54 protein-coding genes, 4 pseudogenes, 2 riboswitches and 1 other annotated feature (3 of these 61 running past the window's edge) are annotated in these 57,671 nt (G+C 43.9%); of the genes and pseudogenes, 49 read left to right on the top strand and 9 right to left on the bottom strand.

Annotation, left to right across the window (positions count from 1 at the left end; genetic code table 11):
* The 3 genes and pseudogenes from rsmD to AC04Q6_RS01985 form a co-directional block, all read left to right on the top strand.
* A protein-coding gene (gene rsmD / locus AC04Q6_RS01995; protein WP_021976564.1) for a 16S rRNA (guanine(966)-N(2))-methyltransferase RsmD crosses the window boundary here: on the top strand, positions 1-330 show its 3' portion. Its footprint begins 219 nt before the window's first position; the window shows 330 of its 549 coding nt (coding positions 220-549); the start codon falls outside the window, past its left edge; the stop codon is at positions 328-330.
* Positions 331-345: 15 nt separating this feature from the next.
* Positions 346-831 (top strand): annotated as a pseudogene (coaD, locus tag AC04Q6_RS01990) (pantetheine-phosphate adenylyltransferase); the annotation flags it as partial.
* Between the two features lie 21 nt (positions 832-852).
* A complete protein-coding gene (locus AC04Q6_RS01985; RefSeq protein WP_021976566.1) occupies positions 853-1,491 on the top strand; it encodes a hypothetical protein in 639 nt (212 codons plus the stop codon).
* Here the strand turns inward: AC04Q6_RS01985 and AC04Q6_RS01980 are convergent.
* Complete coding sequence (locus tag AC04Q6_RS01980) at positions 1,468-2,325, bottom strand: hypothetical protein (RefSeq protein ID WP_476389498.1); 858 nt, start codon at positions 2,323-2,325, stop codon at positions 1,468-1,470. The genes AC04Q6_RS01985 and AC04Q6_RS01980 overlap by 24 nt on opposite strands.
* Before the next feature lie 160 nt (positions 2,326-2,485).
* Between AC04Q6_RS01980 and AC04Q6_RS01975 the strand changes: the two genes are divergently transcribed.
* The 21 genes and pseudogenes from AC04Q6_RS01975 to putP all read left to right on the top strand — a co-directional run bounded on the left by AC04Q6_RS01975 (position 2,486) and on the right by putP (position 24,657).
* The gene (locus AC04Q6_RS01975) at positions 2,486-3,931 is read left to right on the top strand and encodes an aminoacyl-histidine dipeptidase (protein WP_118071442.1); all 1,446 of its coding nucleotides are present in this window, start codon (positions 2,486-2,488) and stop codon (positions 3,929-3,931) included.
* Positions 3,932-4,221: 290 nt separating this feature from the next.
* Positions 4,222-5,035: pseudogene (locus AC04Q6_RS01970) on the top strand (GTP pyrophosphokinase).
* 48 nt (positions 5,036-5,083) lie between these two features.
* Positions 5,084-7,003, top strand: coding sequence for a YgiQ family radical SAM protein (locus tag AC04Q6_RS01965; protein ID WP_118062909.1), 1,920 nt, complete (start codon positions 5,084-5,086; stop codon positions 7,001-7,003).
* Positions 6,966-7,586: a hypothetical protein gene (locus tag AC04Q6_RS01960; RefSeq protein ID WP_021976571.1), complete on the top strand. Its 621-nt coding sequence runs from the start codon at positions 6,966-6,968 to the stop codon at positions 7,584-7,586. Before AC04Q6_RS01965 ends, AC04Q6_RS01960 begins: the two co-directional genes overlap by 38 nt.
* A 13-nt stretch (positions 7,587-7,599) precedes the next feature.
* The gene (locus tag AC04Q6_RS01955) at positions 7,600-8,568 is read left to right on the top strand and encodes an RluA family pseudouridine synthase (protein WP_118071441.1); all 969 of its coding nucleotides are present in this window, start codon (positions 7,600-7,602) and stop codon (positions 8,566-8,568) included.
* Positions 8,552-9,109 carry a signal peptidase I gene (lepB, locus tag AC04Q6_RS01950; RefSeq protein ID WP_021976573.1) on the top strand — a complete coding sequence of 186 codons (558 nt, stop codon included), beginning with the start codon at positions 8,552-8,554 and terminating at the stop codon, positions 9,107-9,109. Before AC04Q6_RS01955 ends, lepB begins: the two co-directional genes overlap by 17 nt.
* A 16-nt stretch (positions 9,110-9,125) precedes the next feature.
* Entirely contained in the window at positions 9,126-9,659 is a 534-nt protein-coding gene (locus tag AC04Q6_RS01945; protein WP_021976574.1) for a Holliday junction resolvase RecU, read from the top strand.
* A 108-nt stretch (positions 9,660-9,767) separates the two neighbouring features.
* Positions 9,768-10,889, top strand: coding sequence for an ATP phosphoribosyltransferase regulatory subunit (gene hisZ, locus AC04Q6_RS01940; protein ID WP_118071440.1), 1,122 nt, complete (start codon positions 9,768-9,770; stop codon positions 10,887-10,889).
* Positions 10,889-11,527, top strand: a complete 639-nt coding sequence (gene hisG / locus AC04Q6_RS01935) for an ATP phosphoribosyltransferase (RefSeq protein WP_118062901.1) — start codon at positions 10,889-10,891, stop codon at positions 11,525-11,527. Before hisZ ends, hisG begins: the two co-directional genes overlap by 1 nt.
* A gap of 79 nt (positions 11,528-11,606) precedes the next feature.
* The gene (gene hisD, locus AC04Q6_RS01930; RefSeq protein ID WP_021976577.1) at positions 11,607-12,917 is read left to right on the top strand and encodes a histidinol dehydrogenase; all 1,311 of its coding nucleotides are present in this window, start codon (positions 11,607-11,609) and stop codon (positions 12,915-12,917) included.
* Entirely contained in the window at positions 12,917-13,504 is a 588-nt protein-coding gene (gene hisB, locus AC04Q6_RS01925) for an imidazoleglycerol-phosphate dehydratase HisB (protein WP_118071439.1), read from the top strand. The genes hisD and hisB overlap by 1 nt, the downstream gene beginning before the upstream one ends.
* 19 nt (positions 13,505-13,523) lie before the next feature.
* Positions 13,524-14,805 (top strand): annotated as a pseudogene (hisIE, locus tag AC04Q6_RS01920) (bifunctional phosphoribosyl-AMP cyclohydrolase/phosphoribosyl-ATP diphosphatase HisIE).
* A gap of 95 nt (positions 14,806-14,900) precedes the next feature.
* Positions 14,901-15,860 (top strand): M14 family metallopeptidase, encoded by a 960-nt coding sequence (locus AC04Q6_RS01915; RefSeq protein ID WP_118062897.1) that lies wholly within the window; start codon positions 14,901-14,903, stop codon positions 15,858-15,860.
* A 288-nt stretch (positions 15,861-16,148) separates the two neighbouring features.
* A riboswitch (cobalamin riboswitch) is annotated at positions 16,149-16,338 on the top strand.
* A gap of 189 nt (positions 16,339-16,527) precedes the next feature.
* Positions 16,528-17,466: a nickel ABC transporter permease gene (gene nikB / locus AC04Q6_RS01910; RefSeq protein ID WP_118062895.1), complete on the top strand. Its 939-nt coding sequence runs from the start codon at positions 16,528-16,530 to the stop codon at positions 17,464-17,466.
* Complete coding sequence (gene nikC, locus AC04Q6_RS01905) at positions 17,467-18,297, top strand: nickel transporter permease (protein WP_118071437.1); 831 nt, start codon at positions 17,467-17,469, stop codon at positions 18,295-18,297.
* 60 nt (positions 18,298-18,357) lie between these two features.
* Entirely contained in the window at positions 18,358-19,926 is a 1,569-nt protein-coding gene (locus AC04Q6_RS01900) for an ABC transporter substrate-binding protein (RefSeq protein WP_118071436.1), read from the top strand.
* A 14-nt stretch (positions 19,927-19,940) separates the two neighbouring features.
* Positions 19,941-20,726 (top strand): ABC transporter ATP-binding protein, encoded by a 786-nt coding sequence (locus AC04Q6_RS01895; protein WP_021976429.1) that lies wholly within the window; start codon positions 19,941-19,943, stop codon positions 20,724-20,726.
* Positions 20,719-21,591, top strand: coding sequence for an ATP-binding cassette domain-containing protein (locus AC04Q6_RS01890; protein WP_476389497.1), 873 nt, complete (start codon positions 20,719-20,721; stop codon positions 21,589-21,591). The genes AC04Q6_RS01895 and AC04Q6_RS01890 overlap by 8 nt, the downstream gene beginning before the upstream one ends.
* A complete protein-coding gene (locus AC04Q6_RS01885; protein ID WP_476389496.1) occupies positions 21,533-21,685 on the top strand; it encodes an oligopeptide/dipeptide ABC transporter ATP-binding protein in 153 nt (50 codons plus the stop codon). Before AC04Q6_RS01890 ends, AC04Q6_RS01885 begins: the two co-directional genes overlap by 59 nt.
* A gap of 18 nt (positions 21,686-21,703) precedes the next feature.
* Positions 21,704-22,951, top strand: coding sequence for a type 1 periplasmic-binding domain-containing protein (locus tag AC04Q6_RS01880; protein WP_476389495.1), 1,248 nt, complete (start codon positions 21,704-21,706; stop codon positions 22,949-22,951).
* Between the two features lie 197 nt (positions 22,952-23,148).
* The gene (gene putP, locus AC04Q6_RS01875) at positions 23,149-24,657 is read left to right on the top strand and encodes a sodium/proline symporter PutP (RefSeq protein ID WP_178087509.1); all 1,509 of its coding nucleotides are present in this window, start codon (positions 23,149-23,151) and stop codon (positions 24,655-24,657) included.
* A 246-nt stretch (positions 24,658-24,903) separates the two neighbouring features.
* Here putP and folK read toward each other — a convergent pair whose 3' ends face one another.
* The 6 genes from folK to AC04Q6_RS01845 all read right to left on the bottom strand — a co-directional run bounded on the left by folK (position 24,904) and on the right by AC04Q6_RS01845 (position 28,677).
* Positions 24,904-25,725 carry a 2-amino-4-hydroxy-6-hydroxymethyldihydropteridine diphosphokinase gene (gene folK / locus AC04Q6_RS01870; RefSeq protein ID WP_118071433.1) on the bottom strand — a complete coding sequence of 274 codons (822 nt, stop codon included), beginning with the start codon at positions 25,723-25,725 and terminating at the stop codon, positions 24,904-24,906.
* 9 nt (positions 25,726-25,734) lie between these two features.
* On the bottom strand, positions 25,735-26,541 hold the full coding sequence (gene folP, locus AC04Q6_RS01865; RefSeq protein ID WP_021976434.1) for a dihydropteroate synthase: 807 nt from the start codon (positions 26,539-26,541) through the stop codon (positions 25,735-25,737).
* A gap of 11 nt (positions 26,542-26,552) precedes the next feature.
* Positions 26,553-27,029 (bottom strand): HD domain-containing protein, encoded by a 477-nt coding sequence (locus AC04Q6_RS01860; protein WP_118071432.1) that lies wholly within the window; start codon positions 27,027-27,029, stop codon positions 26,553-26,555.
* Complete coding sequence (gene folE / locus AC04Q6_RS01855; RefSeq protein ID WP_021976436.1) at positions 27,029-27,586, bottom strand: GTP cyclohydrolase I FolE; 558 nt, start codon at positions 27,584-27,586, stop codon at positions 27,029-27,031. The genes AC04Q6_RS01860 and folE overlap by 1 nt, the downstream gene beginning before the upstream one ends.
* A 144-nt stretch (positions 27,587-27,730) precedes the next feature.
* Positions 27,731-27,827, bottom strand: a riboswitch (THF riboswitch).
* 221 nt (positions 27,828-28,048) lie between these two features.
* Positions 28,049-28,324 (bottom strand): hypothetical protein, encoded by a 276-nt coding sequence (locus AC04Q6_RS01850; RefSeq protein ID WP_118062881.1) that lies wholly within the window; start codon positions 28,322-28,324, stop codon positions 28,049-28,051.
* A complete protein-coding gene (locus AC04Q6_RS01845) occupies positions 28,321-28,677 on the bottom strand; it encodes a hypothetical protein (protein ID WP_021976438.1) in 357 nt (118 codons plus the stop codon). The genes AC04Q6_RS01850 and AC04Q6_RS01845 overlap by 4 nt, the downstream gene beginning before the upstream one ends.
* A gap of 106 nt (positions 28,678-28,783) precedes the next feature.
* Here AC04Q6_RS01845 and AC04Q6_RS01840 point away from each other — a divergent pair, with 106 nt between their 5' ends.
* Positions 28,784-28,918, top strand: coding sequence for a hypothetical protein (locus tag AC04Q6_RS01840; RefSeq protein ID WP_021976439.1), 135 nt, complete (start codon positions 28,784-28,786; stop codon positions 28,916-28,918).
* A gap of 24 nt (positions 28,919-28,942) precedes the next feature.
* Here AC04Q6_RS01840 and AC04Q6_RS01835 read toward each other — a convergent pair whose 3' ends face one another.
* Complete coding sequence (locus AC04Q6_RS01835) at positions 28,943-29,254, bottom strand: hypothetical protein (protein ID WP_118062878.1); 312 nt, start codon at positions 29,252-29,254, stop codon at positions 28,943-28,945.
* Positions 29,255-29,430: 176 nt separating this feature from the next.
* On the opposite strand from AC04Q6_RS01835, the gene AC04Q6_RS01830 reads away from it, so the two are divergent.
* The 12 genes and pseudogenes from AC04Q6_RS01830 (at position 29,431) to AC04Q6_RS01775 (ending at position 46,540) form a co-directional block, all read left to right on the top strand.
* Positions 29,431-30,762 carry a cell wall hydrolase gene (locus AC04Q6_RS01830; protein WP_242997006.1) on the top strand — a complete coding sequence of 444 codons (1,332 nt, stop codon included), beginning with the start codon at positions 29,431-29,433 and terminating at the stop codon, positions 30,760-30,762.
* Between the two features lie 77 nt (positions 30,763-30,839).
* Positions 30,840-32,576: a MutS-related protein gene (locus AC04Q6_RS01825; protein ID WP_021976936.1), complete on the top strand. Its 1,737-nt coding sequence runs from the start codon at positions 30,840-30,842 to the stop codon at positions 32,574-32,576.
* A gap of 231 nt (positions 32,577-32,807) precedes the next feature.
* On the top strand, positions 32,808-33,287 hold the full coding sequence (gene rnhA, locus AC04Q6_RS01820) for a ribonuclease HI (RefSeq protein ID WP_021976937.1): 480 nt from the start codon (positions 32,808-32,810) through the stop codon (positions 33,285-33,287).
* A gap of 81 nt (positions 33,288-33,368) precedes the next feature.
* Positions 33,369-33,649 (top strand) — a binding site (T-box leader).
* 48 nt (positions 33,650-33,697) lie between these two features.
* Positions 33,698-34,924, top strand: coding sequence for a tyrosine--tRNA ligase (gene tyrS, locus AC04Q6_RS01815; protein WP_015524942.1), 1,227 nt, complete (start codon positions 33,698-33,700; stop codon positions 34,922-34,924).
* 86 nt (positions 34,925-35,010) lie between these two features.
* Positions 35,011-37,653: an alanine--tRNA ligase gene (gene alaS / locus AC04Q6_RS01810; protein ID WP_118071431.1), complete on the top strand. Its 2,643-nt coding sequence runs from the start codon at positions 35,011-35,013 to the stop codon at positions 37,651-37,653.
* Between the two features lie 165 nt (positions 37,654-37,818).
* The gene (gene rpsU / locus AC04Q6_RS01805; protein ID WP_004222305.1) at positions 37,819-37,995 is read left to right on the top strand and encodes a 30S ribosomal protein S21; all 177 of its coding nucleotides are present in this window, start codon (positions 37,819-37,821) and stop codon (positions 37,993-37,995) included.
* A gap of 80 nt (positions 37,996-38,075) precedes the next feature.
* On the top strand, positions 38,076-39,650 hold the full coding sequence (gene cls, locus AC04Q6_RS01800; protein WP_021976940.1) for a cardiolipin synthase: 1,575 nt from the start codon (positions 38,076-38,078) through the stop codon (positions 39,648-39,650).
* Positions 39,651-39,752: 102 nt separating this feature from the next.
* On the top strand, positions 39,753-41,180 hold the full coding sequence (miaB, locus tag AC04Q6_RS01795; protein ID WP_118071430.1) for a tRNA (N6-isopentenyl adenosine(37)-C2)-methylthiotransferase MiaB: 1,428 nt from the start codon (positions 39,753-39,755) through the stop codon (positions 41,178-41,180).
* 190 nt (positions 41,181-41,370) lie between these two features.
* Positions 41,371-41,681: pseudogene (locus tag AC04Q6_RS01790) on the top strand (metal-sensing transcriptional repressor).
* A 36-nt stretch (positions 41,682-41,717) separates the two neighbouring features.
* Positions 41,718-44,276, top strand: a complete 2,559-nt coding sequence (locus AC04Q6_RS01785) for a heavy metal translocating P-type ATPase (RefSeq protein WP_118071429.1) — start codon at positions 41,718-41,720, stop codon at positions 44,274-44,276.
* 184 nt (positions 44,277-44,460) lie between these two features.
* Positions 44,461-44,928: a TspO/MBR family protein gene (locus tag AC04Q6_RS01780; RefSeq protein WP_021976944.1), complete on the top strand. Its 468-nt coding sequence runs from the start codon at positions 44,461-44,463 to the stop codon at positions 44,926-44,928.
* Between the two features lie 199 nt (positions 44,929-45,127).
* Positions 45,128-46,540, top strand: a complete 1,413-nt coding sequence (locus AC04Q6_RS01775; protein ID WP_021976945.1) for an amidophosphoribosyltransferase — start codon at positions 45,128-45,130, stop codon at positions 46,538-46,540.
* Positions 46,541-46,630: 90 nt separating this feature from the next.
* On the opposite strand, the gene AC04Q6_RS01770 is transcribed toward AC04Q6_RS01775, so the two are convergent.
* On the bottom strand, positions 46,631-47,275 hold the full coding sequence (locus AC04Q6_RS01770; protein WP_118071427.1) for a fibronectin type III domain-containing protein: 645 nt from the start codon (positions 47,273-47,275) through the stop codon (positions 46,631-46,633).
* Between the two features lie 215 nt (positions 47,276-47,490).
* On the opposite strand from AC04Q6_RS01770, the gene AC04Q6_RS01765 reads away from it, so the two are divergent.
* A complete protein-coding gene (locus AC04Q6_RS01765) occupies positions 47,491-47,688 on the top strand; it encodes a hypothetical protein (protein WP_118071426.1) in 198 nt (65 codons plus the stop codon).
* 239 nt (positions 47,689-47,927) lie between these two features.
* Positions 47,928-48,608, top strand: a complete 681-nt coding sequence (locus AC04Q6_RS01760) for an HAD family hydrolase (RefSeq protein ID WP_118071425.1) — start codon at positions 47,928-47,930, stop codon at positions 48,606-48,608.
* On the top strand, positions 48,605-49,408 hold the full coding sequence (gene thiD, locus AC04Q6_RS01755; protein ID WP_118071424.1) for a bifunctional hydroxymethylpyrimidine kinase/phosphomethylpyrimidine kinase: 804 nt from the start codon (positions 48,605-48,607) through the stop codon (positions 49,406-49,408). Before AC04Q6_RS01760 ends, thiD begins: the two co-directional genes overlap by 4 nt.
* A gap of 4 nt (positions 49,409-49,412) precedes the next feature.
* Entirely contained in the window at positions 49,413-51,203 is a 1,791-nt protein-coding gene (locus AC04Q6_RS01750) for an aminopeptidase P family protein (RefSeq protein ID WP_118071423.1), read from the top strand.
* A 131-nt stretch (positions 51,204-51,334) separates the two neighbouring features.
* Positions 51,335-51,811 carry a hypothetical protein gene (locus AC04Q6_RS01745; protein WP_207660370.1) on the top strand — a complete coding sequence of 159 codons (477 nt, stop codon included), beginning with the start codon at positions 51,335-51,337 and terminating at the stop codon, positions 51,809-51,811.
* On the top strand, positions 51,763-52,071 hold the full coding sequence (locus AC04Q6_RS01740; RefSeq protein ID WP_442863156.1) for a hypothetical protein: 309 nt from the start codon (positions 51,763-51,765) through the stop codon (positions 52,069-52,071). The genes AC04Q6_RS01745 and AC04Q6_RS01740 overlap by 49 nt, the downstream gene beginning before the upstream one ends.
* A gap of 175 nt (positions 52,072-52,246) precedes the next feature.
* Complete coding sequence (gene add / locus AC04Q6_RS01735) at positions 52,247-53,245, top strand: adenosine deaminase (protein ID WP_242997058.1); 999 nt, start codon at positions 52,247-52,249, stop codon at positions 53,243-53,245.
* 9 nt (positions 53,246-53,254) lie between these two features.
* Positions 53,255-53,635, top strand: coding sequence for a LysR substrate-binding domain-containing protein (locus AC04Q6_RS01730; protein WP_334300540.1), 381 nt, complete (start codon positions 53,255-53,257; stop codon positions 53,633-53,635).
* Between the two features lie 149 nt (positions 53,636-53,784).
* A complete protein-coding gene (locus AC04Q6_RS01725; RefSeq protein ID WP_021976961.1) occupies positions 53,785-55,188 on the top strand; it encodes an alanine/glycine:cation symporter family protein in 1,404 nt (467 codons plus the stop codon).
* A gap of 176 nt (positions 55,189-55,364) precedes the next feature.
* Complete coding sequence (locus AC04Q6_RS01720) at positions 55,365-55,898, top strand: methylated-DNA--[protein]-cysteine S-methyltransferase (RefSeq protein ID WP_118062853.1); 534 nt, start codon at positions 55,365-55,367, stop codon at positions 55,896-55,898.
* 142 nt (positions 55,899-56,040) lie between these two features.
* A protein-coding gene (locus tag AC04Q6_RS01715; RefSeq protein WP_476389494.1) for a DEAD/DEAH box helicase crosses the window boundary here: on the top strand, positions 56,041-57,671 show its 5' portion. The gene runs 76 nt beyond the window's last position; only the first 1,631 of its 1,707 coding nucleotides appear in the window; its start codon is at positions 56,041-56,043; its stop codon lies off the right edge, out of view.
* Positions 57,647-57,671: the 5' portion of a Zn-binding domain-containing protein gene (locus AC04Q6_RS01710; RefSeq protein WP_476389493.1), read on the top strand. It continues 1,070 nt past the right edge of the window; the window shows 25 of its 1,095 coding nt (coding positions 1-25); it begins with the start codon at positions 57,647-57,649; its stop codon lies off the right edge, out of view. Before AC04Q6_RS01715 ends, AC04Q6_RS01710 begins: the two co-directional genes overlap by 101 nt.

Here is a 57,671-nt window from a genome sequence, read left to right as displayed (position 1 = left end):
CCCAAGGCATGTGCATGTATCCGTGAAAATCTTTCATTTACAAAACTCTCTGAAGGTGGTAAACTGCTGAACATGGATGTACTGCAGGCGTTGCGTTCACTGGAAGGTGGAGAACCTTTTGACTGTATCTTTATGGATGCACCTTATGAACAGCATCTGGAGCAGCCGGTTCTCGAATATCTGGCTGACAGTACTCTTGCAAACGAGAACACGCTTATTATCATAGAAGAAGATCTTTACACGGATTTTTCTTATGTGGAGGAACTGGGCTATCATCTGATACGTTCCAAGGAATATAAAACAAATAAGCATGTTTTCCTAAAAAAATGAAAGCGAGACAGACATATGATAACAGCCGTATACCCAGGAAGTTTTGACCCGGCAACTTATGGTCATCTTGATATTATTAAACGAGCAAGCATTTCTTTTGACCGGGTTATAGTGGGCGTTTTGCACAATTCTGCAAAAAGTCCGTTGTTTTCTGTGGAAGAACGTGTTAAGATACTAGCAAAGGCAACAAAAGATATCCCGAATGTGGAGGTGAAAGCATTTGAGGGCCTGTCTGTGAACTTTGCCAGGGAGAATCATGCCCAGGTGATCGTTCGCGGTCTTCGTGCTGTCACGGATTTTGAATACGAGCTGCAGATGGCGCAGACCAACCGTGTTCTTGCACCGGATGTGGATACCGTTTTTCTCACAACCAGTCTGGAATATGCATACTTAAGCTCCACGATCATGAAAGAGGTTGCGAATTTCGGAGGAGATCTGAGTAAGTTTGCTCCAAGTGAGATTACGGAAGCAGTCGAAGAAAAATTGAAAAAAGAGAAACAGAGAAATAAGGAGAGTGTATTTATGAGCAGCAGAATTGAACAGATCATTCAGGAGATTGAAGAGTATGTGGACAGCTGTAAATTTCAGCCTCTTTCCACTACCAAGATCGTAGTGAATAAAGAAGAGATTGAGGAACTTTTACGTGAACTGCGTCTGAAAACTCCAGATGAGATCAAACGTTATCAGAAGATCATCAGCAATAAGGATGCAATCCTTGAGGATGCACAGTCCAAGGCTGACAGCCTGATCGCAGATGCGCAGACGAAAGCACAGGAGCTGGTTACACAGCATGAGATCATGCAGAAGGCGTATGCACAGGCAAATGAAACGATCAATGCTGCCAACAAGCAGGCTCAGGAGATCCTTGATTCTGCAACACAGGATGCCAACAGTATCCGTCTCAGTGCGATCACATATACAGATGATATGATGGCGAATATTGGTTCTGTTCTGAACCAGACACTTGAGGATGCCGGCGGTAAATATAAAGCATTTATCGATGCACTGCAGAGTTGTCTTGAAGTTGTAAACCATAACCGACAGGAACTTGCGCCACAGACTGCACAGGCAGCTGCAATTTCCAATACTTTCCAGGACGAAGACAGTGCTTCCAGTGATAGTGATGAGGATGAACTGTTAGACGATATCGGAGAGAACTAAGAACAGGAAAACCAGGGATGTATTCAGACATTTGGATGTAACATAAGGAAACAGTGATAATCGGTTTTCCAGTACACTTTTTGTCTGGAACATAACGCAGAGCCCACCGAATGCGGTAAGAGTTATGGAGGATATACAGCGAAATCTCCATGAATACCGAGAGTGAGCGATCTGCTGTAATCCTGTGGTCAGCTCGATGGGACTTGTAAACAGGATACTGGTCTGTTCGGAGAATGGCCAGTAATGTCTGATACATGTAAATACCAATGAAAATATCAGAATATAGCCCCCGAGCCGTGTGATGGTTTCAAATCCGTTCATGATCGAGACATCCAGGATGACTCCTGTGGAGTCCTGCTGGTATGTCTCTTTTTTTATGGATTTAACTTTGGCAGGAGTCAGTGTGTTTCCATGATATATCAGAAATCGAAAAGAAAGCATGCAGAAAAGATCAGCAGTTAACAGGATCAGGACTATCTGCATCGGATGGATTCTGTTCTGCAAAATGCTGCCGGTCAGATAGGAAACAACGAAAGCAGGACTGGCGTTGCAGGAAAAAGAAAGAAGATATTCGCCTTCTTTTTTGGAAATCTGATCATTTATGTAAAGATCATGGGCAATCTTTGCTCCCATAGGGTAACCGCACAGAAAACCCAGAATCAGAACATAGGCTCCGGCTGGAGAAAGACCGAAACATTTTTCCCACAGAAGGGAAAATGGATTCAGGAGTTTTGTGAGATTTCCGGCTTTTAAAAGAATTCCGGTGAAGATCAGGAAGGGAAGCAGGGTTGGAAGCATAACATTCAGCCACAGCGTCGAATCCGTCCCTGGCACCCAGGAGCCCTTCGTCCGGGTGAAGAAGCAGAAAAAACAGCAGACAGATACTGAAAAGTGTTAATATTTTCGATTTCATAAGATCCCGGCCTTGCTTTTTTTACAGTATATGATTATTATAAAAATAAATGAATTTATGGAGCAGAAGGAGGCAGAATTTATGCCAGCATTAGAGAATTGTGAACCTAAGAGAGTCTTTCATTATTTTGAGGAGATCTGTAAGATTCCTCACGGTTCCGGAAATACGAAACAGATCAGTGATTTTCTTGTGAATTTTGCGAAAGATCACGGGTTTAAATACGTACAGGATGAAATGAATAACGTGATCATCTATAAACCAGGTACGTCAGGATATGAAAATTCTCCGACAGTTATCATTCAGGGCCATATGGATATGGTATGTGAGAAACGTCCGAATGTAGAACATGATTTTACAAAAGACGGATTAAATATTTCTGTAAAAGACGGTTATGTAACTGCTAATGGAACAACTCTTGGCGGAGATGATGGTATTGCTGTTGCCTATGGCCTTGCTCTTCTTGAGAGTACAGATATTCCGCATCCACCACTTGAAGTGTTATTTACGGTTGATGAAGAGATTGGCCTTCTTGGTGCAGTAGGACTGGATTGCAGCGTACTGAAAGGCAGAAGATTTATCAATCTGGATTCTGAGGCAGAGGGAAGTCTCTGGATCAGTTGCGCAGGTGGCCTTTCAGGGATCAGTCATATTCCGGTTCAGCGCGTCGAGGGCGAGGGAACTAAGATACAGGTTAAGGTCTGCGGACTTATGGGCGGACATTCCGGTGCTGAGATTGATAAAAACAGAGCTAACGCCAACAAGCTGATGGGACGTTTCCTTTATGGCCTTAAGAAAAAGGCAGATTATGCAGTGATTTCTCTTACAGGTGGCCAGAAGGATAATGCCATTACGAGAGAATGCATCACAGAGTTTCTGACTGATGCACCAGAAGAAGTAAAAGCATACGCAAAAGAACTCCAGGAGCAGATCAGGGAGGAATATACCGGCTCTGATGAGAATATTACCATTGAAGTGAAAGAGAATGGAGTAGAGACAGCTCAGGTCCTTCATCCTACAAGCCAGGAGAAGATTGTATTCTATCTTCAGAATGTACCATTTGGAATCCAGAAAATGAGTGGGACTATTAAAGGTCTGGTGGAATCATCCAGTAATATCGGAATTCTTCGGTTGGATGAGGACGAGCTCTTTGCAAGTTCAAGTGTAAGAAGTTCCGTAGATGCGGCATGCAGCGCAATATCTGATAAAATCGAATATCTTACAGAGTTTCTTGGGGGAGATTATGAAGTACAGGGTGCATATCCTGCATGGGAATACCGGAAAGATTCTCCATTAAGAGATAAGATGGTGGAGATTTTTGAAGAAATGTATGGCCATAAACCGGAAGTTGTGGCAATCCATGCAGGTCTTGAATGCGGGCTTTTCTACAAAAAAATGGAAGGCCTTGACTGTGTATCTCTTGGACCGGATATGAAGGATATTCATACATCGGAAGAAGTATTAAGTATCGCTTCCACAGAAAGAGTATGGAATTACCTTGTAAAGGTTCTTGAAAATCTGAAAGACTGATCATAACCGGATCAACGGTATCTTTTGCCCTGAAGCAGAAACATGTTTCTCTTCAGGGCTTTTTCTGATTTCTGAAAAAATGAGCAAAAAATTCATAAAATATTCATTCCTGCATATATATAGCTTTGTGGATGCATCACACAAAAAAGAAAATTTTTCTATAATTTTTTAATAAAAAATTGATAAAGAATCCCTATTTTTTCAAAACATATGTTATAATAAAAAATGTATGCCGCCATCACCACAACAAAAAATAAGAGACTGACGGCAGATAATAAGGAGCGAGCAACATGGAAATACAGTTATGGCGAAGTATTCTGTGCCCTTACGAGCTGGCTGTCAAGGAACTGACAGTCAAATTTGAACATATGATAGAAGAATACCGTGAGAATGATCGATATTCACCCATTGAACAAGTCAGTGGAAGAGTAAAAAGTGTATCCAGTATTCTGGAGAAAATGCAGCGCAAACATATTCCTATTGAACAGATGGAAACCGAGGTGGAAGACCTTGCAGGTGTCCGGATCATCTGTCAGTTTGAAGAAGATATTGATACAGTCGCTGCAATCATCCGAAGAAGAACAGATATGGAAGTAAAAAGTGAGAAGAACTATCTGACTCATATTAAACAGAGCGGTTATCGGAGTTATCACATGATCCTTTACTATATAGTAGAGACGATCCGACGGCCCCAAGAGACTTCAGGTGGAAGTTCAGATCCGTACGATGGCAATGAATTTCTGGGCTACCATTGAGCATTCTCTTCAATATAAATATAAAGGCGACATGCCGCCGCATGTCGCAGAACGTCTCAGCAAAGCATCAGATGCCATCATTTCCCTGGATCATGAAATGTCTTCTGTCCGGAATGAGATCATGGATGCACAGAATTCTTCACAGATGCAATCCAATCTTGTGAAGGATATTTTGAATAATATTGAGAATCTTTACCGTGTTTCCAGCGAACGGGAAGTCAGCAAGATTCAGGATGAATTTTTAAGAGTATTCAAAACCAAAGATTTACGTCAGCTGGAGCGATTCCACAGACAGTTGGATATTATTGCCGAGGGATACCGTGCCCAGGCTGTACATCATAGCATGTAATAGATAGACCAGAAGCAGTAAGCACATAATACATATGAGGAATTATAAATGCAGGATTTTTTACCGGTTACAAGGGAAGATATGAAGTCAAAAGGCTGGGATACGGTTGATTTTGTCTATGTGACAGGCGATGCCTATGTAGATCATCCGTCTTTTGGATCAGCTATCATCGGACGTCTTCTGGAAAGCAGAGGCTACCGTGTAGGGATGATCCCACAGCCGGACTGGCGAAAGAAAGAGAGTATCCAGGTGTTCGGGGAACCGCGCCTGGGTTTTCTCGTTACAGCAGGAAACATGGATTCCATGGTGAATCATTATACTGTTTCCAAGAAACACAGAAGTACAGATGCCTATTCTCCCGGGGGAAAAATGGGATTAAGACCAGATCGGGCAAGTGTGGTATACAGCAATCTGATTCGTCAGAGCTATAAACATACGCCTATCATTCTGGGCGGAATTGAAGCCAGCCTTCGCAGAATGGCACATTATGATTATTGGGAAAACAAAGTCAAGCACAGTATTCTTATTGATTCCGGAGCAGATCTTATTTCTTATGGAATGGGAGAACACTCGATCCTGGAAATTGCCGAGGCACTGCAAAGCGGAATTCCGGTACAGGAGATTACTTATGTGGCAGGTACTGTTTTTAAAAGCCATGATATTAACAGAGTCTACGAACCCGTGATCCTTCCGGCTTTTGAACAGGTTCAGTCAGACAAAAAAGCTTATGCGGACAGTTTTGCCATCCAATATCGCAACACGGATCCATTCACTGCAAAGCCGCTGGTGGAATCTTATGGAAACCGCGGCTATGTGATCCAGAATCCTCCGGCGAAGCCTCTGACACAGATGGAAATGGATGATGTTTATGACCTGCCTTACACAGGCCAGTATCATCCCATGTATAAAAAAGACGGAGGGATTCCGGCACTGAAAGAGATCAAGTTCAGTCTGACCAGCAACAGAGGCTGTTTTGGCAGCTGTAATTTCTGTGCGCTGACTTTCCATCAGGGCCGCATTCTTCAGACAAGAAGCCATGAATCCATTCTGAGAGAAGCAGAAAAAATGACAGAGGACCCAGATTTTAAAGGCTATATTCATGATGTGGGAGGTCCTACTGCGGATTTTCGACATCCCTCCTGTAAGAAACAGCTGACAAAAGGAGTCTGCAGGGAACGCCAGTGCCTGTTTCCTTCTCCGTGTAAAAATCTGACGGTGGATCATAAAGATTATCTGCAGCTTTTACGAAAAGTTCGGAATTTACCAAAAGTCAAAAAAGTATTTATCCGTTCCGGTATTCGTTTTGATTACATGGTGGCAGATCCGGATAAAACTTTTCTGAATGAGCTTGTAAAATATCATGTCAGCGGCCAGCTGCGTGTGGCACCGGAACATGTTTCTGATGAAGTGCTGAAATATATGGGAAAACCGAAACATGCAGTTTACGAAAGTTTTCTGAAAGAATATGAAACGGCCAATGCCCGCACAGGCAAGCAGCAGTATGCAGTTCCTTATTTTATGTCATCTCATCCGGGATGTACCATGAAGGAAGCTGTAAAACTTGCGGAATATGTTCGTGATCTTGGATTTACACCGGAACAGGTGCAGGATTTTTACCCGACACCTTCAACTCTTTCTACCTGTATGTATTATACGGGAATACATCCTCTGACCGGAGAGAAAGTTTATGTTCCGAAAAATCCTCATGAAAAGGCAATTCAGCGTGCTCTGATGCAGTACAAAAATCCGGAGAACCGGGAACTGATCCTCGAGGGACTTAAAATGACCGGACGTATGGATCTGGTAGGTTTTGGACCAAAGTGCCTGATCCATCCAAGAGAACTTCGGAGAAAAAATTCCAAAGGAAAAAATCCTGAAAGCAGAAGTACAGATCGAAGAAATCTAAAAACACAGACAAGGAGTTCGGCACATGAAAAATACCAGAAAAAGAAAAACAAAAAAAGGTGATTTTGGCTATTTCAGTAGCGAAAAGAAGCGAAGACTTCTGATCACAGCTGGATTATTTTCGCTTCCGCTTCTCGTTTTTTTCGTAGCATGGGCGGTCAATGGTACAAGGATGACTGTCTGGACAGTTCTGACGGTTGTAGGATGTCTTCCTGGCTGTAAATCCATGGTAAGCCTGATCATGATCCTGATGCGGCATCCTATGGACAGGAAACTGTATGAAGAAATCCGGAAACATGCCGGTGATCTTGTGATGGCATATGAAATGTATATGACTTTTTATGAAAAGAGCGGTTATCTTGATGCTGTGGCTGTATGTGGAAATACGGTTGTGGGATATACCAGTGATCCAAAGGTGGATATATCGTATCTTGCAGAACAGTCTCAGAAGATTGTCCGCAAAAACGGTTATAAAGTAGATGTAAAGATCCTGAAAGATCTGAAGCCCTATCTGGAACGTCTGGATTCTATGAATGAACATAAAGAATCTTTACGGAATGGAATCAAGTTTACACCAGATGAACGGTATCCGGATCTTTCCAGGGAAGAGCTGATCAAACATACGATCCTGGCAATCTGTCTGTAGGAGCACTGTTATAATGAAAGAATTTATCATTAATGAAAATGAGGCCGGACAACGCTTTGACAAATATCTGGCCAAGCTTCTTAAAGAAGCGCCAAAAAGTTTTTTTTACAAAATGATGCGTAAAAAAAATATTACACTTAACGGAAAAAAAGCAAACGGAAATGAGAAACTGCTTTCTGGTGATCATGTGAAGTTATTTTTAAGTGATGAAACTTTCGAGAAATTCAGCGGTACCGATAAAGCTCCCAGGGCATATCATAAACTGGACATTATTTATGAAGATGAGAATATCCTTCTGATCAACAAACCGTCAGGGATGCTTTCCCAGCCCGGAGATGATGGCACTCCGTCACTGGTGGAATATCTGACCGGGTATCTTCTGGAAACTGGAAGCCTTACAGAGGAGGATTTAAGAACTTTTCGGCCATCTGTGTGTAACCGTCTGGATCGCAACACTACCGGGCTGATCGCAGCCGGAAAAAGTCTTGCCGGTCTTCAGGAACTCTCGGAAATGTTTAAATCCAGAAATCTCCATAAGTATTATCTGTGTCTTGTGGAGGGTGTACTGGAACAGGAAAAATATATCAAAGGATATCTTTCCAAAGATAAAAAAAATAATAAAGTAACAATATACAAACAGGAGAAAGAGAATACTCTTCCTGTGGAGACCCGATATTTTCCGCTTGGTAACAATGGAAAACGGACTCTTCTTAAGGTAGAACTGATCACAGGACGTGCACATCAGATCCGTGCACATCTTGCATCAGAAGGGCATTCGATCGTGGGTGATCCAAAGTACGGAAAAAATGAAAGCAATCTGAAAGGACAGCTTCTGCATTCTTTCTGCATGGAGTTTCCGGTTCTTACAGGAACACTTTCTTATCTTTCCGGAAAGACCTTCACAGCGCCGATACCGGAAATCTTTCTCAGAACATTAAAAGAGGAGCAGTTGGAGGAAATTTATTATGAAAATCTGGAATGAAGTGTGGGATTATGTAAAAATGATCATCATTGTGGTAGTGGTGGTCCTTGTTATCAACAATGTGGTACTGATCAATGCAAAGATTCCGTCGGAATCCATGGAAAATACCATCATGACCGGTGACCGGATCTTTGGTTTTCGCCTGGCGTATGGTTTTAATATGAATGTATTTGGAAATGAAATATCCAAGAAATGGAAAGATCCGGAGCGTTTTGATATTGTGATCTTTAAGTATCCGGATGACGAATCCCAGCTGTTTATCAAACGTATTATCGGACTTCCGGGAGACAAAGTTGAGATTATAGATGGTAAAGTTTATATCAATGATTCGGAAACGCCACTGGAAGATTCCTATGTACCGGAGACACCGCTTGGAAGTTTCGGCCCTTATGAAGTACCGGAGAATTGTTACTTTATGATGGGCGATAACCGAAACAATTCAAAGGATTCCAGATACTGGACCAATACTTTTGTGCGTTTCGATCAGATTGTTGGAAAAGCGGAGATCCGTTATTTCCCGTCCATCAAGCTTTTGAATTAAAGAAGGGTTTTATTTTATGGCAACGTGGAACAGCAGAGGGCTTCGAGGCTCCACTTTGGAGGAACTTGTCAATCGTACCAATGAGCAGTACCGCGAAAAAGGACTGGCTCTGATCCAGAAAATTCCAACTCCCATCACGCCGGTAAAAATGGACAAGAATACAAGACATATCACACTGGCATATTTTGAACAGAAAAGTACTGTAGATTATATCGGAGCAGTGCAGGGAATTCCTGTCTGCTTCGATGCCAAAGAATGCTGTGTAAAGACCTTTCCCCTTGCAAACATTCATCCTCATCAGGTAGCTTTTATGGAGGAGTTTGAGAAGCAGAAGGGGATTTCTTTTTTTCTGATCTATTTCAGCGCAGATAATGTTTTTTATTATCTTACTTTACGCAAACTGAAAGAATTCTGGAAACGGATGGAAGAGGGCGGACGAAAAAGTTTCCGCCGGGAAGAATTGGACGAGGAATTTTATCTTCCGGCAAAAAGCGGATTTCTGGTTCCTTATCTGGAGGGGATCCAGAAAGATCTGCAATTACGGGATTGACTTTTGGAAAAGTTTCCTATATAATCAAATTTAAGTTTTCTGTGGTAGCATGGTAGCGAACTAAAGCGAAACGCAGAAAATTCAAAAAGTGTTACGGAGGAAATGAACATGCAGCGTATTTTTCATACACCTGAAGGTGTGCGGGACATTTATGGAGAGGAATGCAGCCGCAAAAAACGGCTCCAGAGGGAGCTCCACCAGGTGTTTTCAAGATATGGATATGAAGATATAGAAACACCGGGATTTGAATACTTTGAAGTGTTCAGTAATGAAGTGGGAACAATCCCATCCAAAGATCTTTATAAATTTTTTGACAGAGAGGGAAATACCCTTGTTCTAAGGCCTGACTTCACACCATCGGTTTCCAGAGCGTGTGCTACATATTTTGATCCGGAAAAGGGACCGGTAAGACTTTGTTATACAGGAAATACATTTATCAACAATTCCAGTTACAGAGGACAGATGAAAGAAAATACCCAGATGGGTGTGGAGCATATGGGAGATGATTCCGCAGCAGCAGATGCGGAGATCCTTGCCATGACAGTAGAGTGCCTGAAAGCAGCAGGACTTACAGAATTCCAGGTTAGTGTGGGTCAGGTAGATTATTATAAATCCCTGCTTGCAGAAGCAGATCTGGAACCGGAGATGGAAGAACATCTTCGTGAACTGATCTCCCAGAAGAATTATTTTGGTGTGGAAGAACTTCTGAAGGGACAGAATTTAAGCGAGAGCCTTTCCGAAGCTTTTGCGGAACTGCCGCAGATGTTCGGTTCCGTGGAAGTTCTGGAAAAAGCAAAAAAACTTACCTCCAATCCGGAGGCACTTTTCGCAGTAAAACGTCTGGAAGAGATCTACGAGATCCTGAAAGTATATGGCTGTGAGAAATACATTGCTTTTGATTTTGGAATGCTCAGTAAATTCCGTTATTATACAGGAATCATTTTCCAGGCTTATACATATGGAACCGGCGAACCACTGATCAAAGGTGGACGTTATAACGAGCTGATGAAACATTTCGGAAAACCGGCTTCTTCCATCGGATTTGCCATTGTGGTTGATAACCTGATGCTTGCTCTTTCCAGACAGAAACTGACCGTTCCATCCGGTGATAAGACCGTTGTGATCACCTATGCTCCGGGAGAGCTGAAAAAAGCGATCCAGGAAGCAATTACACTTCGAGGAGAAGGTAAAAAAGTGGCATTATGCCCGAAAAAGGAGGAGCAGGAATAATGAGATATCTTACATTTGCCCTCACAAAAGGGCGTCTGGCCAACAAAACACTGGATATGTTTGAAAAGATCGGTATTACATGTGAGGAGATGCGTGACAAGGATTCCCGTAAACTGATCTTTACCAATGAGGAACTGAAACTCAGGTTTTTCCTTGCGAAAGGCCCGGATGTGCCGACTTATGTAGAGTACGGTGCCGCAGATATTGGTATCGTAGGTAAGGATACCATTCTGGAAGAGGGAAGAAAACTTTACGAAGTTATGGATCTGGGATTCGGAGCATGCCGCATGTGCGTATGTGGCCCGGAAAGCGCCAGAGAAGTTTTAAATAACAACCAGCTGATCCGTGTTGCTACCAAATACCCGAACATAGCAAAGGATTACTTCTATAATAAAAAACACCAGACTGTGGAGATCATCAAACTGAATGGTTCCATTGAGCTTGCACCGATCGTAGGTCTTTCCGAAGTCATCGTGGATATCGTGGAAACAGGAAGTACCCTTCGCGAGAATGGTCTGAAGGTGTTGGAGGAAGTCTGCCCGCTGTCTGCCCGTATGGTAGTCAACCAGGTCAGCATGAAAATGGAAGATGAAAGGATCCGTAAACTGATCACAGAACTTCGAAACGTTGTCAAATAAGCTGTGAAGCTGTTTATTTGCTTATGAGCATGTAGTGGAACGGATTGTGAATAAATACAGAAAGAAGGCAGAAGTTATTATGCGTAAGGTAAAACTCACCAAGGAATCTACAAAAGATATTCTGGAAACTCTCTTAAAAAGAAGTCCTAATAATTATGGCAAATATGAGGATGCAGTAGCAGATATCCTCGCAAAAGTAAAGGCAGAGGGAGATGAAGCGCTGTTTGCTTTTACCAGAGAATTTGATAAAGTTGAAGTGACAAAGGAGACGATCCGTGTTACACCGGAGGAGATCGAGGAAGCTTATAAGCTGGTAGATCCGTCTCTGATTGATGTGATCAAAAAAGCGCTGGTAAATATCCGCAGCTATCATGAAAAGCAGCTTCAGAACAGCTGGTTCACAAGTACGACAGACGGTACTATGCTTGGCCAGAAAGTAACTGCACTGAACCGTGTAGGTGTTTATGTTCCAGGCGGAAAAGCTGTATATCCATCTTCTGTACTGATGAATATCGTTCCTGCCAAAGTAGCAGGTGTGGACCGTATTGTAATGACAACCCCTCCGGGAAAAGACGGAAAGGTGAATCCAAGCACACTGGTTGCTGCCAATGAGGCCGGTGCAGATGAAATTTATAAAGTGGGCGGTGCCCAGGCTATCGGAGCTCTTGCATACGGAACTGAGAGTATCCCGAAAGTGGACAAGATCGTAGGACCTGGAAATATTTTTGTTGCCCTTGCAAAAAAAGCAGTTTATGGTTATGTCAGCATTGACTCCATTGCCGGACCAAGCGAGATCCTTGTTCTTGCAGATGAGACTGCAAATCCACGTTATATCGCGGCAGATCTTCTTTCTCAGGCAGAGCATGATGAGATGGCGTCCGCGATCCTGATCACAACAAATGAAGAATTTGCAGATAAGGTTGACGCAGAGGTAAAAGGTTTTGTTGAAAAACTTTCCAGAAAAGCTATTATCGAGAAATCTCTGGAGAATTTTGGATATATCCTGATCGCAGAAGATATGGATGAGGCCATTGAGGCAGCCAATGAAATTGCTTCCGAGCATATGGAGATCGTTACAAAGAATCCTTTCGAAGATATGATGAAAGTACGAAATGCAGGTGCGATCTTTATCGGAGAGCACAGCTCTGAGCCTCTTGGAGATTATTTTGCAGGACCGAACCATGTACTTCCTACCAACGGAACTGCGAAATTTTTCTCCGCACTTTCTGTAGATGATTTTATTAAGAAATCCAGCATTGTGTATTATTCCAGAGAAGCACTCCGGAAGATCCACAAGGACATTATCCAGTTTGCCACATCGGAACAGCTGACTGCACACGCAAACTCCATTGCGGTCCGTTTTGAGGAAGAGGATAAGGAGAACGAATAATGGCAAGAGAAGCACTGATCGAAAGAAACACAAAAGAAACACAGATCCGTCTGCAGCTGAATATTGACGGAACAGGAAGTTCCGATATTGATACAGGTATTGGCTTTTTTGATCATATGCTGGACGGCTTTACGCGTCATGGACTGTATGATCTTACTTTGAGAGTACACGGTGACCTGAATGTGGATGATCATCATACTATTGAAGATACAGGTATTGTCCTTGGAAATGCGATCCGTGAGGCAGTTGGGGACAAAAAAGGAATCAAACGTTATGGCAGCTGTATTCTTCCCATGGATGAAGTTCTGGTGCTCTGTGCAGTGGATCTTTCCGGAAGACCTTATCTTGGATGGGATGCGGAGTTTTCCACGGAGAAAATAGGAGATATGGCAACCGAGATGGTGAAGGAATTCTTTTATGCAGTGTCTTATTCCGCAGCAATGAATTTTCACATCAAAGTTCTTTCCGGCGGAAACAGCCATCATGTGGCAGAGGCTATGTTTAAGAGCTTTGCCAAAGCCCTTGATGCGGCAACACAGTACGATTCCCGGATCACAGACGTGCTTTCTACCAAGGGAAGCCTCTGATACATAAAGGAGACTACTTATGAACAAACAGTTGATCCCATGCCTTTATCTTCAGGCAGAAAAGGCAGTAACAGGATTTGGACAGAGAAATCTTTTCGGAGATGGAAATGTAGAGACACTTGCAAAATTTTACGGCGACAATGGAGCAGATGAGCTTCTGGTGTTTGACTTTTCTTCCACAGATGCTGAGCATGACCGTGCGATCGGAAAGATCCGGGATATCTGCCAGGCATCCGAGATCCCGGTGATCGCAGCAGGAAACATCAAACGTATGGAAGACGTAAAAAAACTGATCTATGCAGGCTGTGCCAAGGTTGTATTAAATTTTTCAAAGAAAAGTAATATTGAGCTTCTTGAGGAAGTATCCAGACGTTTTGGAAAAGAACGTATGATGATCAGTATTTCTGATCTGAAGGAATTTACAGAAAATCAGGAGCTGATCGAAACTTATGCAGACAGTGTTCTGGCTCTGGATACAGTGGAAAATGAAATCGCACAGATTTCGCAGATTTCCATTGTTCTCCACACGGACGAAAGCAGTCAGGAAAAAGTTCTGGAGCTTTTAGGGGAAACCGCCGTGTCCGGACTTTGCGGTGCTTATGTGAGCAGCCTTGAAAATGATCTGCATACATTAAAAGAGACCTGCGAAAAAGCCGGAATTCCGGTGAATACCTATAAAAGCAATATTGCATGGTCCGATTTTAAATTAAACAGTGATGGAATGGTTCCAGTTATTGTCCAGGATTACCGGACAGATGAAGTGCTGATGCTGGCCTATATGAATGAACTGGCTTTTGATACTACACTGAAACTGGGAAAAATGACATACTGGAGCCGCAGCCGGAATGAACTCTGGACAAAAGGCCTGACATCCGGCACATGTACAGTATGTAAAATCCCTTACCATTGACTGTGACAATGATACGATCCTTGCCAAGGTGGATCAGGTGGGGGCTGCCTGCCATACAGGAAACCGTACCTGTTTCTTCAAACCACTGATGAAGAAAGAGTACGATGATACCAATCCACTCCACGTATTCCAGAATGTGTACGATGTGATCACAGACCGGAAAGCGAATCCGAAGGAAGGTTCCTATACCAATTATCTTTTTGATAAGGGAATTGACAAGATCCTGAAAAAAGTCGGTGAAGAATGTACAGAGATCGTCATTGCCGCCAAAAATCCGGATAAAGAAGAGATCAAGTATGAGATCTCAGATTTTCTCTATCACATGATGGTACTGATGGTGGAAAAAGGTGTCAGCTGGGAAGAGATCACCAGAGAACTGGCAAAAAGATAGAATTAAAAAAAAGACATATACAATTTTGGTTAGGCATGGTATACTTATCGGAACAAAGTGCGGAAATATAAGAAAAAGGGAAAGGGAAACAGCCAATGATCAAAATTGATGACTGGGTGATCGAAAAAGGAGAAAAAGCACAAGGTAAGATTGAGATCACAGGATGCGGCATGGCGATGCCGGCGACTGTGATCTGCGGGGTGGAAGACGGACCGACGATCCTGATCACAGCAGGAGTACACAGCGCCGAGTATGTAGGAATACAGGCGGCGATGGAACTTGCGAAAGAATTTCAGCCGGAGGAACTGAAGGGAAATGTGATCATCATTCCGCTGGTCAATGTCAGTGGATTTGAACATCGTACCATGAGTATGGTCTATGAAGATGGTAAGAATCTGAACCGTGTTTTCCCGGGAGATCCTGAGGGGACAGCTGCAGACCGCATTGCCTATACCATGGTGACGAAACTTTTTTCCATAACGGATTATTATATTGATCTGCACAGCGGAGACGGATATGAGCAGCTTCATCCATATGTTTATTATGTAGGGGTTGTAGATGAAGAGACGGCAGAGAAGTCCTTACATATGGCAAGACATATCGGTGTCAAATATGTGGTCCGCTCTACAACTGCTACAGGTGGTGCCTATAATTATGCTTCTTCTCTTGGAATTCCAAGCATTCTCATCGAGAGGGGCGGACACAGTTACTGGACCTGGGAGGAAGTGGAACAGGACAAAAGAGACGTCCGTCATCTTGTGTTTCATCTTCAGGGGAAGAAATGTCACGGACTGAAACATTACCGTCAGATGCTTCTGGAAAATGTGGTATATGAATATGCACCATATACCGGATGCTGGTATCCATCCAAAAAGCCTGGAGAGTACTTCTTTAAAGGAGAAGACCTGGGTGAACTGAGAGATTACTACGGAAACCTGCTTTATACATCCATTGCAACAGAAAATGGAGTTGTACTTTATCAGACAGCCAGCCTGAATATTATTGAGGACGGACCGATGATCGCCTATGCAGCGATCACAGAGACGCTGACCTGATATTCGCAGAGCTTTTCCACCAAAAATTGTTTTATTCAATTCCTATAGAAACGATAAGAAAACCGGATTTTACCGTTTGTTGTTCTATTTGTAAAAACAAACGCGTAAAATCCGTATTTTTTTGACAAATCGGATAAACTCAGTTGTTAAATACCTAACGGGGTATATGTACAATTCAAACAGCTTTGACAAAATTGATAAATATTCTAAAAATACAACATTTTTCTATGGACAACAGCAATAGATTTATCATATAATAAATCCGTAATTTAACAGCATTTGCTGATTTTTACATCAGTCGTTGCAAGTTCCGAGAGGATTAATAGGGAAACCGGTGTAAATCCGGTACGATCCCGTCACTGTAATGGGGAATCCTCAGATAAAATACCACTGGCCGGGTGCGTGAGAAATAGGGCCGGGAAGGTGTCTGAGGGTGAGGAGCCTGAGTCAGGAGACCTGCTTGTAATTGTTTTAAGATGATTCTTACGGAAGATAGGAAGCAAGTTTTTTTGTGTGTGCCCGTATTTCGTCACGGGCTTTTTTCGTGCGTATTTCTAAAATTCCATGCATTTTCTGCATATAAAGAATCCCATTATAGTTATTATTATCTTATATAAGTTGAAACGGCTATGCTAAAAATCACATCAAATGAGGAAAGGAGTAAAACGTGACAAAGAAACAAGTAGGAAAAAGATTTCTCCAGATTATCATTGTATTATTTGGAATCAGCTTTTTCACATTTGGACTGACCTACCTGTCACCTGGTGATCCTGCGGAGATCATGTTGACAGAGTGTGGTAATCTTCCAACACCGGAACTTCTGGAACAGACAAGACATGATCTCGGCCTTGACCAGCCATTTCTTGTGCAGTATGGTTCCTGGCTGAAAGGTGTTGTAACAGGAGATATGGGACAGTCCTATTCTTTCAAAATGCCGGTAACGGATAAACTGGTATCCTGTTTCTGGCCGACGCTGAGGATGTCGTTGCTGGCACTTCTGATGATGGTCATTATTTCCATACCGCTTGGAATACTGGCCGCTGTATATCAGAACAAATTCCCGGATTATTTTGTAAGAGGAATTACCTTTGTGGGAGTATCTGTTCCAAGCTTCTGGCTGGGCCTGATCCTTCTCAGCATCTTTGGTGTTCAGCTTCGCTGGATCAATGTTGCCGGAGGCAGTACAGATTTTAAATCCATGATCCTTCCGGCGCTGACACTTGCACTTGCCATGTCTGCAAAGTATACCAGACAGGTAAGAAGTGCAGTACTGGAGGAACTTCACCAGGATTATGTCACAGGTGCAAGAATGCGTGGGATCAAGGAAAGCGTCATTCTCTGGAAACACGTTCTTCCTAATGTAATGCTTCCGCTGGTAACACTGCTGGGGCTTTCCCTTGGAAGTCTTCTGGGAGGTACTGCAGTTGTAGAGATCATTTACAACTGGCCTGGAATGGGAAATATGGCAGTAAAGGCAATTTCCTGTCGTGACTATCCTCTTGTACAGGGCTATGTACTCTGGATCGCGATCCTGTACATGTGCATCAACCTGCTTGTGGATCTGTCCTATACTTATCTCGATCCAAGACTTAAGGAGGATAGATAATTGAAAAAGGTATTACGAACATTCAAAGAAAATAAACAGTTCACTCTTTTCTTTATTCTGGGTCTCGTGGTGATCGGTGTTGCGATCTTTGCACCGCAGCTTTCTCCATATGATCCGTTGGATGCAGTTATGACCGAATCACTGCAGGAGCCAAGCTCCGCTCATCCGTTCGGAACGGATAAGCTTGGACGAGATCTTCTTTCCCGTGTTATCTTCGGAACAAGAACCTCTCTGATCATGACCTTATGTCTGGTTGCGGTGATCTTTGTGATCGGTACATTTTTAGGAGTTATCGCCGGATATTTCGGTGGTGTTGTGGATGCAGTGATCATGCGTATCGCGGATATGATGATCTCATTCCCCGGCCTTGTTCTGGCCATTGCCATTGCCGGTATGCTCGGACCGAATCTGGTCAATGCCGTTATCTCCATTGCGGCTGTAAGCTGGACAAAATATGCCCGCCTTGCAAGAAGTATGGTTTTGAAAGTCAAGAAGAGTCTTTACATAGAGGCAGCTGTGGTAAACGGAACAAAGACCTGGAAAATTCTTCTTGTACACGTTCTTCCCAACATGGTAACCCAGATGGTGGTAACTGCAGCGGCAGATATCGGAACCATGATGCTGGAACTGGCTTCCCTTTCATTCCTGGGATTTGGTGCAACCGCGCCGACACCGGAATGGGGACTGATGCTGAATGAAGGAAGGACCTACATGGCAAAAGCGCCATGGCTTATGATCTACCCTGGTATCGCTATCGTGATCTGTGTTGTTGTTTTCAACATGCTTGGAGACAGCATCCGTGATGTACTGGATCCGCGCCAGGATCAATAAAACAACTCTGTAACAAACCAACACCATATGATCAGTATTATTTATCTTTAGGAGGATGAAATGAGAAATAACGTAGTTAAAAAAGTGCTGGCTGCTACACTTGCATGCATGATGACTTTTTCCATGACAACAGTGGCTCAGGCAAAAGGTGACAAAAAAAGTGATAAGGAGATCACCATCGGAGTAACAAGCTTTGCAGATACACTGGAGCCGACAGAGCAGTATTTCAGCTGGGTTGTATCCCGTTATGCGATCGGTGAGTGCCTTACAAAATTCGATGAGCACGGTGAGATCGTTCCATGTCTTGCAGAAGAGTGGGATAACAGCGAAGATGGAAAAACATGGACATTCAAGATCCGTGAGGGCGTAAAATTCTCCAACGGTGATGACATGACACCGGAGATGGTAAAAGCTTCCATCGAGCGTACTGCCGAGAAGAGCGACCGAGTTCCGGAGTTCTTTGATCTTGATAACATCGAAGTTGACGGACAGAACTTGATTTTCCACCTGAACAGAGCTAACGCAAACATGGCTGGCTGCCTTGCAGACCCGCTGTTCCTCATTGTTGATACAAATGTCGATGATTCCACATTTGCAATGGAAGGACCGATCTGTACAGGACCTTACGCAGTAGAGTCTTTCAGCCCGACAGACTCCTGTGTTGTAGTAAAGAATGAGAACTACTGGGATGGCGAAGTTCCCCTTGACAAAGTTACACTGAAATGTGTGGATGACCAGACAACACGTTCCATGGCTCTTCAGACAGGTGAGATCGATATCGCTTACAACCTGAAAACAGAGAACCTGGTTGAGTTCGAGGGAAATGACAACTATGATATTCAGGAACTTCAGTCTCTTCGTTCCACCTATGCGTTCATGAACCAGAACGAGGATCATGCACTCAGCGACAAGGCACTTCGTCAGGCACTTCTCCGCGGACTTGACAAAGAGACATACTGTAACACTCTTCTTGAGGGTGGTGCAACAGCTGGTAAAGCACCGGTTCCGCCAACACTTGACTTTGGATTTGATGATCTGAAAGATGAGAATGCTTACGATCCGGATGGCGCAAAGAAGATTCTTGAGGAAGCTGGATACAAAGATGTTGACGGTGACGGATTTGTAGAGACTCCGGACGGAGATCCGCTTGTTCTTGATTTCGTTATTTACACAAGCCGTGCAGAGCTTGGTGTATACGCACAGGCAGCACAGGCCAGCCTGAAAGAGATCGGTATCAATGTAAACCTGAATACTGTAAGTTATGAGACACTTCTTGACATGAGAGATTCCGGTCAGTATGACCTTCTGATCTGGAATGTACTGGTTGCCAACACAGGTGATCCGGAGAACTACTTAAGAGAGAACTGGTACAGCTCTTCCGCAAACAATACTGCAGGATACAACAATCCGGATGTAGATAAGCTTCTTGATGAGCTTGCTCAGACATTCGATGAGGATGCAAGAAAAGATCTGATCATCGACATCCAGCAGGATATTATGGATGATGCAGCAACTGTATTCTTCGGTTATGAGACAACTTATCTCTTCTCCAATAAGAAAGTAACTGGAGTTAAGATGTATCCGATGGATTACTACTGGCTGACAAAGGATATCACTCTTGCCGAGTAAAGGAGCGTTTATTTATGCTTGAAATCAAGGATCTTTCTGTTCAGTACGGAAAGCAGGCACCTACCATTGAGCATTTCAATCTTTCCATGAAGAAGGGTGAGATCATCAGTGTTGTAGGAGAGAGTGGAAGTGGAAAAACAACCGTGATCCGTGCTGTCCTCGGCGCTCTTGCCGGGGGTGGCCGGGTCAGTGCCGGTGATATTCAGTTCAACGGACATTCCCTGCTTTCCAATACCAAGGATGAATGGAGAAATTTAAGAGGTACCCGCATTTCCATGATTTTTCAGGATTGTGGTGGAACCCTGAATCCGATCCGCAAGATCGGAAGCCAGTATGTGGAGTATATTTGTACACATACTGACGTATCCAAAGCAGAAGCATGGAAAAAAGGCTGCTCCATGCTTCAGAAAATGCGTCTTCCAGACGCGGAAAATATCATGAAAAGTTATCCTCACCAGCTTTCCGGTGGTATGCGCCAGCGAGTTGGTATTGCCATGGCTATGACTTTTAACCCGGAACTGCTTCTTGCAGATGAGCCGACCAGTGCCCTGGATGTAACCACGCAGGCACAGATCGTACGCCAGATGATGGAGCTCCGTGATGATTTCGGAACCGGCATCATCATCGTTACCCATAACATTGGTGTAGCGGCTTATATGGCCGATCAGCTGGTTGTTATGCAGCACGGAAAAGTTGTGGATCAGGGAACACGTGATGAAGTCATGAATCATCCGACCAGTGACTATACAAAGAAACTGCTGGCTGCAGTGCCGGAAATGGAGGGACAGCGTTATGTTTAAGGAATCCGATATCGTGCTCAGTGCAAAACATATCGTAAAACAGTTCCCGGCTTCCGGTGGCAGAACATTGACAGCCTGCAATGATGTGAACTTGAATGTTTATAAAGGAAAGACTCTGGGAATCGTAGGAGAGAGTGGCTGTGGTAAATCCACCTTTGTCCGTATGGTCATCTCTCTTGACAAGCCGACCAGTGGCGAGATCCTTTATCATGGAAAAAATCTCTCCAATCTTTCCAAAAAAGAAACCTGGCTGAACCGTCAGAATATGCAGATGGTATTCCAGGATCCACTGGCATCTTTTGACCCGAAAATGAAGATCGTGGATATTCTTACAGAGCCGCTGATCAATTACGGGAAACTGAAAAGAAGCGAAAAAGAAGCCAAAGCCAGAGAACTTCTGAAAATGGTAGAACTTCCCGGAGATTTTGTAGACCGCTATCCTCATAACATGAGTGGTGGTCAGAGACAGCGTATCAGTATTGCACGTGCACTTTCCCTGGAACCGGAGATCCTGGTGTGTGATGAGGCGACTTCTGCACTTGACGTTTCTGTACAGGAGTCCGTGATCCAGCTGCTGGTACGTCTCCAGAAGGAGAAAAACATCAGCATGCTCTTTATCTGCCATGACCTGGCGCTGATCCGTTCTTTTGCTCATCAGATCGCGGTAATGTATCTTGGAAATATCGTGGAGGTAATTCCAGGAGAGGATGTTGCAGAAAAATCTCTTCATCCATATACACAGGCTCTTCTTGGCGCTCAGTTTTCCATTCATATGGATCAGAACAAAAAGATCGAGAGTATTGAAAGTGAGGCTCCAAGCCCTCTGCGATGTTCCTCATGGCTGCCCGTTCCAGAATCGCTGTGAGCACTGCATGGAGAAATGTAAGACGATCCGTCCGGTGCTTACAGAGGTAGAGTCCGGACATGAAGTAGCCTGCCATTATGTAACTGAGAAATAAAGAAAGGCAAAAAACAGTATGACATTAAAAAACTTTAAAGTAATGGGCATTCTGCTGTTGTTGCTTGCCGTTTTTGCAGTTGGCGGGAAAAAAGTTTCCGCTGCTGTGGAAGACAGAGATGTTCAATATACAATAGGTGTTGTAGTATATAATCAGAACAGCCCGGAAATCAACATGTTTATGAACTATTACAGAGAATATATCCAGCAGGGATTTCCGGTAAAGTTCTATTTTTCAGGCAGCATTAATTCTGCAGAGGACGAGATCAATTTTATCCGCGCAATGAAGCTGCAGGGCGTAAGCGGAATCATTTCTTTTTATGGACAGGATATTCAGAAGATTGTAGAAGCCTGTGATGAAGAAGAAATGTATTATGTTCTTGGTTCCGGAAGTATCAGCGATGAAGATTATGACAAGGTAAAAACCAGCCCGTATTTTCTTGGAAGTGTAGGACCGGATGCAAAGGCAGATTATGAAGCCGGCTACAATATGGCAGATTATTTTGCAGATGCAGATACCAGCAGTTATATTGTGCTGACCGGTGGTTCTTCCGCAGGAAACTACATGCACCTTCAGAGAACCATTGGTGTTCTGGAAGGACTGGCTGAAAAAGAAGGACTGACTTATTCGGAGGATGTTGAAAAACTTGCGTCATCTGAGAAAACAACGGTTGTAGATGCAGGAAAGGATGATGTCAGCATTACCATCTGCCCTGGATATATGACAGATCCGAAAGGAATCAATAACCTGAAACATGCTTTTGTAGATAGAAATTATGATGCAGTTCTCTGTACCTTCAATGTAGATGAGATCATGAAGACGATTACTTCCAAGGAAGAAGAGCAGGGCTCCAATATCAAGGTCGGAGCTGTTGACTGCTTCTCCATGGAAAATCATGATGAGATCAATGATAACGATTCTTTTGGTAATCCGAAGATTGATTACATTGCAGGAAAATATGCATCCATGGGCGGTCCTGCATTTGCGATCCTGTACAATGCAATGTCCGGTCATCCGGAGGCAAACACCGATGATGCAGATAGCAATACTGTTCGTCTGTATCAGGGATTCTGGAGCGCATCCGATAAAGATACCTTCAATGAGCTTTACGGATATACACAGGATATTTACGAAAATGCATACAGCTGTGCGGATCTGATGAAAGTTATCAAAGCTTACAGTACAGATACCACACCGGATGATCTGAAAGCACTGACAGAAGCGTACACAGTGGAAGATGTGCAGAAGCGTATTGAGGAAAACTAAACAGAAATTTTGGAAAAGAGCTGGGCTGTCTTATGGGTTCAGCCCTTTTTCTTCGTATAAAAGACATTTTTATTCAAAAAAATGGAAAATCCTCTTTACTTTCTTAAGTTAATATAATAAAATCTATAAATATGTGAAAACATACATAGATAAATGAAGGGAGAGAACTATTCTTGACAACAGCACATATTTGTATAATGGCAGCCATTATCGTCTACCTGGGTGCAATGATCTTTGTGGGTTATCTGTGTTCCAAGAACAACAATGACAGTTCTGATTTCTATCTGGGAGGAAGAAAACTTGGACCTCTGGTAACAGCCATGAGTGCAGAGGCTTCTGACATGAGCAGCTGGCTTCTGATGGGATTACCGGGACTTGCTTATCTTACCGGTATTGCAGACGCAGGCTGGACAGCCATTGGCCTTGCCATCGGAACATACGTAAACTGGAGGATCGTGGCAAAAAGAATCCGCCGCTACACACATGTGGCAGGAAACTCCATTACACTGCCATCCTTTTTCAGTAACCGTTACAGAGATGAGAAGAAGATTCTGCAGTCCATCGGAGCGATTTTTATCGTAATCTTTTTTATTCCGTATACAGCTTCCGGATTTGCAGCCTGTGGTAAACTTTTTGCAAGTCTCTTTGGCGTAAAATATCTGCCGGCTATGATTATCAGTGCATTGGTTATCGTTGGCTATACTACACTGGGAGGATTCCTGGCAGCATCTACTACAGACTTTATCCAGAGTATCATCATGTCCATCGCACTTGTGATCGTATTCGTATTCGGGATCAGCACTGCCGGTGGTATTGAGGCAGTTGCAGACCATGCAAGATCCCTGCCGGGATATCTGACTATGTTTACTACATATGATCCCACAACCGGAACAGAACAGGCATATCCACTGCTTAACATTATTTCCATGCTTGCATGGGGACTTGGATATTTCGGAATGCCACATATTCTTCTTCGTTTCATGGCGATTGAAGATGAAGAGAAACTTACACTTTCCAGAAGAGTGGCAACTACATGGGTAGTGATCTCACTGGCAGTAGCAGTACTGATCGGTGTGGTAGGACTTGGAATGACAGCAGCAGGAGAGTTTGATCTTCTGGAAGGTTCCGCATCTGAGACCATCATCGTTCAGATTGCAAATCTTCTCAGCCAGCACGGTGTGATCGCAGCGATCCTTGCAGGACTTATCCTCGCAGGAATCCTGGCATCTACCATGTCAACTGCAGATTCCCAGCTTCTGGCAGCATCTTCAGCAGTTTCTTCCGACCTTCTCGGAAGCATCCTGAAGGATAAAGAAACCAAAAAAGAAAGCATGGTAGCGGATAAGATCACACTTCTTCTGATCGCAGTAGTAGCTATGTTCATCGCCCGTGACCCGAACAGTTCCGTCTTCACCATCGTATCCTTCGCCTGGGCAGGTTTCGGAGCCGTATTCGGCCCTGTAGTCCTCCTGGCATTATTCTGGAGACGCTCCAACTGGCAGGGAGCCCTGGCAGGAATGATCTGCGGCGGTTCCATGGTATTCATCTGGAAATACGGAATCAGCAAACTCGGCGGCGCCTGGGGAATCTACGAACTCCTCCCCGCCTTCATGGTAGCCATCGCAGCAAACATCATCGTCAGCCTCCTCACCAAAGCCCCATCCAAAGAGATCACCGACGAATTCGATCTGGTAAACCAGAAATAAAGAATTAAGGATTTTATTCAATAACTTACACTCAAACAAAACAAGCCCGATACAGATTGTAGCCAAGACATCTGTATCGGGCTTGTCATCTTTTTTTATTTATAATTAAATAAAGTCACACAGCCAAAATGTTCTAAGCGTGGCCGGAGGGAAGGGGTGTGGGGAAGGGAAATGGCCTTCGCAACTACGAATGCTTCCCTTCCCCCACGCTTTTCACAACTTCCAAATTGCAATAAAATTAGATTATTATGCATTTTCAAGCAGCTTTTTTAACAACTGCTCCATTGTTAAATTCAACACCGGATGCCGCAAATACGGTGCAATCTCCACCATAGGCTTCAACACAAAATCCCGATTCTCCATATCAATATGAGGCACATGCAATACCTCCGTATCAATGATCTCATTATCATAAAACAAGATATCCAGATCCAGTGTCCGTGGCCCCCAATGTATGATCCGCTTCCGATCAGCAGCCTGCTCCAGCACATGCAGCCTGTCAAGAAGCTCATCCGGACAAAGCAAAGTCCGGACTCTTAAAGCTCCATTGAGAAATTCATCCTGCTCCACACCGCCATAAGGCTCTGTCACAAGATACTCCGAAACTTTCTCAACAACGATCTCTTTCATATCCCGAAGCCCCTGGATCGCATTGTCCAGGTATTTCTTCTTATCCCCCATATTGGAACCAAAAGCAACATAAGCTGTATGCCAGCCTCGGGTAATTTCCACAGCAACGGTTTTCAGTGGAAGGCCTACCGGAGCCCAGGGCTTTTCAATACGAAGGGTGATCTTTTTAAGAAGCGGAAGAGAAAGCAGCAGCAGCTCTGCCAGATTCTCCACAGCAGCCTCCAGAAGTTTGTAAGTGTTTTTCTGAAGAAAATCGGTGATCATATGACTGACTTCCCCATAATTGATGGAAGCAGAAAGATCATCTGCCAGCCCTGCCGGACGTGTCTCTGTATACATAACAGCAGAAACAACAAATTTCTGTCCGAGAGCTGTTTCTTCCGGAAATACACCATGGTTTGCAAAAATCTCAAGATCTCTGATTTCGATTTTATCCATCAGTTCCTCCTAGCGTCCCAGAATAGCTTCTGTCATCTGGATGACGCGTTTATTTTCTTTGATGTCATGAACACGGACAAATGCACAGCCCTTCATAACACCGATCACGGATGTGGCAAGGGTTCCCTCTACACGCTGATCTACAGGAAGATCAAGTGCAAGTCCGATCATGGATTTTCTGGAGGTACCAAGAAGTACCGGATATCCCAGCTTCCGGAAAAGCTCCAGATTATCCATGGTCATCAGGTTCATCTCATATGTTTTACCAAATCCGACACCCGGGTCAAGAATGATCTTGTCATCGGCAATACCGGCACGTTTGGCGATATTGACACATTCCTGGGTTTCAGCCAGCATGTCTACAATAAAGTTGTTATACTCTGTGTTATCTTTGTTATGCATTAAACAGCAGGGAGCATTATATCTGGCAATGACAGGAGCCATTTCCGGGTCGTATTTCAGTCCCCAGATATCATTGATAAGATCTGCTCCATGTTTCAGGGATTCTTCTGCAACACATCCCTTGTATGTATCTACAGAAATCGGGATATCGAAACGGCTTTTTACTGCCTCAATAACAGGGAGTACTCGTTCAATCTCTTCCTGTGCACCAACTGGTGTATGTCCCGGACGGGTTGACTCTCCGCCAATATCCAGGATATCAGCACCCTCGGCGATCATAGCTTCCGTATGTTTCAGGGCATGATCCATATCATTCCATTTTCCGCCATCTGAGAAAGAATCCGGTGTGACATTTAAGATACCCATAATGTATGTTTTGTTTTTTACATCAAACTCACGATTTCCGATTTTCATGAAAAAACCTCCTAATATTGGATCGTCATATTTTTTTTGGCAGGAGACCAGTAACATTCCGGCTCTGCTTTACAGGAAAAACAGTTTCTGGATCTTTTGTCCGCAGTATAGAGCAGTTTTCCAAGAACTGTCTGATCCGTCTGAGCTCTGTGACCACGTATTGCCGAAACGATCGCTTCAATTTCTTCCATAGAAAATCCAAGCTCGTTTAAGATCTGCCCGGCGATAGCAGCACCGGCCTCATCATGAGGAGTGCCATCTTCATACTGTCTGGCCCGTCCGATATCATGAAGAAGGGCAGTACAGTAGATCAGTTCCTTTGAAACCGGAGCATTTTCCTCAAGTGCCCGGATATAGGCAAGGCGTGCCACATCCAGAAAATGCTCCGGTGTATGTCTGCAGAATTCACGGTCAGTCTCCAGAAGCTGAAGCTTATTAAGCTCATTCTGATAGATCGGATGATTCCAGATCTGATTTACTCTGTCCATCAGTCCTTAACCATAGCAAGGAACTGTTTCTGGAGCTCCATATTTTCTTTGAATTCACCTCTGGTGACAGTCGTAACCGTTTTGCTTCCCGGCTTTTTGATCCCACGCATGGTCATGCAGGTATGCTCCGCCTCCAGCATTACCATGATTCCTTTTGGAGCGAGAACACGTTCCAGGGCATCTGCGATCTGCACAGTCAGACGTTCCTGGATCTGAGGTCTTCTCGCGTACACATCAACGGTACGGGCCAGCTTGCTTAAGCCGGTAACTTTGCCATTTGGGATATATGCGATATGAGCTTTTCCGTAAAACGGCATAAGATGATGTTCGCACATGGAATAAAAGGTAATATCTTTTTCCAGGACCATTTCGTTGTTTTCTACATGGAACTGTTTCTGAAGATATTCGTCCGCCTCGTTGTCAAGTCCGCCATAAATTTCCTCACACATACGGGCGATACGCTCCGGAGTTCCCTGCAGTCCCTCTCTGTCCACATCTTCGCCGATTCCTTCGAGAAGAAGTTTGATTGCTTCTTCTACTTTTGCTTTGTCTACCATAAATAACAACCTCCATTTGTTAAAAAAATCACGTTTTTCGGAGACTGTCTTTTTTATTTTTGCACACAAAAAAGATATCTCCAATTGTAATAGAACGTATGTCGAAAAAAGCCCTACACAATATGAGATATCCTCTTATATTGCTGCAACGGGTGCGGACTTCATACCGTAAGACGTACTTTTCGTTCTGGCGACAACTCCCCATTCGCCAAACACTTGACGCATAAAGTCCTATTTTGCATATCATTCATTTCATGGACAAGTATACCATATACTGATATAAGAAGGAAGTGAAAATGATAAAAAAATATCACAAAAATAGAGAATATGTTCTATGAATTATGCGATAGAATCTATAGATATGTCGGATTTTTGCAGATTATATTCAGACAGATGGGAAAAGGAATATAAGACAGAAAATTCCCGGAACAGAAAAGGCGCTGTTCCGGGATCACAGGGTTGTTAATGGCGTATCATTTTCATCAGATTTACAATACGGTCAAGCCGGGCGATTTCCGTGGGACTTTTTCCTATCTTAAGCACTTCAATAATCGCAGAGATTTCATCAGAGCTAAAATTTAATCCCGCATTTTTTTCCTGAGAAGCTGCGCCCATAATAAACGGCATCAGTTCAGAAGGATTTTTCCCAAGTCCCTGATCAGCCAGATTCTGAAGCATGGAAAGTTTCTGCGGATCCATTTGGGAAAGCTTTGGATTGTTTTTCCAGTCATCACTCATGGATTTTCACCTCCTGACGGTTCCTCATTCATAATTTTTATCATTTGCATGACAGCTATAAGATTTGTAATCTGGTCGATCTGTCTGCGTTTTTCACCACCGCAGCATCTTCGGATATCCTGAAGTATTTCCATCGGATCAGACATGGAAAGACTGGCTGCCTGCATATCCGGATAATTTTTGCGATTTTTGAAGAGGGTCATGGTATTGATCAATTCCTGAGTTTTTGCATACATAGACAGAAACTGCTGGCCAGAGGCAGGTAAATATGGAATCATGGCTTTCAGCATTTGATTCCGGTCACTTTCTACCATCTCATCAAGTGCAGTTCTGGCAACAAAATCCTGTTCCATAAAAATGTCCTTTTTCATGAAATCTATGTTTCTTCGTGAAAGAATATGACAGAAATACAAAAAGTTTCATATTATAAATGGAAGAATTTATTTTCGGGAGAAAACTATGGAATCAGAAAAAAAGCAAAGGCTTGTGATTGATGGGAATGCTTTTTATGAGATAGATCTGAAGTGTCTGGAAGAAAAAAAGAAGAAACAGGAAGCCGCAAAAAAACACCGGCAGAAAGGGCAGAGGAAGTAACCTCTGCCCTTTCTGCGAATCTTTTTAACAGCAGTTGTTGCAGCCACATCCATTATTTCCGCAGCAGAGCAGAAGAAGGATGATGATCCAGCAGCTGTCATTGCAACAGCCATTGTTATTACCGCATCCGTTATTGCCGCCGCAGCACAGAAGGCAGATGATCCAGAGAATGCAGGAGCAGCTGTTTCCGCCGCCAAACAGGGAAGTTCCCCATCCGCCACAGCCACAGTTATTGCCGCATCCGCAGCCGTTGTTATTACATCCGCAGTTATTGCCACATCCGGAATCACACCCGCAGTCATTACAACCGCAATTTGTAGCCGCTAAGTCACTCATCGATAAGTCCTCCAGAATTTTGTTTACACTTCATCATATGGGTAGGAGATGTCCCTGGTTACAAAAAAGTTGACAGTATTTATTCGTTACGATATAATAAACACAATGTAACACTTTTGTAATTTTTGAAACAGAACTGATATTTTGTTATCGGGCATAAAGAAATGGGGAAAATTATGAAAAATCTCAGAGCAAGACAGTGGATGAAGGGACTGATGCTGGTATGTTTACTTCTGGCCGGCTGCGCTTTTTTTTCACATTCTGCAACTGAAGTACAGGCAGCAACTGCCGGTTTTAAGACAGTTGGAGGAAAGACATACTACATAAAAAGCGACGGCAGCAAACAAAAAGGCTGGCTGACACTTGGAAAATATAAATACTATTTTAATAAAACTACAGGTGTTCAGGTTAAGGGCTGGCTAAACGTAAATGGCCAAAAGACTTATTATTTTACCAGTCAGAAGGGAGTTATGGTAACTGGCTGGCTGACAGATTCCAGGAAGCGGAAACGATATTTTGATCCAAAAACAGGTAAACTGACCAGAGGCTGGATGAAAAACAGTAAAGGTGAGAAATACTATTTTACAAGTGGCGAAGGTATCATGGCTACTGGCTGGTTAAAAAACAGCAAAGGCCAGAAACGGTATTTTCACAGCACTTCCGGTGTAATGGCTACCGGCTGGCTGAAAAATACATCCAAAAATATCAGCTATTATTTTGATCCTGAAACCGGATATATGACTACCGGATGGAGGCGCATCAGCGGAAAGAAATACTATTTTTCTACCAGTAACGGTTCTATGGCTACCGGACTTAAAACTATTGATGGAAAGAAATATTATTTTAAAACAGATGGTTCTATGGCTGTCAGTACAACAGTAACCGTCAGTGGAGTTACTTATACAATTTCTTCGACAGGTGTAGCTACTGTTAAGACAAGCCATTCAAATCAGAATCTGAGTAATGGAAACGTAAAAGTTTATGACACTCAGAATTCCAGATATTACACAATGGTGAAAGAATACAAGACTCATCCGGGAATTGCTAACGGTAAGACAACAGACGAAGCACTTCTGGCTGCATTATGTGAATCCGAAGCAGGAGACCAGGGAAAGATTGGAATGGAAGCGGTAGCACTTTGTGTTCTTAACCGTACAATTAAAAAAGATAAAGAGTTTCCTTCCACAGTTCGCGGTGTAATTTACGAAAGCATGGTAAATGGTACTTATCCGCAATATTCTGTAGTTCGTGACGGAGCTCTTCTGAAACGTCTTAAAGGCAATTTTGAGAACCGCACTCTTGCATATCAGGCAGCAAAAAAAGCAATGACGATTTTCAATAATTATGTCAAGAACGGGAAATCAAGAACTCTGACCGGATTTAAACAGAAAGATTTTAATTATATGTATTTTATGATGAACAGTTCTTTCAAAAAACAACCGTTAACTTTCAGCAAGGTTAAATACGAAGTTTATAAAGATCATACATTTTTTGTAGACTGGGTATAATGATACATTATCCCTGTCAGCAGCTGTACTGCTGCTGACAGGGGCTTTTTTTATCATAGACACAGGGAGGGAAAAATATGCATCCATATTTACAGGTGATCCTGTGGGCAGCAGGAATCGTTGTACTGTTTATTATCCTGATGGCATGGAACAACCATAAGTGGAAAAAAGCACAAAAGAACAGAATAAAGAGAATTTTTGGAAAAATCCCGGAAAGAGAATACTCTCCGGATGATCTGGAGCGTATCTCCCACTATTTTCGCAGAAAAGAAAACGGGAAATTTTATATTGATGATATTACCTGGAACGACCTGGATATGGATCGGATTTTTATACAGATCAATCAGACGGTTTCCTCACCTGGAGAAGACGTGCTCTATAATATGCTCCGAAGACCTGTTTTCAACAAAGAAAAACTGGAAGAACGTGAGAAACTGATACATTTTTTTGATACCCATGAAAAGGAACGGACAGATCTTCAGCTGATCCTGGCTTCCATCGGGAAGACAAGGCTTGGTTCTCTGGCGGATACAGTTCTTGCCCTCAATGATGCACCGGTGATCAATATGAAAATCCATATTCTGATGCTGGCAGCACTCCTTTTGAGTATTTTTGTGCTGCTTCCATTGTATCCGATGGTGGGCTTTCTGGTGTTTATGTGTCTGATGATCGCCAATATCTCAATTTATTATGCCAGTGCAGGGCAGAAAGTTATTGAAACCTATATGGACTGCTTTAACCATCTTCTGAAAATGCTGGAAGCGGCAGACCAGATGCAGATCGTGAAATATCCGGAAGCCAGAAAACAGATGGAAGTGATTGCGGAAGGAAAAAAGGAATTCCGACGTTTCCGAAAAAAAGCCATTCTGATTACCGGAAAAAATGCAGATTCCGGGGACCCTTTCCAATTACTGATGAGTTATGTGCGGATGGTATTTCATGTGGATATTCTGGCATACAATTCCGTATTAAAGGAAATAAAAGATAAGGCCGATACGATCATGCTGCTGATTGATAATATCGGAGAACTGGATGCTTTGATTTCCGTAGCTTCTTTTCGCCGGACACTGACACTCTGGTGTATACCGGAATTTGTCCCGTGGACAGAAGAATCGGATACGGCGGTGCAGCTTAAAACAGAAGATCTCTACCATCCGCTGATCAGAAATCCGGTGGCAAACAGTATCATTGCAACGGGAGGCACCCTGGTTACCGGTTCCAACGCTTCCGGCAAATCCACATTTCTGAAAAATGTGGCGATCAACAGCATTCTTGCGCAGACTATCCACACCTGCACAGCAACCTCCTGTCGGGCACCATTTCTGAAGGTAATGACTTCCATGGCTCTGAGGGACGATATCAGCAGCGGTGAAAGTTATTTCATCGTAGAGATTCGTTCCCTGAAACGGATCCTGGATGAAAGCCGGAAAAAAGAACCGCTGCTCTGTGTGATCGATGAAGTTCTCCGGGGAACCAACACCATTGAGAGGATTGCGGCTTCCTCACAGATCTTAAATGCACTTCGGGGAAACTGGCTGCTTTCTTTTGCGGCAACCCATGATATTGAGCTTTCCTATATTCTGGATGAAATTTATACAAATTATCATTTCGAAGAGGAAGTCAGGGAACAGGAAGTGGTGTTTAATTATCTCCTCCAACCGGGAAGGGCAACAACACGAAATGCCATCCGTCTTCTGGATATGCTGGGATATGATCCAAAGCTTGTGAAAAATGCGGGAAATGCAGCGGCAGACTTTGAACGTACCGGTGTATGGACAAAAATTTCTTGCACTGGAGAAAAAGGACAGGTATAATCAGGAACAGCATAACTGTAAATTAAACCAAATCAAGTAAGTCCCCTGCGGGGTTGCGAAAAGCAATAAGCAGTGGGTGGGGACTTGCTTGTATCAGGAGGAGTGCAAGCTCCTCCTGATAAACTGCGGAGCAGTTATTTGGTGTAGAGCTACGTAGCGAAGCGGATTGCGAATATCCGCTTGACTATTAAATAAAAAATTCATTATTTCAAAATCCAAGGAGAATCAAACATGCAGGTAAAAATCTATACCGACGGCGCAGCACGCGGAAATCCGGACGGCCCAGGCGGCTACGGAGCAGTTCTTCAGTATATTGATACCAAAGGCCAGTTACATGAGCGTGAATTGTCCAGAGGCTACAAGAAAACTACAAACAACCGGATGGAGCTGATGGCAGCTATCGTAGCTCTGGAGGCACTGAACCGTCCCTGCCAGGTGGAGCTGTATTCCGATTCCAAATATCTGGTAGATGCCTTCAATCAGCACTGGATCGATTCCTGGCTGAAAAAGAACTGGAAACGTGGCAAAAACGAAAATGTGAAGAATGTAGATCTCTGGAAACGCCTTTTAAAGGCTAAGGAACAGCACCAGGTAAGCTTCCACTGGGTTAAGGGACATGCGGATAATCCGTTAAATGAGCGCTGTGACCAGCTTGCCACATCCGCTGCAGACGGCGATGAACTTTATGTAGATGAGGGGTTAAACGGATAATTCTGTCACTTTAAGTTGTCAAAGCGATACCAAAATTTCTTGACAAACAAAAAAGCAGTTTGTATACTTCATATAGTATAGTAAAAGGCATGGAAGGGAAGAAGTAACTTAAGGAAAGCCCACAGAGAGCAGCCGGCAGGTGAGAGGCGCAGGGTGGAACTTCTGTGAATACATCCCGGAGCTGCGTACCGAATCTGGCTTTACAGATAGGCTGCGACGGAATAGCACCCGTTATTGTGCTGAAGTGATTTTATATCGTATTATATTGGATATAACAGGATATAGATTCACTTTATGAGGCAGGAAATGCGAGTTTTCTGTAAATTTAGGTGGTAACGCGGGACCCGGTTCTCGTCCTAAACGGACAGGAACCGGGCATTTTTTATATGACTATACAGGAGGAAAGAACAATGACAGTTTGGGAAGAACTGAAAGCACGTGGCCTGATCGCGCAGGTTACAGATGAAGACGAGATCAAAGAGATGGTAAACAATGGTAAAGCTACATTTTATATCGGCTTTGACCCGACAGCAGACAGCCTTCATGTAGGACACTTCATGGCTCTTTGCCTGATGAAGAGACTGCAGATGGCAGGCAACCGCCCGATTGCCCTTCTTGGCGGTGGTACTGGTATGATCGGTGACCCGTCCGGAAGAACGGATATGCGTCAGATGCTGACCAAGGAAACCATCCAGCATAATATTGACTGTTTTAAACAGCAGATGAGCCGTTTTATCGATTTTTCTGATGGAAAAGCACTTATGGTAAACAATGCGGACTGGCTTATGAACCTTAACTATGTAGAGCTTCTCCGTGAGGTAGGCGCTCACTTTTCCGTAAACCGTATGCTGACAGCAGAGTGCTACAAACAGCGTATGGAGCGAGGCTTAAGCTTCCTGGAATTCAACTACATGATCATGCAGAGCTATGATTTCTACATGCTGTATCAGAAATACGGCTGCAATATGCAGTTCGGTGGTGATGATCAGTGGAGCAATATGCTTGGCGGTACTGAGCTGATCCGCCGTAAACTTGGTAAGGATGCTTATGCCATGACCATCACACTGCTTCTCAACTCAGAGGGCAAGAAGATGGGAAAAACCCAGTCCGGAGCTGTATGGCTTGATCCGAATAAGACATCCCCGTTTGATTTCTACCAGTACTGGAGAAATGTAGACGATGCAGACGTTATCAAATGTATGCGTCTTCTTACCTTCCTTCCTCTCGAAGAGATTGATGAGATGGCTAAATGGGAAGGCAGTGAGCTGAACAAAGCAAAGGAGATCCTTGCATACCAGCTGACAGAGCTTGTACACGGTGAAGAGGAAGCCAAAAAAGCACAGGAGGGTGCCCGCGCACTGTTCTCAGGTGCAGATACTTCTCATATGCCTACAACAGAGCTTTCAGAGGAAGATTTTGACGAGGAAGGAAAAATCGACCTGATCACACTTCTTGTAAAAGCAGAGCTGGTACCAAGCCGTTCCGAGGGTCGCCGTGCGATCCAGCAGGGTGGTGTATCCATCGATGGTGAGAAGCTCACCGATATTTACCATACGGTTGAGAAGGATGCTTTTGCAGGGGACGGGATCGTTCTGAAACGAGGCAAGAAAAAATTCAAAAAGATCTGTGTAAAATAATTTCCCATATCTGTGACATTTCCGGGATAAAGCTACGGCATTCCGGAAATGCTGACAGGTAGGGTTGACACAAGGAGGATAACAACATGAAAAAGTACGGAGTGAACGAACTTCGTAAGATGTTCCTTGACTTTATGGAGAGCAAGGGCCATCTTGTAATGAAAAGCTTTTCCCTGGTTCCTCAGGGAGATAAGAGTCTTCTGCTGATCAATGCAGGTATGGCTCCGCTGAAACCATATTTTACAGGTGCTGAGAAGCCGCCAAGAACAAGAGTGACAACCTGCCAGAAATGTATCCGTACCGGAGATATCGAAAATGTAGGTAAAACCGCACGTCACGGTACTTTCTTTGAAATGCTTGGTAACTTCTCTTTTGGTGATTACTTCAAGAAAGAAGCCATCCACTGGTCCTGGGAGTTTCTTACTGAGGTTGTAGGGCTTGATGCAGACCGTCTCTACCCATCCATTTACCTAGATGATGATGAAGCCTTCAATATCTGGAACAAAGAAGTAGGGATTCCGTCTGAACGTATTTTCCGTTTCGGAAAAGAGGATAACTTCTGGGAGCATGGCGCAGGTCCATGCGGTCCATGCTCTGAGATCTACTATGACCGTGGCGAAAAATACGGCTGTGGCAAACCCGGATGTACGGTAGGCTGCGACTGCGACCGTTACATGGAAGTATGGAACAACGTTTTCACACAGTTCGAGAACGATGGAAACGGAAACTACACAACCCTGAAACAGAAAAACATCGATACCGGTATGGGACTTGAGCGTCTTGCTGTAGTTGTTCAGGATGTTGATTCTATTTTTGATGTAGATACAATTTGTGCACTTCGTAATCTTGTATGCGAGATCGCACATAAAGAATATGAGAAAAACTATGCAGATGACGTTTCCATCCGTCTGATCACGGACCATATCCGTTCCGCAACATTTATGATCTCCGATGGAATCATGCCAACCAATGAGGGACGTGGATATGTTCTCCGCCGTCTGATCCGCCGTGCAGCACGTCACGGACGTCTTCTTGGCATCGAGGGAACATTCCTTGCAAAATTAAGCGCACAGGTGATCGAGAGCTCCAAAGCCGGTTATCCGGAACTTGAGGAGAAGAAAGAGTTTATCTTCCGTGTTCTTACAAACGAGGAGAATCAGTTTAACAAGACCATCGATCAGGGTCTCCGCATCCTTTCCGACATGGAAGAGGATATGAAGAAAGCCGGCGAGAAAACTCTTTCCGGTGACAATGCATTCAAACTTTATGATACTTACGGATTCCCTCTTGACCTCACAAAGGAGATCCTTGAGGAAAAAGGCTACGGCATTGACGAGGAAGGATTCCAGAAAGCCATGGAAGAGCAGAGAGTCAAAGCCCGTACAGCCCGTGAAGTAACCAACTATATGGGTGCGGACGCAACTGTATATGATGATATTGATGTCAATGTAACAACTGAATTCGTTGGCTATGATCATCTGACATTTGACTCAAAAGTAACTGTCCTTACTACAGAGACAGAGATCGTGGATTCTCTTACAGAGGGACAGAAGGGTACCGTATTTGTAGAGCAGACTCCTTTCTATGCAACCATGGGTGGACAGGAAGGCGATATCGGTGTGATCGAGACAGCAAATGGCAAGTTTGTTGTTGAGGACACCATCAAGCTCCGTGGCGGCAAATTCGGCCATGTAGGACATATGGAGTCCGGCATGATCTCCACAGGTGAGACCGTATCCCTGAAAGTAAACGAAGATGCAAGAAAAGATACCGAGAAGAACCACAGTGCGACACATCTTCTTCAGAAAGCGCTGAAAACAGTTCTTGGTTCCCATGTAGAGCAGAAAGGTTCTCTGGTAACACCGGACAGACTTCGTTTTGACTTTGCTCATTTCCAGGCTATGACAGCTGAGGAGATCCAGGCAACAGAAGATCTTGTAAACAAAGAGATTCAGGCAGGCCTTGAAGTACACACAGACATCATGGATGTAGAAGAGGCTAAGAAATCCGGAGCAATGGCACTCTTCGGTGAGAAATACGACCAGAAGGTACGTGTGGTATCTATGGGAGACTTCTCCAAAGAACTCTGTGGTGGTACCCACGTAAAGAATACAAGCTCCATCATGCTCTTTAAGATCGTTTCCGAGTCCGGTATCGCAGCTGGTGTCCGTCGTATCGAGGCACTTACAGGCAAAGCCGTTATCGAGTACTACAGAAAACAGGAAGAGCTTCTGCACGAGGCTGCAAAAGCATTAAAAGCCAATACAACAGAGGTTGTAGAAAAGATCGGCCATCTTCAGGCTGAGGTAAAAGCTCTTCAGAGCGAAAATGAATCTCTCAAGAGCAAAGCTGCCCAGAGTGCACTTGGCGATGTCATGGATAAAGTTGTTGAAGTAAACGGCGTAAAACTTCTTGCAGCCAAAGTTGAGGGCGTTGACATGAATGGCCTGAGAGACCTTGGTGACAAACTGAAAGAGCAGCTTGGCGAAGGAGTTGTCCTTCTTGCAGCAGTAAACGGCGGCAAGGTAAATCTCCTTGCAATGGCGACTGACGCAGCTCAGAAAGCAGGCGCCCATGCAGGAAATCTGATCAAGGCTGTAGCAGCCATCGTTGGCGGTGGCGGCGGCGGACGTCCGAACATGGCACAGGCCGGCGGAAAGAATCCGGAGAAGGCACAGGAAGCTATGGACGCAGCAGCAGGAATCCTTGAAAAACAGCTCACAAAATAACAAAGTTGTGCGTGATTTACAATTTTGACATTTTTTTCATAAAAATCGAAAAAGATGTTGACGAAACCACATGTTATGCTATATAATAACACTCGTGCAAGAAAAATACCCAGACAGTTGTATTTTAGCACAATCTACAACTGGAGGGAGGTTAGGTGTGAGTCTATGTCAAACGTTATCGTAAAAGAGAACGAGACTTTAGATAGCGCTCTTCGCAGATTCAAGAGAAGCTGTGCTAAGGCGGGAATCCAGCAGGAAATCCGTAAGAGAGAGCATTACGAGAAGCCAAGCGTTCGTCGTAAGAAAAAATCTGAAGCCGCAAGAAAACGTAAATATAATTAATTGTGCGCAAAAATCCCTGGCTGTATGGTCAGGGATTTTTAATTAAATAGAAACAGGAACGTTTGACGAAGGAAAGAAATATGAATTTGTTTATTAAACTGATTATCAAACCATTGCGATCGCTCCTTAAATTATTATTTAATCGAATTTTTTATGTAGCTCTGGCTCTTGTTGTGCAGCTGGCATGGCTGCTGATCGCCCTTTTCCGGCTTATGGAATACTCCAGATGGGTGACGATCGGAATGCAGGCCATAGGTTTTCTGGTTGTTCTGTGGATCGTAAATAAAAAGATCAATCCATCTTATAAGCTCGCCTGGACGATGCTGATCCTTATTTTTCCGGTATTTGGTGTTTCCCTGTACCTTCTTTTCGGTAAGTCACGGATCGGCGCTGTAATGGAGCAGCATTATCAGAATCTTATTGATGAAACTGCTGAATACCTGGAAGGCTCAGAGCTCACAAGAAAACGTTTAAATGAAGACGACCGTTCCATGAGGATCCAGTCGGATTACATCTGGCAGTATTCAAGATATCCGGTTCACGAGAATACCACAGCAGAGTATTTTCAGGTAGGAGATGATATGTTTCCGGTTCTGGTGCATGAACTGGAGCAGGCAAAGCATTTTATTTTTATCGAATATTTCATCATAAATGACGGGGTAATGTGGCAGACGATCCTTAATATCCTTGAAAAAAAGGCTAAAGAAGGAGTGGATGTCCGACTGATCTATGATGGCTTCGGCTGCCTTACCACATTGCCATACAAGTATGATCAGGAGATGCGCCGGCGAGGAATCAAATGCGAAGTATTCAACCGGTTCCGTCCGATTCTTAATATAATCCAGAATAACCGTGACCACCGTAAGATCTGTGTGATCGATGGCTGGACCGGTTTTACCGGCGGCATCAACCTGGCTGACGAATATATCAATCAGCGAAAACGGTTTGGCCACTGGAAGGATACAGCCGTTATGCTGAAAGGAGAAGGCGTCTGGAATATGACAGCTATGTTCCTGTATATGTGGGGAATCGTTACCAGAACAGATACTTCTCTTGATTTCGGAAATTATGTTCCGCACAGGTGGCACCCCAACGAATTTCCGGGAAACGGTTATGTCCAGCCATTCTGCGATTCCCCCCTGGACGATGAGATCGTAGGAGAGAACGTTTATCTTAATATTATCAATCGCGCCAAAAACTATGTTTATATCTGCACACCATATCTGATCATAGATAATGAGATGATGACCGCCCTGTGCCTCGCTGCAAAAAGCGGTGTGGATGTCCGGATCATGACACCAGGTATCCCGGACAAAAAAATGGTATTCCTGCTGACACAGTCTTATTATAAGCAGCTTCTGGAAGCAGGTGTAAAGATCTACGAATACCAGCCGGGATTTTTACATGCAAAATCTTTTGTCTGTGATGACAAAGTAGGCGTCGTAGGAACCATAAATCTGGATTACCGAAGCCTTTATCTGCATTTTGAAGATGGTGTCTGGATGTATAAGAATGATGTGATCCTGGACATCCGGGATGATTTTACAGAAACCCTGGAGTACTGTGATCCCATTGATCTGGCATTCTGCCAGAAGAGAAATATTGTGGTACGTGCCATTCAGAATGTATTGAGAGTTTTTGCACCGCTATTATAAAAACTCTTTGACAGACAACTGTAAATTCTGTATGATATATCAGACAGGAGTTCAAATGCTCCCGTTTGATATTGTCTAAAGAAAAATAATTTATAGATACATATGAAATTTTTAGTTATTGGAGGAATTGATTTGAGCCAGAACAAAGAAACAGAGATCCAGCTTCAGTACATTGAAAAATGTAAAGAGCTTCTTGCCAAAAGCAGTACGAAACGTCCCACCTTCCATATCCAGAACGAAGGTTGCCAGATGAACTCTATCCAGACAGAATCCATCGCAGCCATCATGGAAAAAATGGGATATGAGATGGTAGACACTGAAGATGCCGATGCAGTTGTATTTAACACCTGCACAGTTCGTGAAAATGCCAACCAGAAGATTTACGGACACCTGGGACATTTAAAGAGCATCAAGCGCAACCACCCGGATATGAAAATCGTACTGTTTGGATGTATGATGCAGGAACATCACGTAGTGGAAAAGATCCGTAAGGATTATAAATATGTAAATCTTGTATTCGGAACTCATAATATCCATAAATTCCCGGAACTTTTTTACCGGGCACTGCAGACTGATGACCAGATCATTGATATCTGGAAAGAATCTGATGAGATCGTGGAAGGTATGCCAACCTCCCGCAAATATTCCTTCAAGACAGGTGTCAGTGTAATGTTTGGGTGCAATAACTTCTGCAGCTACTGTATTGTTCCCTATGTTCGTGGCCGCGAAAAGAGCCGTGAGCCCCAGGCCATCATCCGTGAGATCGAAGAGCTGGTAGCAGATGGCGTTACCGAGATTATGCTCCTTGGCCAGAATGTAAATTCCTATGGAAAAACGTTGGAAACACCGGTGACATTCTCACAGCTTTTGAAAGAAGTAGAGAAGATCGAGGGACTGAGACGTATCCGTTTCATGACCTCCCATCCCAAAGATCTTTCGGATGAACTGATCCAGACCATGGCAGAGAGCAAAAAGATCTGCCATCATCTTCATCTTCCGCTGCAGTCCGGAAGCAGCAGAGTCTTAAAAGAAATGAACCGCCGCTATGACAAGGAGAAATATCTTCAGCTTGTAGATAAAATCCGTGAGGCAATTCCGGATATCTCTCTGACAACTGACATTATGGTTGGTTTCCCTGGAGAGACAGAAGAAGATTTCCAGGAAACACTGGATGTGGTAAGAAAAGCCAATTATGATACCGCCTTTACATTTATTTATTCCAAGAGAAGCGGAACTCCGGCTGCCGGTATGGAAAACCAGGTACCGGAAGATGTGGTAAAAGACCGGTTCAGCCGTCTTCTTTCCCTGGTGCAGGAAAAAGGCCGTGAGAATTCTTCCCGTTTCCAGGGAAGCGTACAGGAAGTCTTGGTAGAAGATGAAAACCGTGAGAAAGGTACTCTTACAGGCCGTACCCAGCATAATCTTTTGGTACATTTTCCGGGAGATAAGGAACTTATCGGTAAATACGTAAACGTAAGCCTGGATATCTGTAAAGGATTTTATTATTTTGGTCATATAGTAGAAGAGTAAATTTTGGTTAATATAAGTTTATACTGCCCGTTCATCCGATCATCGGTAATGAGCGGGCTTTTTTATTGTACGATTTATGTCGGCGGTAAAAAATTTCAGTTTCCTATTGACAAATACCCCTTGAGGGTATATATTGTTCCATGTAAAGCAAATACCCCCTGAGGGTATTTTAAGAAAGGAGAGACAGCCCATGTCTGAAAAGAAAGCCTGTCCCTGCTGCAGTGAAAAACACACTGCCCGTTCAGAAGAGGAGAAAAAAAGCTGATCAATCGCCTGAAGCGTATTGAAGGCCAGATCCGGGGAATTATAGGAATGATGGAAAACGATGCCTATTGTAATGACATTCTGATCCAGTCTGCAGCAGTCAATGCAGCAGTTAATTCATTTAATAAAGAACTGCTTGCCACCCACATTCGAACCTGTGTTGCAAGAGATATCCGCGAAGGCAAAGATGAGACCATTGATGAGCTTGTGGCAACCCTCCAGAAGTTGATGAAATAAAGGGACATAATTTATTTTAGGAGGTACTGAAAGGAAATGGAACAATATAATGTAACCGGTATGAGCTGCGCTGCCTGCTCGGCCCGTGTGGAAAAAGCTGTATCTAAGGTTCCGGGAGTGAACAGCTGCTCGGTCAGCCTTCTGACCAATTCTATGGGAGTGGAAGGAACCGCTTCATCCAGCGAAATCATTGCTGCTGTGGAAGCGGCCGGATATGGCGCATCTTTAAAAGGCGCTGCCGGAGAAAAAATCTCCATGTCTGCAGCGGAAGAAGCGCTGGAAGATCATGAGACCCCGGTTTTGAAAAGGCGCCTCATCGCATCCGTAGGATTTTTGCTGGTGCTGATGTACTTTTCCATGGGACATATGATGTGGGGATGGCCGCTGCCGAAATGGTTTGACGGCAACCACGTTGCCATGGGACTGGTACAGCTGCTTCTTGCAGGAATCATCATGGTGATCAACCAGAAATTCTTTATCAGCGGATTTAAGAGTCTGTGGCACCGTTCTCCGAATATGGATACTCTGGTAGCACTTGGTTCCATGGCATCTTTTCTGTGGAGTGTCTATGCACTGTTCGCCATGACAAGAGCGCAGGTAGACGGAGATTCTGCCGCAGTTATGAATTACATGATGGATTTCTATTTTGAATCCGCGGCCATGATCCTGACACTGATCACTGTAGGAAAAATGCTGGAGGCCCGTTCCAAGGGAAAAACAACCGATGCACTGAAAAGCCTCATGAAGCTGGCTCCGAAAACTGCAGTTGTAGTACGAAACGGACAGGAACTTACCGTTCCTATTGAACAGGTTCAAAAGGGAGAAACTTTTGTTGTCCGCCCGGGAGAGAATATTCCGGTAGACGGAGTAATCCTGGAAGGAACTACTGCAGTTAACGAATCCGCGCTGACCGGTGAAAGTATTCCGGTTGACAAAGAAGCCGGAGATATGGTTTCTGCGGCAACTGTGAACCAGTCCGGATTTATCAAATGTGAAGCAACCAGAGTCGGAGAGGATACCACCCTTTCCCAGATCATCAAAATGGTCAGTGACGCGGCAGCCACAAAGGCACCAATCGCAAAGATCGCAGACCGTGTTTCCGGAGTGTTTGTACCGGCAGTGATCACCATTGCAGTGATCACAACGATCATCTGGCTTCTTACAGGCCATCCTTTTGGTTATGCACTGGCAAGAGGAATTTCCGTGCTGGTTATCAGCTGTCCCTGTGCACTTGGCCTTGCAACACCGGTTGCCATTATGGTCGGTAACGGTATGGGCGCCAAGAACGGAATTCTTTTCAAAACAGCAGTTTCTCTTGAGGAAGCAGGAAAAGTCCAGATCGTCGCACTGGATAAAACCGGAACCATTACAAGCGGTCAGCCGGAAGTAACTGATATTCTTCCGGCAGAGGGAATTACAGAGACAGAACTTCTCACACTTGCCTGCGCTCTGGAGAAAAAAAGTGAACATCCTCTGGCAAAAGCAGTTCTCAAAAAAGCAGAGGAAGAGAAAATTACTGCAGGTGAAGTAACCGGATTTCAGGCGCTTCCAGGAAACGGACTTTCTGCTGTACTTGGAAGTGATAATCTGACAGGTGGAAGCATGAAATTTATCAGCAGCAAGACGAAGGTTTCCCCAGATCTTAATAAAAGAGCAAAGCAGCTTGCGGAGCAGGGAAAAACCCCTCTTCTTTTCACCAGAAACGGAAAACTTCTGGGAATTATCGCAGTTGCGGATGTGATCAAGGAAGACAGTCCCCGTGCAGTAAAAGAGCTCCAGAACATGGGAATCCGCGTGGTTATGCTTACCGGTGACAATGAGCGTACCGCAAAAGCCATCGGGGCCCAGGCAGGAGTTGACGATGTGATCGCGGGAGTACTTCCAGACGGAAAAGAGAGTGTGATCCGTGCCCTGAAAGAGCAGGGGAAAGTTGCCATGGTCGGTGACGGTATCAACGATGCGCCGGCACTTACAAGAGCAGATATCGGAATTGCCATCGGTGCAGGAACAGACATTGCCATTGATGCGGCAGATGTTGTTCTGATGAAGAGCCAGTTAAGTGATGTTCCGGCTGCAGTACGTCTGAGCCGTGCCACACTTCGGAATATCCACGAGAATCTTTTCTGGGCATTTTTCTATAATGTGATTGGGATTCCGCTGGCAGCAGGTGTCTGGATCCCGATCTTCGGGTGGACACTGAATCCGATGTTCGGAGCCGCAGCCATGAGTCTTTCCAGTTTCTGTGTTGTAATAAATGCGCTACGACTGAATCTGTTTAAGATCCATAACACAGCCAGAGACAAAGCGATTAAAAATCCGGTAACATTAAACATCACTCATGATGAAAATAAAAAAGAAGAAAAGGAGAACAAAACAATGGTAAAAGTAACAGTAAAGGTAGAAGGAATGATGTGCGGACACTGTGAGGCACACGTAAACAAAGCAATCCAGGCGGCTTTCGGTGCAGAGGACGTGGTATCTTCCCACGAGAACGGAACGACTGTATTTACAGTACCTGAGAAAGTTGACGAGGCAAAAGTCGAAGAGGTGATCAAAGAGGCTGGTTACGAGTTCAAAGGAATCACTCAGGAATAATAAAAAACGTATATTTGTCAAAGAATCAAGGCATTTAAACAATCTGAAAAGAAACAGTTCTGCATAAAAACAGAGCTGTTTCTTTTTTCTGTGTAATTGTATAGAAACCGGTATTCCGAAATATAATAAACAGAGAAAACGAATGTTGTCCTCAGATTTTCCCAGAGCAGAAAGGAGAATATTTTTGAAAAAAGATACCAGAAAACTGATCACCTGTATTGCAGTGCCCCTGGCAACAGGAGCTGTTTCCGGATTTTTTACCAGAAATGGAATGAAGGTATTTGCAAAATTAAATAAGCCGCCCTTATCACCACCTGGATGGCTGTTCCCTGTTGTATGGACGATCCTTTTTATCATGATGGGAATTGCTTCTTTCCTGATCGCATCCAGACCAAAAAGCAGAGACAGGGACAGGGTTCTTGCCTTGTACGGGATTCAGCTTGCCGTGAATTTCCTGTGGCCGTTTTTCTTCTTTGGAGCGGGATGGTATGGTTTTGCGTTTCTCTGGCTTATTTTTTTGTGGGGACTTGTGTACGGCTGCATCCGTACATTCGGGAAATTTTCCCGGAACGCTGCGTACCTGATGATCCCATATCTGGCATGGCTGACTTTTGCCGGTTACCTGAATCTGTTTATCGCACTCTGGAACTGACGGAACTTCTGTCACATACAGAAAATGTTTTCTGCTTTTATAAATCCGGCTAATATCATTATAATTTATTCTGAAAAAGCAGGAATATCCGCTGAATTGATTGTTATTTTCCACTCTCTTATGCTATACTGGTAGCGATTATGGATGTACGAACGATGACAGGAATCGTTAACACTATGGAAGCAGAGAGGAGCACATTATGAGCGGATTTTTTGGAGTAGCATCGAAAAGCGACTGCGTACTGGAACTTTTTTACGGAGTGGATTATCATTCTCATCTGGGAACACGCCGCGGCGGTATGGCTGTTTACGGAGAACATGGATTTGACCGTGCCATCCACAACATTGAAAACACACCTTTCCGTACAAAATTTGACGGGGATGTGGGTTCCATGAAGGGAAATATGGGAATCGGATGTATTTCTGATTATGAACCTCAGCCCCTTCTGTTCAGTTCCAGGATTGGAAGCTTTGCCCTTACCTTTGTGGGAAAGATCAACAATTATGATGAACTTCTGCAGCGGATGTATGATACGACCAAGGTACATTTTCAGGAGATGACCAACGGAACTGTCAATGTGACAGAGCTGATCGCTGCCCTGATCTGTGAAAAGGACAATTTTGTGGAGGGTATCCAGTATGTCCAGGGTCTGATCGACGGCTCCATGACGCTGCTTCTCATGACAAAAGACGGAATTTATGCAGCCCGGGACAAGATGGGCAGAACTCCGGTGGAGATTGGCCACAAAGAGGGGTCCTACTGTCTGTCCTTTGAGAGTCATGCCTATATTAATCTGGGTTACGAAGATTATAAGGAACTTGGCCCCGGAGAGATCGTATTTGTAACAGCAGACGGAGTTAAAACTCTGGTTGAGCCTGGAAAGAAAATGAAGATCTGTTCTTTCCTCTGGGTTTACTACGGATATCCGACAGCATCTTATGAAGGTGTAAATGTAGAGGAGATGCGCTATCGCTGCGGAAGCATGCTTGCAAAGAGAGACGGAGATTCTGTTCACCCGGATATTGTAGCAGGTGTTCCGGATTCCGGCATTGCCCATGCCATCGGATATGCAAATGAATCCGGTATTCCTTATGCAAGACCATTCATTAAATATACACCAACCTGGCCGAGATCTTTTATGCCAACCAATCAGAATCAGCGTAACCTCATCGCGAAAATGAAACTGATCCCGGTACGTGCGCTGATCAAGGACAAGAAACTTCTTCTCATTGATGATTCCATTGTACGTGGTACCCAGCTTCGTGAGACAACCGAATTCCTGTACCGTAGCGGTGCGAAGGAAGTTCACGTTCGTCCTGCCTGCCCGCCGATCATGTACGGATGTAAATACTTAAACTTCTCCCGCTCCAAATCCGAGATGGAGCTGATCGCACGTCAGGTCATCGAGAAGAGAGAAGGGCCGAACTGTCCGCAGGAAGTCCTGGATGAATATGCAGATCCGCATACAGAGAAATATGAGCAGATGGTGCAGGATATCTGTAAGATGCAGAATTTTACCAGCCTTCGCTATCACAGACTGGACGATCTTCTGGAATCCATTGGAATCGATCCGGATAATATATGTACATATTGTTTCAACGGAAAAGAATAAAAACGGAAAAGAATAAAAATACACAAAAAAAGCTTCCCTGCCAGAGTTACTTCTGGCAGGGAAGCTTTTTGCTTTCTGAATATCAGTTATTTAGTAATAATAATATCTTGTATACATACGGTAAATGTTATGAGGAAAAGTATATCTTTTTCCTTTATAAACTCTGTATGGCACAACATAGAAATAAGTGTTGCCTGAGGAAGTTAAACTTTTGACTTTTACAGAAGTTGCATTGGCAGATAAAGTTGCATAACGTTTGTAACCGGAATTGGAACTGGTAGATTTATAAACATAATATCCACTGATTCCATAAAGCTTGGACCATTTAACTGTCAATGTTGATGCTGTGCTTGATACAGTAGTTAATGTTCTTGGGGTGCATACAAATGCATCCGAATCGATACTGTAAATTCGCTGTCCATTTACCCATCTGTAGCTGTATACGGATACAAGATAAGCTGTGTTCGCACGTTTGTTTGTATAATAGTTGTTGTTGTACCTTCCACTGAGATGAATGGAAGATGCTTTCTTTTTACTGCAGTTATAGATCCGAACTTTGTATCCATCTGCATTACTTACAGATTTCCAGCTGAGAGACATACGTCCGCTACTGGTCATCTGTGCACTTCTTAAGGTCGGGATCGCCGGGCGGGTGGCCGCAGAAACCGGAATCGCAGATGAAATAAGCATCATAACTGCAAGCATACAAACCAAAAGTTTTTTGAATTTTTTCATTATTCATACCTCCTTCGTAGTTATAAGAAAATTATAAAATAGTAACGAATTTCTGTCAACATTTCTTTATAAGATTAGTTATTTTTGTCCTTATTTATTTTCACAAAAAGTTATAACAGCATTCATTTTGGCAATTAGTCAGAATGCTTTGGATGCGATACAATAAAATCACGAAGAACAAACATCGTGAAAAAAGAAAAAGGAGCGAATACATTATGGTAAAGTTATATGATGGCGGCGCATATCTGGTAAATGGAACAGAGATCGTACCGGAAGCAGAAGCAGCCAAAGTGGAAGCACTCACTGGAAAAAAAGCAGAGAAATCTGAAGCAAGAAAGGGCACCATGGCTTACGGCATCATGGAGGCACACAACACATCAGGAAACATGGAAAGCACTGCTGAATCTGGATAAAGTAATTACATTCGGAAGTGTGGAAGGCAGATACGATGTCTGTATCGAAGACACCGGGAAAGATGAACTGGTAAAAACATTAAAAAAGCTGTACGAACCAGTTGGACTGGAAAAAGAAACTGTCAGATAACTCCCGGTTGCATTTTGGGGACCTGCGGCTTATAATAAAATGCGGATATATCTTTTGTGGTATATCCGTGTTTTTTATATCATAAAAAATTTTATTCAGGAGGAAAAACATGATTTCTCTCGTAAAAGCCATAATATTTGATGCGGACGGTGTCCTTCTGGACTCTCTTTCTATCTGGAGGGAACTTGGAAAACGATATATTACAGATCTTGGATATCACCCAATTGCGGGAATGGAAGAGATCCTTTTTCCCATGAGTATGGAGCAGGGAGCGGCATGGCTGAAAAGCAGGTTCGCTCTTGGGTTTTCCGAAGAAAAGATCGTGGAGGATCTGAAAGTTCGGATCCAAAACTACTATTTTGAAGAAGTTCCTGCAAAATCAGGTGCCAGAGAACTTTTTCAATATCTTGCTAGCCAGAAAATCCCGGCTGTGGTGGCAACTTCAAGCCCAAAAGAACATATCCGCCGGGCACTAAAGCGAAACGGACTTCTTCCTTTTTTAAAAGAAATTTATACCACCAGTGAGATCGGAGAAAGCAAATATTCTCCGAAGATCTATCTTACAGCAGCGAAAGTGCTGGGAACGGAGCCATCCATGACACTGGTAGTGGAAGATTCTCTCTATGCACTGCAGACCGCAGGAAAAGCAGGATTTCTGACTGCAGGCATCTATGACGCATTGGGAGAACCGGATCAGGAGCAGCTAAAAAAGGACGCACATATCTACTGCCAAAATCTGACAGAGTTACAGAATTATATATTTACAGAAAACGGAGGAAACGAAAAATGAAAACAGCATTAACCATCGCAGGCAGCGATTCCAGCGGAGGCGCAGGGATCCAGGCCGATATCAAAACCATGATGGCAAACGGGGTATACGCCATGAGTGCCATCACCGCACTGACTGCCCAGAATACCACCGGTGTCGCAGCCATCCAGAATGCAACGGCAGAATTTCTTGGTCAGGAGCTGGATAGTATTTTTACAGATATTTTTCCGGATGCAGTAAAGATCGGAATGGTTTCCGAAAGTGATCTGATCCGCATGATCGCCAAAAAGCTCCGGCAGTATCAGGCGAAAAATATCATAGTGGATCCGGTTATGGTGGCTACCAGCGGCGCAAGGCTGATCAGTGAAGAAGCTGTGGATGTTCTGAAAGAAGAACTGTTTCCTCTTGCGGATCTTCTCACTCCCAATATCCCGGAAACGGAAGTGCTTACCGGACGAAAGATCAGAAACACCGATGATATGATCGAAGCTGCAAAACAGGTTTCCGAACAGTATCACTGTGCAGTTCTTTGCAAAGGCGGCCATAAGCTTAATGATGCCAATGATCTTCTCTATGAGGATGGAACATATCAGTGGTTTGAGGGAAAAAGGATCGACAATCCCAACACCCACGGAACAGGATGTACTCTTTCCTCGGCCATCGCATCCAACCTTGCAAAAGGATTTTCCATGGTGGAATCTGTAAATCGTGCCAAAGACTATATTTCCGGAGCTCTTGCTGCCATGCTGGATCTCGGAAAAGGAAGCGGTCCTATGGATCATGGTTTTGCAGTAAAGAACAGTTATACAGAGGAGGCATAAGGTTATGACAGTTACAGAACGGATTACCGCTCTTCGAAAACAGATGAAAGAAAAGGGAATCGATGCTTATCTGGTTCCGACCGATGATTTCCACGGTTCCGAGTATGTGGGAGATTATTTTAAATGCAGGAAATATATTACCGGATTTACCGGTTCTGCCGGAACTGCTGTCATCATGCCGGATATGGCGGGACTCTGGACAGACGGAAGATATTTTATCCAGGCCGCACAGCAGTTAGAGGGAACACCGGTTACCCTGTTTAAGATGGGGGAACCGGATGTACCGACGATCCATAAATTTCTGGAAGAAAACCTGAAAGAAGGGATGTGCCTCGGCTTCGACGGCCGTACTGTCAGCGCAGAGGAAGCCGGGAAATTGAAAAAAATCCTTCTGGGAAAACAGGTACGTTTTTCTGTAAATGAGGATCTGATCGGAAATATCTGGGATGACCGTCCGGCACTTTCCTGTGAACCGGTAATGGAATTATCCGAAAAATGGGCTGGAAGATCCAGAGCAGACAAGATCCGGGAAATCCGCAGCAAACTGAAAGAAAAAGACGCAGATCTCTTTGTCCTCACGTCACTGGATGATATTGCGTGGCTTTTGAACATTCGCGGAAATGATATCCACTGCTGCCCGGTAGTGCTTTCCTATCTTGTAATGGATGAGAAAGAAATCCGGTTTTTTGCCAATGAGAGGGCTTTTCCGGATTCTGTAAAAGAAGCTCTGGCCATAGATGGCGTTACCATCTATCCATATGATGATATTTACACTTATGTGCAGACGATCCCTGAATCGAAAAGGGTTTATCTTTCAAAAAGTAATGTAAACAGCCGTCTGGTCAGCAGCATTCCGGATGGAGTAACAATCCTGAATGGAGAAAACCTGTCCCTTCTTCCAAAAGCCATCAAAAATGAGATCGAAGTCCAGAATGAAAAAACAGCCCACATCAAAGACGGCGTGGCAATGGTAAAATTTATCCACTGGCTGAAAAAGAATGTGGGAAAGCAGGAGATCACCGAGCTTTCCGCAGCGGACAAACTCTATGAGTTCCGCTCCGGACAAGAGAACTTCCAGGGGAACAGCTTTGATCCCATTATTGCCTACGGTGCACATGGAGCTATTGTTCATTACAGTGCCACAGAAGAAACCAGTATTCCTCTGAAACCAGAGGGACTGGTTCTGATGGATACCGGCGGCCATTATCTGGAGGGAACCACAGACATCACCCGCACCGTTGTACTTGGCCCGGTTACCCAAAAAGAAAAGAAATATTTCACAGCAGTACTTCGTGGGCACCTGAACCTTGCAGCCGCAAAATTCCGCTATGGCTGTACCGGACTGAATCTGGATGCCCTGGCAAGAGGACCACTCTGGGCTATGGGAGAGGATTACAATCACGGAACCGGTCATGGCGTAGGATATCTTCTCAATGTACACGAAGGTCCTCAGAGCTTCCGCTGGAAAAATCTCGTGGATCGTCCGGCTCCTGTTCTGGAAGAAGGAATGATCACCTCCGATGAACCAGGATACTATGCGGAAAATGAATTTGGTATCCGCCATGAAAACCTTGTGGTCTGCAAAAAGGCCGAAAAAACAGCCTACGGTCAGTTTATGAAATTTGAACCTCTGACGCTGGTACCCTTTGACCTGGAAGGTATAGATCCCGAACAGATGGAAACCGGAGAGCGCACACTGCTCAACCAGTATCATGCCTTTGTATATGAGAAAATTTCTCCGTATCTGGATGAGGATGAAAAAGGCTGGTTAAAAGAAGCCACACAGGCAATATAAACCGGAATGAAATTTTATAGTCTGGAATTAACCTTTATATTTAACAAAAAATCCTTGACCTGAACCTGAGTTTAGTTTGTATCATAAAAGCAGTGAGATTTTTTATGAATATAACACAGGAGGGATTACAAATGGCACACAAAAAAATCGTACCTGGAACAGGTGGAGAACATTACATTCCTTATAGGGACCGTTCCGGAGAAAAATCCACCGTATATTTTACAGAGGATCTTTCCGCAGAGGGACTGAAGAAGATTTTTGAGCGTGTAAGCGGCAGCCTTAAGGGTAAGATTGCAGTCAAGCTTCACACAGGAGAGCAGCATGGACCGAATATCATCCCTGCACCGTGGGTAAAAGAACTGATCGCAGATAAGATCCCGGAAGCCCATATCGTAGAGACAAACACCTACTACGAGGGAGACCGTTACACAACGGAGAAGCATCGTGAAACTCTGAAGGTAAATGGCTGGACATTCTGCCCGGTAGATATCCTGGATGAGGACGGAACTGCCAAGTTCCCGGTAAAAGGCGTATTGTATTTATCAACGTTCTTCGAAATATGTCTGTTTCCTGCGACTGTGAGGGTGTTGGAGCAGCACCTGTCGTAACACCGAATATCGGAATCGTGGCATCTACAGATATCCTTGCAGCAGACCAGGCTTCTGTAGATCTTGTGTATGCACTGAAGGATTCTGATCATAAAGATCTGGTAGAGAGGATCGAGACACGTCACGGACTTCGCCAGCTCAGCTATATGAAAGAAATGCACATGGGAAATGACAGATATCATCTTATCAACATTGATGAGGATGATAAAGAGATCCTCCCTGCAGATGCCGTAAAGAATGTAAAATCATTTCAGGGATAAGAATATTTCATAAAATGTGAAGAAGCAGTCAAGCGGATATTCGCAATCCGCTTCGCTACTTGCTTGATTTGGTTAAAACAGAAAAGGGCGCATGTATCCATAAAATGTGGAATTTCATGCGCTCATTTTTGTGTTATAATATAGAAAAATACAAACAGCGAGGTACTTAATGCCTATGAAAACAGAAAACAAAACCAATCACTACATCGATCTACATGCACATCTGGATGGCTGTATTACCGTGGATATTGCAAAAAAACTTGCCGCATTGCAGCAGATCACACTTCCGGCTGCAACAGACGAGGAACTTCTTTCCCTTCTTTCCGTTCCGGATACCTGCGAAAATCTCAATGATTTTCTGAAATGCTTTGACCTGCCTCTTTCCCTTCTTCAGACAGAAGAAGCACTGGAAGAAGCCGTTTATCTTATCCTTTCTGAAATGAGAAAAGACGGTGTGATCTACGCAGAACTTCGTTTTGCACCACAGTTCCATACACAAAAAGGAATGACCCAGGAAACGGCGATCCAGTCTGCATTACGTGGCCTGAAAAAATCTCCGATTCCAGGCAATCTGATCTTATGCTGCATGCGTGGAAGCTCCAATCAGCAGGAAAATATGGAAACTCTGGACTTGGCCCGCAGATATCTCACAGAGGATGGAGGAGTAGTTGCCGTGGATCTTGCAGGTGCAGAAGCACTTTTTCCAACAGAAAGCTATAAGAATCTTTTTGCGAAAGCAAAAGAGTACAACGTTCCATTTACGATCCATGCAGGTGAAGCCGGCGATGCCGAGGATGTCAAAACAGCCATCCGTATGGGAGCATCCAGGATCGGGCATGGAGTGCGTATCGCAGGAAATGAAGAGGTGATCCAACTTGTAAAAAACAGCGGGATTTTTCTGGAAATGTGTCCCACAAGCAACCGGCAGACCAGGGCAGTGGAAGATATGTTTTCCTATCCGTTGAAAAATTTTCTGGAACAGGGACTTAAGGTAACACTAAATACAGATGATCCTGCCATTGAAAGAACAACCCTTTCCCATGAGTTTCAGTATATGGATTCCCTGTTAAACCTTACAGAGGAACAGAAAAAACAGTTGCTCCTGAATTCCGTGGAAGCAGCATTTACTTCCGGTAAACGAAAAAGGGAGCTGAAAGAACAGTTTCTCTTTTAAAACGGATAAATTTTTTATGAATATATAGCTGCCGGATGTGCTCAGTTTTTTAAGGGAGAAAACAATCTCAGTAACCTGATCAGCCTGGAAAACGGAACCATCTATATCAGTGCAACTGAAACGGCTCTTCACTGCTATCTGTTTGAGGCGGTCCGGGATTTCAATATCCTGTACCCGAACGTACATTTTAAAATTCTGAATAACAGTACGACAGATTCCGTAAATGCTCTGAAAGAGGGCAAAGTAGACCTGGCTGTTGTGTCGGCAACCTTGCAGGTAACCCCTCCTCTGAAAATGAAGATCGTAAAAAAATACAGGGACATCCTGATCGGTGGAAACAGATTTGAAAAGCTGAAAAACAGGGAAATTTGTGGGGAAAATTGTGCTTAATGAAATTTATGGAAAGAAAAATCTTCCAGGTTCATGAACTCCTGCGGATAACCTCTTTTCAAAATAGCAGAAATATTGTATTATGGTAACAATTCGGGTTTTTATCCGATATTATCGTATGATAAAAAATTCTGTTACGAGGAGGATTTATGTTCGAAACGATCATTGACGCAATCAACACGTTTCTCTACAGCAAATTACTGATTGTAATATTGATTGGTTCCGGCATCTACTTTACTGTCCGGACCAGATTTCCACAGGTACGTTTATTCAAAAACGCCTGCAGCGCTGTAATGGAGAAACCAGAGGGAGACGAAAGTGTATCATCCTTTCAGGCACTGATGGTCTCCACGGCATCTCGTGTAGGGACAGGCAACATTGTAGGAGTATCTTCTGCCATCTGTATCGGTGGTGTGGGCTCCGTATTCTGGATGTGGATCATTGCCATTCTTGGAAGCGCATCAGCTCTGGCAGAGAGTACACTGGCGCAGATATATAAGAAAAAAGGAAAAGACGGCCAGTGCTACGGCGGCCCGGCGTATTACATAGAGGCGGCATTGCACAGCAGAGGACTGGCAGTGGTTTTCTGTATAGCCATGATCCTGACTTACGCGTTTGGATTTAATATGCTGGCCTCCTATAATCTGCAGTCTACATTTTCCGGTCAGCCATTTTATAATGCAGAGATCACGCCATGGATCATTGGAGGAATTCTGGCGCTGGTAACGGGATGGTGTCTGCTGGGTGGCGGTAACAGAATTGTGAAAGTAACTTCTACTTTAGTGCCATTTATGGGCATTGTATATATTCTGATATCCCTGCTGGTAGTGGTACTAAATATCGGACAGCTTCCATCGGTACTGGCACAGATCTTTGAAGAAGCATTTGATTTTAAAGCAATTTTTGCCGGATTTGCCGGATCAGCTATGATGCAGGGAATACGAAGAGGTCTGTATTCCAATGAAGCAGGTATCGGTTCTGCCCCCAATGCGGCGGCGTCTGCAATGGTCAGTCATCCGGTTAAACAGGGACTGGTACAGATGCTGTCTGTGTTTATTGACACATTATTATTGTGCACTGCAACTGCCATGATGTGTCTGGTATCTGGTGTGACACCGGCAAAAGAGCTTCAGGGAGCACCGTGGGTGCAGGCAGCACTTCACAAGACTCTTGGTTCTTTTGGACCATATTTTATTATGATCGCAATGGTATTATTTGCTTTCACTACATTGCTGGGAAATTGCTTCTATTGTGATAATCTGCTGACTTATATCCTTAAAAAGCAGCCGGGTAAGAAATTCATGACGGGATTTCGCCTTGTATCAGCACTGGTGGTGTTTTTGGGAGCGGGAATGGAGATGACATTACTGTGGCACATCTCTGATGTACTGATGGGAGTAATGGCACTGATCAACATTCCGGTGATCCTGCTATTGTCCAACACCGTATTGAAAGCATTAAAGGATTACGAAGGACAGATCCGGCAGAAAAAAAATCCTGTATTCTTCAGTAAAAATATTGATCTGAAGCAAAAAACAGATTACTGGAATTAAAGCACCTGTGAATAGCAGTAAAATGTAATATAACAGTAAAAATAGCAGATAACATACCACTATATTATATGCGGAGGATACCTTGCTGTGTTCTCCGTTTTTTCACATAATTAAAGATAACTATTTCACATAAATTATACTTGAGGTAACACTACTGAAATAAGGAGTGGAAAACTATGATCTATACATGCAAATATAAATCACCGTTAGGAGAAATTTTACTGGCAGCAGATGAAATTGGACTTACAGGCTTATGGTTTGAAGGACAGAAATACTTTGCGAATACACTTCCGGACGAGAGGATTTCACAGGAAACGGAGATTCTTTCAGAAGCAAAAAAATGGCTGGATATCTATTTCTCCGGTGAAAAGCCAACATTTACACCTCCTCTTCATCCTGCGGGATCAACATTCAGACAAGCTGTGTGGCAGATTTTATCAGAGATTCCTTACGGACAAACGATCACATATGGAGAAATTGCCAGTAAAATAGCTGAAAGAGAAAATATTTCCCATATGTCCGCCCAGGCTGTTGGTGGTGCAGTTGGACATAATGAAATTTCTATTATCATTCCATGCCATCGTGTAGTAGGCACAAATGGCAGTCTCACAGGATATGCAGGAGGAATTGATAGAAAAATTTCACTGCTTAAGCTGGAACATGCAGATATGAGCCGTTTCTTTGTACCAAAGAAAGGCACTGCACTGTAACATATACTTGAAAAATCTGCATAAAAAATAGAAAAGTGATGTCATATGGGAAGATAAAACTATATGGTATCGCTTTTTTTATGTTATACTGTTTTTATTAAAAATAATATCTATCGAATAAATTGACAGCAAAGGAGCAAGCATGAAGGGGAACATCATTTACAAAAAAATAATCCCTGCCAGATCTCCGGAATATGCAGAGTTTCCCAAAAGCCTGCATCCGGATATCCAGGATTTTCTGTCCGGCCAGAATATAAAGTCTCTCTATACCCACCAGGCAGAAGCTTTTTCCCATGCTATGGCTGGAGAAAATATCGTGATCACCACACCTACCGCCAGTGGTAAATCCCTGTGCTTTTATCTGCCGGTGGTTCAGGAAATCCTGAAAGATCCTGTGACCCGTGCGATCTTTATTTATCCCACGAAGGCCCTGGCAGCTGATCAGTACCGTGCGCTGATCCCCTGGATGGAAGCACTTGGGGAACATCGTTTATCTGTCGGCGTATATGACGGAGATACACCGCCTGCTGAGCGAAAAAGGATCCGGGAACGTGCCAATATCATCCTTACCAATCCGGATATGTTAAACGGCTCCATGCTTCCAAATCACAGCAAATATGGATTCGACTTTATTTTTTCCAATCTGAAATACATTATTCTGGATGAACTGCATGTATACAGAGGAGCTTTTGGTTCTCATCTGGCCAATGTATTTCGCCGTTTATCCAGGATCTGCAGATATTACCACTCAGATCCTCAGTTTTTATGCAGTTCCGCCACCATTGCCAATCCCCTGGAACTTGCGGAAAAGATCTGCGGAAGATCTTTTATCAATATCGCCAGAAGCGGTGCAGGAATATCAGAGCGGATCTATTGCCTGGTCCAGCCAGAAGAGAAACTGAATAAAGATGGCATCCCCTACGGAAAAGAATCTGTTATAAATGTTGCAGCGGACCTTCTTCCTCAGCTGATGGAACGAAGGGAGAGCTTTCTGGCATTTGCCAGATCCAGAAAAAATGTGGAGATCCTGGTGAAAGAAACCAGAGACCATCTGGATGCGGCAGGGTTCTTAGGGACAGCCAGAAAAGAAGAAATCTCCGGGTACCGTGGCGGTTACACTCCTCTGGAGAGAAAAAGCATCGAACAGCGTATGATCTCAGGGGATCTTCTTGGCCTTGTATCCACCAATGCATTAGAACTGGGAATCGATATCGGAAAGATCAGTACAACGGTACTGGCCGGTTATCCGGGAACAAGAGCATCTTTCTGGCAGCAGACAGGCCGTGCAGGACGAGGAAGTGGAAAATGCACCAATTATCTGATTCTTGCCAATCTTCCCATGGATCAGTATATCGCTCTGGAACCGGAATGGCTTTTTGAACACAGCAGTGAAAATGCCATCGTTGATCCAGACAATCTTCTGATCCAGCTTGCACATATCCGGGCTGCGGCAGCGGAACTTCCGTTAACCCTGGATGATGGTGCATTATTCCCGGATCTTGGGGAGACGATCCCTGTACTTATGAAAGTAGATGAAGTCCGGAATATGGGAGGCCGCTTCGCCTGGTCAGGAGGACTTTATCCTGTAGGAGAATTTTCCCTCCGGAATATTGATCAGAACAAGTATCAGCTCATTAACAAGGAAACCGGAAAAAATATCACGGAGATGGATGAGGAACAGGCTTTTCATGAGATCCATGAAGGTGCCGTTTACATGGCACGACGGAGATTTTTACCAGGTTGTAAAAATGAACCTGGAAAGCAAGATCGTGG

The organism is Blautia sp. HA9023 (genome assembly GCF_056504095.1).
Note: the sequence above shows the minus strand (reverse complement) of the source record. Positions and strands in the feature narration are given on the sequence as shown.

Bases quoted from the DNA above. Each gene is read 5' to 3' on its own strand.
- folP (WP_021976434.1), bottom strand. From the start codon at position 26,541: ATGAAAATCGGAAATCGTGAGTTTGATGTAAAAAACAAAACATACATT.
- folE (WP_021976436.1), bottom strand. From the start codon at position 27,586: ATGGTAGACAAAGCAAAAGTAGAAGAAGCAATCAAACTTCTTCTCGAA.
- AC04Q6_RS01830 (WP_242997006.1), top strand. From the start codon at position 29,431: ATGAAAAATCTCAGAGCAAGACAGTGGATGAAGGGACTGATGCTGGTA.
- AC04Q6_RS01835 (WP_118062878.1), bottom strand. From the start codon at position 29,254: ATGAGTGACTTAGCGGCTACAAATTGCGGTTGTAATGACTGCGGGTGT.
- AC04Q6_RS01890 (WP_476389497.1), top strand. From the start codon at position 20,719: ATGTTTAAGGAATCCGATATCGTGCTCAGTGCAAAACATATCGTAAAA.
- folK (WP_118071433.1), bottom strand. From the start codon at position 25,725: ATGGATAAAATCGAAATCAGAGATCTTGAGATTTTTGCAAACCATGGT.
- AC04Q6_RS01725 (WP_021976961.1), top strand. From the start codon at position 53,785: ATGTTCGAAACGATCATTGACGCAATCAACACGTTTCTCTACAGCAAA.
- AC04Q6_RS01775 (WP_021976945.1), top strand. From the start codon at position 45,128: ATGAGCGGATTTTTTGGAGTAGCATCGAAAAGCGACTGCGTACTGGAA.
- AC04Q6_RS01985 (WP_021976566.1), top strand. From the start codon at position 853: ATGAGCAGCAGAATTGAACAGATCATTCAGGAGATTGAAGAGTATGTG.
- AC04Q6_RS01965 (WP_118062909.1), top strand. From the start codon at position 5,084: ATGCAGGATTTTTTACCGGTTACAAGGGAAGATATGAAGTCAAAAGGC.
- AC04Q6_RS01960 (WP_021976571.1), top strand. From the start codon at position 6,966: ATGAAAAATACCAGAAAAAGAAAAACAAAAAAAGGTGATTTTGGCTAT.
- AC04Q6_RS01850 (WP_118062881.1), bottom strand. From the start codon at position 28,324: ATGAGTGATGACTGGAAAAACAATCCAAAGCTTTCCCAAATGGATCCG.
- cls (WP_021976940.1), top strand. From the start codon at position 38,076: ATGAATTTGTTTATTAAACTGATTATCAAACCATTGCGATCGCTCCTT.
- AC04Q6_RS01915 (WP_118062897.1), top strand. From the start codon at position 14,901: ATGATCAAAATTGATGACTGGGTGATCGAAAAAGGAGAAAAAGCACAA.
- AC04Q6_RS01765 (WP_118071426.1), top strand. From the start codon at position 47,491: ATGGTAAAGTTATATGATGGCGGCGCATATCTGGTAAATGGAACAGAG.
- AC04Q6_RS01955 (WP_118071441.1), top strand. From the start codon at position 7,600: ATGAAAGAATTTATCATTAATGAAAATGAGGCCGGACAACGCTTTGAC.
- AC04Q6_RS01770 (WP_118071427.1), bottom strand. From the start codon at position 47,275: ATGAAAAAATTCAAAAAACTTTTGGTTTGTATGCTTGCAGTTATGATG.
- AC04Q6_RS01975 (WP_118071442.1), top strand. From the start codon at position 2,486: ATGCCAGCATTAGAGAATTGTGAACCTAAGAGAGTCTTTCATTATTTT.
- hisB (WP_118071439.1), top strand. From the start codon at position 12,917: ATGGCAAGAGAAGCACTGATCGAAAGAAACACAAAAGAAACACAGATC.
- AC04Q6_RS01880 (WP_476389495.1), top strand. From the start codon at position 21,704: ATGACATTAAAAAACTTTAAAGTAATGGGCATTCTGCTGTTGTTGCTT.
- hisZ (WP_118071440.1), top strand. From the start codon at position 9,768: ATGCAGCGTATTTTTCATACACCTGAAGGTGTGCGGGACATTTATGGA.
- lepB (WP_021976573.1), top strand. From the start codon at position 8,552: ATGAAAATCTGGAATGAAGTGTGGGATTATGTAAAAATGATCATCATT.
- AC04Q6_RS01845 (WP_021976438.1), bottom strand. From the start codon at position 28,677: ATGGAACAGGATTTTGTTGCCAGAACTGCACTTGATGAGATGGTAGAA.
- hisD (WP_021976577.1), top strand. From the start codon at position 11,607: ATGCGTAAGGTAAAACTCACCAAGGAATCTACAAAAGATATTCTGGAA.
- miaB (WP_118071430.1), top strand. From the start codon at position 39,753: ATGAAATTTTTAGTTATTGGAGGAATTGATTTGAGCCAGAACAAAGAA.
- rnhA (WP_021976937.1), top strand. From the start codon at position 32,808: ATGCAGGTAAAAATCTATACCGACGGCGCAGCACGCGGAAATCCGGAC.
- AC04Q6_RS01785 (WP_118071429.1), top strand. From the start codon at position 41,718: ATGGAACAATATAATGTAACCGGTATGAGCTGCGCTGCCTGCTCGGCC.
- AC04Q6_RS01750 (WP_118071423.1), top strand. From the start codon at position 49,413: ATGACAGTTACAGAACGGATTACCGCTCTTCGAAAACAGATGAAAGAA.
- AC04Q6_RS01860 (WP_118071432.1), bottom strand. From the start codon at position 27,029: ATGGACAGAGTAAATCAGATCTGGAATCATCCGATCTATCAGAATGAG.
- AC04Q6_RS01840 (WP_021976439.1), top strand. From the start codon at position 28,784: ATGGAATCAGAAAAAAAGCAAAGGCTTGTGATTGATGGGAATGCTTTT.
- AC04Q6_RS01720 (WP_118062853.1), top strand. From the start codon at position 55,365: ATGATCTATACATGCAAATATAAATCACCGTTAGGAGAAATTTTACTG.
- add (WP_242997058.1), top strand. From the start codon at position 52,247: ATGAAAACAGAAAACAAAACCAATCACTACATCGATCTACATGCACAT.
- alaS (WP_118071431.1), top strand. From the start codon at position 35,011: ATGAAAAAGTACGGAGTGAACGAACTTCGTAAGATGTTCCTTGACTTT.
- rpsU (WP_004222305.1), top strand. From the start codon at position 37,819: ATGTCAAACGTTATCGTAAAAGAGAACGAGACTTTAGATAGCGCTCTT.
- hisG (WP_118062901.1), top strand. From the start codon at position 10,889: ATGAGATATCTTACATTTGCCCTCACAAAAGGGCGTCTGGCCAACAAA.
- AC04Q6_RS01825 (WP_021976936.1), top strand. From the start codon at position 30,840: ATGCATCCATATTTACAGGTGATCCTGTGGGCAGCAGGAATCGTTGTA.
- tyrS (WP_015524942.1), top strand. From the start codon at position 33,698: ATGACAGTTTGGGAAGAACTGAAAGCACGTGGCCTGATCGCGCAGGTT.
- AC04Q6_RS01945 (WP_021976574.1), top strand. From the start codon at position 9,126: ATGGCAACGTGGAACAGCAGAGGGCTTCGAGGCTCCACTTTGGAGGAA.
- AC04Q6_RS01745 (WP_207660370.1), top strand. From the start codon at position 51,335: ATGGCACACAAAAAAATCGTACCTGGAACAGGTGGAGAACATTACATT.
- AC04Q6_RS01760 (WP_118071425.1), top strand. From the start codon at position 47,928: ATGATTTCTCTCGTAAAAGCCATAATATTTGATGCGGACGGTGTCCTT.
- AC04Q6_RS01895 (WP_021976429.1), top strand. From the start codon at position 19,941: ATGCTTGAAATCAAGGATCTTTCTGTTCAGTACGGAAAGCAGGCACCT.
- AC04Q6_RS01740 (WP_442863156.1), top strand. From the start codon at position 51,763: ATGTCTGTTTCCTGCGACTGTGAGGGTGTTGGAGCAGCACCTGTCGTA.
- AC04Q6_RS01900 (WP_118071436.1), top strand. From the start codon at position 18,358: ATGAGAAATAACGTAGTTAAAAAAGTGCTGGCTGCTACACTTGCATGC.
- thiD (WP_118071424.1), top strand. From the start codon at position 48,605: ATGAAAACAGCATTAACCATCGCAGGCAGCGATTCCAGCGGAGGCGCA.
- putP (WP_178087509.1), top strand. From the start codon at position 23,149: ATGGCAGCCATTATCGTCTACCTGGGTGCAATGATCTTTGTGGGTTAT.